The 57,671-nt window shown below is 47.3% G+C and carries 52 protein-coding genes and 1 riboswitch (2 of these 53 only partly in view); of the genes, 50 read left to right on the top strand and 2 right to left on the bottom strand.

Annotated features, from left to right (window positions below; all coding sequences use genetic code 11):
- The 14 genes from ACL9RM_RS12705 to ACL9RM_RS12640 all read left to right on the top strand — a co-directional run.
- A protein-coding gene (locus ACL9RM_RS12705; RefSeq protein WP_250267646.1) for a hypothetical protein crosses the window boundary here: on the top strand, positions 1 to 457 show its 3' portion. 155 nt of this gene lie to the left of the window's left edge; the window shows 457 of its 612 coding nt (coding positions 156–612); its start codon lies beyond the left edge, outside the window; the stop codon is at positions 455 to 457.
- Between the two features lie 61 nt (positions 458 to 518).
- Positions 519 to 833: a hypothetical protein gene (locus tag ACL9RM_RS12700; protein WP_250267648.1), complete on the top strand. Its 315-nt coding sequence runs from the start codon at positions 519 to 521 to the stop codon at positions 831 to 833.
- The gene (locus ACL9RM_RS12695; protein ID WP_268819832.1) at positions 826 to 957 is read left to right on the top strand and encodes a hypothetical protein; all 132 of its coding nucleotides are present in this window, start codon (positions 826 to 828) and stop codon (positions 955 to 957) included. Before ACL9RM_RS12700 ends, ACL9RM_RS12695 begins: the two co-directional genes overlap by 8 nt.
- Positions 958 to 1,009: 52 nt before the next feature.
- Positions 1,010 to 1,777, top strand: coding sequence for a putative phage tail protein (locus ACL9RM_RS12690; RefSeq protein ID WP_414126380.1), 768 nt, complete (start codon positions 1,010 to 1,012; stop codon positions 1,775 to 1,777).
- A gap of 42 nt (positions 1,778 to 1,819) precedes the next feature.
- Positions 1,820 to 2,209: a phage tail protein gene (locus ACL9RM_RS12685; RefSeq protein ID WP_061830296.1), complete on the top strand. Its 390-nt coding sequence runs from the start codon at positions 1,820 to 1,822 to the stop codon at positions 2,207 to 2,209.
- A gap of 14 nt (positions 2,210 to 2,223) precedes the next feature.
- Entirely contained in the window at positions 2,224 to 3,177 is a 954-nt protein-coding gene (locus tag ACL9RM_RS12680) for a tail fiber protein (RefSeq protein ID WP_250267650.1), read from the top strand.
- Between the two features lie 230 nt (positions 3,178 to 3,407).
- Positions 3,408 to 3,854: a phage holin family protein gene (locus ACL9RM_RS12675; RefSeq protein ID WP_414126347.1), complete on the top strand. Its 447-nt coding sequence runs from the start codon at positions 3,408 to 3,410 to the stop codon at positions 3,852 to 3,854.
- A gap of 157 nt (positions 3,855 to 4,011) precedes the next feature.
- Positions 4,012 to 4,977 (top strand): glycoside hydrolase family 25 protein, encoded by a 966-nt coding sequence (locus ACL9RM_RS12670; protein WP_414126346.1) that lies wholly within the window; start codon positions 4,012 to 4,014, stop codon positions 4,975 to 4,977.
- Positions 4,978 to 5,819: 842 nt separating this feature from the next.
- A complete protein-coding gene (locus tag ACL9RM_RS12665) occupies positions 5,820 to 7,475 on the top strand; it encodes an ABC transporter substrate-binding protein (protein WP_414126345.1) in 1,656 nt (551 codons plus the stop codon).
- A gap of 29 nt (positions 7,476 to 7,504) precedes the next feature.
- Positions 7,505 to 8,509 (top strand): ABC transporter permease, encoded by a 1,005-nt coding sequence (locus ACL9RM_RS12660; protein WP_069291317.1) that lies wholly within the window; start codon positions 7,505 to 7,507, stop codon positions 8,507 to 8,509.
- Positions 8,510 to 8,544: 35 nt separating this feature from the next.
- Positions 8,545 to 9,456 carry a nickel transporter permease gene (gene nikC, locus ACL9RM_RS12655; RefSeq protein WP_103048940.1) on the top strand — a complete coding sequence of 304 codons (912 nt, stop codon included), beginning with the start codon at positions 8,545 to 8,547 and terminating at the stop codon, positions 9,454 to 9,456.
- 230 nt (positions 9,457 to 9,686) lie between these two features.
- On the top strand, positions 9,687 to 11,102 hold the full coding sequence (locus tag ACL9RM_RS12650) for a deoxyguanosinetriphosphate triphosphohydrolase family protein (protein WP_414126344.1): 1,416 nt from the start codon (positions 9,687 to 9,689) through the stop codon (positions 11,100 to 11,102).
- Between the two features lie 69 nt (positions 11,103 to 11,171).
- Positions 11,172 to 12,116, top strand: a complete 945-nt coding sequence (locus ACL9RM_RS12645) for an MsnO8 family LLM class oxidoreductase (RefSeq protein ID WP_414126379.1) — start codon at positions 11,172 to 11,174, stop codon at positions 12,114 to 12,116.
- A 13-nt stretch (positions 12,117 to 12,129) separates the two neighbouring features.
- Entirely contained in the window at positions 12,130 to 13,116 is a 987-nt protein-coding gene (locus tag ACL9RM_RS12640; protein WP_250267653.1) for a methyltransferase domain-containing protein, read from the top strand.
- A 4-nt stretch (positions 13,117 to 13,120) separates the two neighbouring features.
- On the opposite strand, the gene ACL9RM_RS12635 is transcribed toward ACL9RM_RS12640, so the two are convergent.
- Complete coding sequence (locus ACL9RM_RS12635) at positions 13,121 to 14,077, bottom strand: D-2-hydroxyacid dehydrogenase (protein WP_250267655.1); 957 nt, start codon at positions 14,075 to 14,077, stop codon at positions 13,121 to 13,123.
- Between the two features lie 227 nt (positions 14,078 to 14,304).
- Here ACL9RM_RS12635 and thpR point away from each other — a divergent pair, with 227 nt between their 5' ends.
- From thpR to ACL9RM_RS12510, 25 genes are all read left to right on the top strand, one after another.
- Entirely contained in the window at positions 14,305 to 14,871 is a 567-nt protein-coding gene (gene thpR, locus ACL9RM_RS12630) for an RNA 2',3'-cyclic phosphodiesterase (protein ID WP_250267657.1), read from the top strand.
- 111 nt (positions 14,872 to 14,982) lie between these two features.
- Positions 14,983 to 15,795 carry a cell wall hydrolase gene (locus ACL9RM_RS12625; RefSeq protein ID WP_025720522.1) on the top strand — a complete coding sequence of 271 codons (813 nt, stop codon included), beginning with the start codon at positions 14,983 to 14,985 and terminating at the stop codon, positions 15,793 to 15,795.
- Between the two features lie 135 nt (positions 15,796 to 15,930).
- Positions 15,931 to 16,614: a metal-dependent hydrolase gene (locus ACL9RM_RS12620; protein ID WP_069291322.1), complete on the top strand. Its 684-nt coding sequence runs from the start codon at positions 15,931 to 15,933 to the stop codon at positions 16,612 to 16,614.
- A gap of 463 nt (positions 16,615 to 17,077) precedes the next feature.
- The gene (gltB, locus tag ACL9RM_RS12615) at positions 17,078 to 21,676 is read left to right on the top strand and encodes a glutamate synthase large subunit (protein ID WP_414126343.1); all 4,599 of its coding nucleotides are present in this window, start codon (positions 17,078 to 17,080) and stop codon (positions 21,674 to 21,676) included.
- 326 nt (positions 21,677 to 22,002) lie between these two features.
- Positions 22,003 to 23,640, top strand: coding sequence for a sensor histidine kinase (locus ACL9RM_RS12610; RefSeq protein WP_061830283.1), 1,638 nt, complete (start codon positions 22,003 to 22,005; stop codon positions 23,638 to 23,640).
- A 116-nt stretch (positions 23,641 to 23,756) separates the two neighbouring features.
- A complete protein-coding gene (locus tag ACL9RM_RS12605) occupies positions 23,757 to 24,395 on the top strand; it encodes a response regulator (protein WP_069291324.1) in 639 nt (212 codons plus the stop codon).
- A gap of 274 nt (positions 24,396 to 24,669) precedes the next feature.
- Complete coding sequence (locus ACL9RM_RS12600; protein ID WP_023987416.1) at positions 24,670 to 25,413, top strand: YveK family protein; 744 nt, start codon at positions 24,670 to 24,672, stop codon at positions 25,411 to 25,413.
- Complete coding sequence (locus ACL9RM_RS12595) at positions 25,397 to 26,035, top strand: CpsD/CapB family tyrosine-protein kinase (RefSeq protein ID WP_013309150.1); 639 nt, start codon at positions 25,397 to 25,399, stop codon at positions 26,033 to 26,035. The genes ACL9RM_RS12600 and ACL9RM_RS12595 overlap by 17 nt, the downstream gene beginning before the upstream one ends.
- Before the next feature lie 39 nt (positions 26,036 to 26,074).
- On the top strand, positions 26,075 to 26,968 hold the full coding sequence (gene galU / locus ACL9RM_RS12590) for a UTP--glucose-1-phosphate uridylyltransferase GalU (RefSeq protein WP_013309151.1): 894 nt from the start codon (positions 26,075 to 26,077) through the stop codon (positions 26,966 to 26,968).
- Positions 26,969 to 26,984: 16 nt separating this feature from the next.
- Entirely contained in the window at positions 26,985 to 27,683 is a 699-nt protein-coding gene (locus tag ACL9RM_RS12585) for a sugar transferase (RefSeq protein ID WP_323873141.1), read from the top strand.
- Positions 27,683 to 28,618: a glycosyltransferase gene (locus ACL9RM_RS12580; protein ID WP_061830280.1), complete on the top strand. Its 936-nt coding sequence runs from the start codon at positions 27,683 to 27,685 to the stop codon at positions 28,616 to 28,618. Before ACL9RM_RS12585 ends, ACL9RM_RS12580 begins: the two co-directional genes overlap by 1 nt.
- A gap of 10 nt (positions 28,619 to 28,628) precedes the next feature.
- Complete coding sequence (locus ACL9RM_RS12575) at positions 28,629 to 29,966, top strand: O-antigen ligase family protein (protein ID WP_250267660.1); 1,338 nt, start codon at positions 28,629 to 28,631, stop codon at positions 29,964 to 29,966.
- A 4-nt stretch (positions 29,967 to 29,970) separates the two neighbouring features.
- Positions 29,971 to 30,741, top strand: a complete 771-nt coding sequence (locus tag ACL9RM_RS12570) for a WecB/TagA/CpsF family glycosyltransferase (RefSeq protein ID WP_028543109.1) — start codon at positions 29,971 to 29,973, stop codon at positions 30,739 to 30,741.
- A gap of 5 nt (positions 30,742 to 30,746) precedes the next feature.
- On the top strand, positions 30,747 to 32,189 hold the full coding sequence (locus tag ACL9RM_RS12565; RefSeq protein ID WP_250267662.1) for an O-antigen ligase family protein: 1,443 nt from the start codon (positions 30,747 to 30,749) through the stop codon (positions 32,187 to 32,189).
- A gap of 5 nt (positions 32,190 to 32,194) precedes the next feature.
- Positions 32,195 to 33,574, top strand: coding sequence for a lipopolysaccharide biosynthesis protein (locus ACL9RM_RS12560; RefSeq protein ID WP_069291326.1), 1,380 nt, complete (start codon positions 32,195 to 32,197; stop codon positions 33,572 to 33,574).
- A gap of 22 nt (positions 33,575 to 33,596) precedes the next feature.
- Positions 33,597 to 34,436, top strand: coding sequence for a glycosyltransferase family 2 protein (locus ACL9RM_RS12555; protein ID WP_023987421.1), 840 nt, complete (start codon positions 33,597 to 33,599; stop codon positions 34,434 to 34,436).
- Positions 34,423 to 35,610 (top strand): glycosyltransferase family 4 protein, encoded by a 1,188-nt coding sequence (locus ACL9RM_RS12550; protein ID WP_061830277.1) that lies wholly within the window; start codon positions 34,423 to 34,425, stop codon positions 35,608 to 35,610. The genes ACL9RM_RS12555 and ACL9RM_RS12550 overlap by 14 nt, the downstream gene beginning before the upstream one ends.
- Complete coding sequence (locus ACL9RM_RS12545; RefSeq protein WP_165176467.1) at positions 35,607 to 36,755, top strand: glycosyltransferase family 4 protein; 1,149 nt, start codon at positions 35,607 to 35,609, stop codon at positions 36,753 to 36,755. Before ACL9RM_RS12550 ends, ACL9RM_RS12545 begins: the two co-directional genes overlap by 4 nt.
- A gap of 28 nt (positions 36,756 to 36,783) precedes the next feature.
- Positions 36,784 to 37,884, top strand: coding sequence for a glycosyltransferase (locus tag ACL9RM_RS12540; RefSeq protein ID WP_023987424.1), 1,101 nt, complete (start codon positions 36,784 to 36,786; stop codon positions 37,882 to 37,884).
- A gap of 5 nt (positions 37,885 to 37,889) precedes the next feature.
- Positions 37,890 to 39,218, top strand: coding sequence for a UDP-glucose dehydrogenase family protein (locus tag ACL9RM_RS12535; protein ID WP_061830275.1), 1,329 nt, complete (start codon positions 37,890 to 37,892; stop codon positions 39,216 to 39,218).
- A 264-nt stretch (positions 39,219 to 39,482) separates the two neighbouring features.
- Positions 39,483 to 39,620: a hypothetical protein gene (locus ACL9RM_RS12530; protein ID WP_250267664.1), complete on the top strand. Its 138-nt coding sequence runs from the start codon at positions 39,483 to 39,485 to the stop codon at positions 39,618 to 39,620.
- A gap of 261 nt (positions 39,621 to 39,881) precedes the next feature.
- The gene (locus tag ACL9RM_RS12525; protein ID WP_013309163.1) at positions 39,882 to 41,258 is read left to right on the top strand and encodes a sugar phosphate nucleotidyltransferase; all 1,377 of its coding nucleotides are present in this window, start codon (positions 39,882 to 39,884) and stop codon (positions 41,256 to 41,258) included.
- 155 nt (positions 41,259 to 41,413) lie between these two features.
- Positions 41,414 to 41,494: riboswitch (cyclic di-GMP riboswitch) on the top strand.
- Positions 41,495 to 41,507: 13 nt separating this feature from the next.
- Positions 41,508 to 43,082 carry a glycosyl hydrolase gene (locus ACL9RM_RS12520; RefSeq protein ID WP_414126342.1) on the top strand — a complete coding sequence of 525 codons (1,575 nt, stop codon included), beginning with the start codon at positions 41,508 to 41,510 and terminating at the stop codon, positions 43,080 to 43,082.
- Positions 43,083 to 43,130: 48 nt separating this feature from the next.
- Positions 43,131 to 45,428, top strand: coding sequence for a hypothetical protein (locus ACL9RM_RS12515; RefSeq protein WP_061830272.1), 2,298 nt, complete (start codon positions 43,131 to 43,133; stop codon positions 45,426 to 45,428).
- A 312-nt stretch (positions 45,429 to 45,740) separates the two neighbouring features.
- Positions 45,741 to 45,923: a hypothetical protein gene (locus tag ACL9RM_RS12510; protein ID WP_414126341.1), complete on the top strand. Its 183-nt coding sequence runs from the start codon at positions 45,741 to 45,743 to the stop codon at positions 45,921 to 45,923.
- Between the two features lie 53 nt (positions 45,924 to 45,976).
- Here the strand turns inward: ACL9RM_RS12510 and ACL9RM_RS12505 are convergent, their stop codons facing one another.
- A complete protein-coding gene (locus ACL9RM_RS12505; protein ID WP_025720479.1) occupies positions 45,977 to 46,345 on the bottom strand; it encodes a helix-turn-helix domain-containing protein in 369 nt (122 codons plus the stop codon).
- Positions 46,346 to 46,672: 327 nt separating this feature from the next.
- On the opposite strand from ACL9RM_RS12505, the gene ACL9RM_RS12500 reads away from it, so the two are divergent.
- The 11 genes from ACL9RM_RS12500 to ACL9RM_RS12450 form a co-directional block, all read left to right on the top strand.
- On the top strand, positions 46,673 to 47,422 hold the full coding sequence (locus ACL9RM_RS12500) for a YveK family protein (RefSeq protein ID WP_069291330.1): 750 nt from the start codon (positions 46,673 to 46,675) through the stop codon (positions 47,420 to 47,422).
- A complete protein-coding gene (locus ACL9RM_RS12495; protein WP_061830270.1) occupies positions 47,403 to 48,089 on the top strand; it encodes a CpsD/CapB family tyrosine-protein kinase in 687 nt (228 codons plus the stop codon). Before ACL9RM_RS12500 ends, ACL9RM_RS12495 begins: the two co-directional genes overlap by 20 nt.
- Positions 48,090 to 48,174: 85 nt before the next feature.
- Complete coding sequence (locus ACL9RM_RS12490; protein ID WP_039269544.1) at positions 48,175 to 48,873, top strand: sugar transferase; 699 nt, start codon at positions 48,175 to 48,177, stop codon at positions 48,871 to 48,873.
- 36 nt (positions 48,874 to 48,909) lie between these two features.
- The gene (locus ACL9RM_RS12485; RefSeq protein ID WP_069291331.1) at positions 48,910 to 49,848 is read left to right on the top strand and encodes a GDP-L-fucose synthase family protein; all 939 of its coding nucleotides are present in this window, start codon (positions 48,910 to 48,912) and stop codon (positions 49,846 to 49,848) included.
- Between the two features lie 21 nt (positions 49,849 to 49,869).
- The gene (gene gmd / locus ACL9RM_RS12480; RefSeq protein WP_013309172.1) at positions 49,870 to 50,859 is read left to right on the top strand and encodes a GDP-mannose 4,6-dehydratase; all 990 of its coding nucleotides are present in this window, start codon (positions 49,870 to 49,872) and stop codon (positions 50,857 to 50,859) included.
- 122 nt (positions 50,860 to 50,981) lie between these two features.
- Entirely contained in the window at positions 50,982 to 52,325 is a 1,344-nt protein-coding gene (locus ACL9RM_RS12475) for a flippase (RefSeq protein WP_414126339.1), read from the top strand.
- Positions 52,312 to 53,574 carry a hypothetical protein gene (locus ACL9RM_RS12470; RefSeq protein ID WP_414126338.1) on the top strand — a complete coding sequence of 421 codons (1,263 nt, stop codon included), beginning with the start codon at positions 52,312 to 52,314 and terminating at the stop codon, positions 53,572 to 53,574. The genes ACL9RM_RS12475 and ACL9RM_RS12470 overlap by 14 nt, the downstream gene beginning before the upstream one ends.
- Before the next feature lie 746 nt (positions 53,575 to 54,320).
- Positions 54,321 to 55,553 carry a glycosyltransferase family 4 protein gene (locus tag ACL9RM_RS12465; protein WP_322173290.1) on the top strand — a complete coding sequence of 411 codons (1,233 nt, stop codon included), beginning with the start codon at positions 54,321 to 54,323 and terminating at the stop codon, positions 55,551 to 55,553.
- The gene (locus tag ACL9RM_RS12460; protein ID WP_414126337.1) at positions 55,550 to 56,791 is read left to right on the top strand and encodes a glycosyltransferase family 4 protein; all 1,242 of its coding nucleotides are present in this window, start codon (positions 55,550 to 55,552) and stop codon (positions 56,789 to 56,791) included. The genes ACL9RM_RS12465 and ACL9RM_RS12460 overlap by 4 nt, the downstream gene beginning before the upstream one ends.
- The gene (locus tag ACL9RM_RS12455) at positions 56,769 to 57,578 is read left to right on the top strand and encodes a WecB/TagA/CpsF family glycosyltransferase (protein ID WP_414126336.1); all 810 of its coding nucleotides are present in this window, start codon (positions 56,769 to 56,771) and stop codon (positions 57,576 to 57,578) included. Before ACL9RM_RS12460 ends, ACL9RM_RS12455 begins: the two co-directional genes overlap by 23 nt.
- A gap of 50 nt (positions 57,579 to 57,628) precedes the next feature.
- Positions 57,629 to 57,671 carry the start of a UDP-glucose dehydrogenase family protein gene (locus ACL9RM_RS12450; RefSeq protein ID WP_414126335.1) on the top strand. Its footprint extends 1,298 nt past the window's final position, so only the first 43 of its 1,341 coding nucleotides appear in the window; the start codon lies at positions 57,629 to 57,631; its stop codon lies beyond the right edge, outside the window.

Below are 57,671 nucleotides of genomic sequence, written 5' to 3'. Positions count from 1 at the left end.
TAAATCGAGTGCCATTGATGAAGAGAATACAGAAACCAGCCCTGCTGGCTATACGGTTGGTATTCCAGTTCCACCGGGCTTATATCATCCTCTGTTTGATATTCAAGGCTGGTTGACCTATGAAGCAGAATATAACGAAACTCTGATTGAGGCACAAAAGAAGTACGAGAAAATTAGTAAGGAATCGCAAGCTTCATTTCAGAAGTTGCATGTTGAATGGCAAAACAAGCTGGAAAACGAACGTGGAGACGAACCTATATATTCTGCTCCGGCTTTTTCGACTCCAGAACGAAGAGACCCGACGACATTTTGGAGTGAAGGATTGAGTGAGGAAGCGATTAAGGAACTGACACAAAAAGCAGAGCAACAACCAAGTGAGACAGATCAATTGAAGCAGCGTATTGCAGATCTCGAAGTAACGCTGACCCAGCTCATGCTTGGTAACACAGGAAAATAACCATGTACTGACTCCTGTTTAGACGCAAAATTCTTATTTAAAAAGAGGTGAAGTCATAACTATGACTGCTTTAACAGAGACTCAATTACGTATTTGTGCTTATGCTTGTGTTACCCGCTATGATAGGGGAGAAGGTAATATAGCAGCTATCATTGGAAGCTACGCTTTAGATGAAAAACAACGTAAACAAGTGAAGGGAATGATTTTATCTCAGCGTTCTGATCTGGTTTTGGATAACGTAGAGGAAACGTCATCTATGGAGGTTTCCAGTGCACAGCGAGAACCGGTTAAATGGTATAGCTCTATTTTTCGTAAAAAACGGTATAGAGCAGAGAGCAAAAATGCCTGTACTCAAAGGAGGAGCGAGCATGTATGAAAGAATGGATCTGATTATAATGGGTTTCTCCAAGCTGAAAATGAACAGACAAAGCAATCTTTTTATAACGATTCAATTCGGTCAGGGGGTAGAGCTGGGGATGGTGAGTATGGATGGATATTGACGAAAAAAAAGAATCTGTTATCCAAGATGTAACGGATGATTTTAGTAAACGAATGTTCAGTTCGCGGGGACCGGAGCTATTTTCCTATCTTCCTGCCTATTACGAAGCATCCCGTGTTATGCACGTCGATATGGATGCAAAGGGTAGCGAACTAGATGCTCTATACCTTGCGCTAGATGACACGTTAGCCCAGTTTTTTGTTCGCTCCGCCACTTGGGGGCTTGAACGCTGGGAAATGGAGTTGAGTATCCCGATTCATTTGGAAAAGCCGCTGGAACAGAGGCGATCCGTTGTGGAGTCAAAACTTCGTGGGAGTGGCAAATTTTCAGGGGATTTAGTACGGAAAATCATGAGCTCATTTGGTGTCGATGGGGAAGTAGATTTTTATCCGGCTGAGTACAAGTTTGGTATAAGCTTTGAAAATAGAATCCCTGAAAATATGATTGATTTCAAAAAGATCATCGAGGATATTAAGCCTGCTCATCTTGCTTTTTATATGAATAACAAAACTAGGCTTGCATTTCTTCATGAGAATGAAATGGTTTCTCGTATTCGATTACGTTCAAGAGTTCGCTTTTTTGGTGGGAAGCCATGGTATTTAGATGGTGTCGAGTTACTGAACGGAATAGCTTCTTTGTCCGGGTGGACAGAGGAACCTATGCGCTATTTAAACCATACAAAACTAGTCATCAAGCATCGAATGGATCATCATCAGGAAGGCAAAATGATAATTCGAGACCATTATTGGAAGTTAGATGGAAGTATGAAGCTTGACGGTAGTCAGATGTTAAGCTCAACCGAGAAAGTCATTTCAATCTAAACCAATATAACTTTTATTTTTAAGATAGAAAGGATGGTAAGTATGGCAGAACAAGTTTTGACAGTCACGACTGCATATGCAAGGGAACAAATGGCTCGTGCCCGCGCTGAGGGAGGAACGCTGACAAAAGTAGTGAAAATGTCGTTTGGTAGCGGAGGTGTGGATCAAGCAGGGAAGCCACTGCCTTTGGATGGGACAGAACAGGTGTTGAAAAAGGAACTGGTTCAAAAGGATATTACGAGCTTTGAATTTATTGCTCCTGCAACAATTCGATATACTTGCTCACTGGCAGAAAATGAATTGGCGGGTGAGACGATTAATGAGCTGGCTTTGGTAGATTCAGCGGGGAAGCTGACGGCTATCCGTACAATGAGCAATAAGATCAAGGATAGTGATATGGAATTTGTTTTTGAAATTGATGACATCTATTAAGGAGGATAAAAAGTATGAGCATACAACAACCACGCAGATTTGTTACTACCGACCAAGGACATGCGGACGTCCTGAATGGACCGATTGATACCCTTTATGCTAACGATCAGGAATTGGCCGCACAGGTTGAAAATATCAAAAAGGACCCGGCTGGAAACGGTGTTGCTTCTAAGGAAGCGTTAGACAACCATGCCAGCAACACAGAGATCCATGTTACGGCAGCCAAGCAAGCGGTATGGAGTGCAACAGAGGGGAATGCCAAGAAGTATACAGATCAGTACGCTGCTCCCAAGCAGCATAGTCACCCAGCATCGGATTTGCCTTCTGCATCCACACAGGCTAGGGGGATTGTGCAACTTAATACATCTACCGGGAGCACAGCTACAGATCAGGCAGCTACTCCCAGTGCGGTAAAGGCAGCTAATGATCGAGCGAATGAAGCTTACAGCCGGGCAGACCAGGCTTTTACGCAAGCCAGTGATCTTAAATCAAAGGTCGCTAACGCTATCACTGGCAAAGGCGGCAGTGCCAACTCTGGTATGACCGGAGATCAGTTAGCGGCATCTATTTTGAATATGCCTACTAAGAGATTCGCTTCAGGGACTATCAGTGCAAGTAGCTCTAAGATAATTCCAGATGCTGGTTCAGTTGTGGAATTACCTGCAACTGCAACCGTAAGGTATGATATTCCATCTGGGTTCAACATAACCAGACTATTTTTAGATATTAGCGGAATAGTAGGTGGTTACTTATATGGCTGGTTTTCCTATGCAATGCCAAGTGGAACTCTCACGGTATCCCTTGGGTCATCTCGTAGCGTTACAAATGAATATGGGACTTATACTGCTAGCCTCTCAGGAAATAATACACTTACCATTGTGATGACAATGAAGTCTACTGTAGCTGGTACTGGATCGACGCAAAGATATTACGAGCACAATAGTATTCAATGGTGGGCTTATGAATAATTAGTGAATAAGTAATGACCCTACTGAGGATGCGCTGTAGGAGAGAACTGCAATGTGAAAAATAGTGGAGATCTTCTTCAAAAATATTGAGAGAAGATAACATTACAGAAAATAAAGTATAGATAAGGGGAGAAAAAAACCACACGCCCATTCAAAGCGTGTGGTTTTTGAATGCCCTTGGACAACCAAGGGCATTCACTTTAAAGCTAGGTTCAAAAGGGGGAACAAACATGCATCAAAAGATCGATCAGATTTGGCTGGGGCTTTCCACGGGGACCTTGATCGGTTATTTTTTTGGGGGGTGGACCACAATGTTGACGTTGCTGTGGTGGATGGTCGTGATCGACTTTTTCACCGGATGGGCAGCGGCCTGGATTAATGGGGAGCTAAAAAGTCGCCAGGGGTATTACGGTATTTTTCGCAAGGTTACCGTGTTTTTGCTCATTACGGTAGCTCATCTAATCGACGGTATTCTCGGGGATGCACATTACTTCCGGGATGCCGTCGTTTTCTTTTATTTAGCGAACGAGCTGTTGTCCATTATTGAAAATGTGGGCAGAATGGGAGTGCCGATGCCGGATATTTTGCGGAATGCAGTAGCTATTTTTGAGTCCAAGTCGAGTGGAGAAAAAATAAAGCCAACCGACCCTTCCGAAAAAGAAAATAAAGCTTCATAAAGTGCGACCAGTGGCCACTACAAAATAGGCAGACTACCTTTTTGCCCTTTTTTCGGTGTAAAAGTGGAAAAGCCCAGACCGTATGGATGGTCCAAGCATATGGATAACAGAGACAGAGTGATCTACAACATTATGATTGATAAGGAGGGAACGCCTTATGCAGAATCGCAGCCCTAACGCTGCCGAAGGCATTGACGTGTCCCGATATCAGGGAACGATTGATTGGAAACGTGTACGAGCCGATGGTAAATCGTTTGCATTTATTAAAGCGAGTCAAGGACAGCGTTACGTCGATCCGACATTTATCACGAATGCAAAGGGGATCAAGGCAGCCGGGATTCTGCTGGGAGCTTACCATTTTGTAGATGCAACCACTGTAAATGCAGCAAAAGAGGAAGCCAGGCATTTCGCCGAGGTGCTGGATCAGGTGGGTGGTGCGAAAGCGCTGGACTTGCCAGCGGTAATGGATTACGAAAATAATCCGGGAGGGCTTAGCTCGGCCGCGATTCATGAGGTTGCGTTGGCATTTGTAACAGAATTTGAACGGATAAGCGGCCGTAAGCCGATGGTATATACAGGGAATGCTTTTGCCGCCCATTTCAAAGCGCCATTGGGTAGTTATAAGCTGTGGATTGCACGTTATAGTACACGGGTGCCCGGCGACACCACAGCATGGAAGAACTGGGACTTTTGGCAATACAGCGATAGTGGACGGGTTGATGGAATTCAAGGGCCGGTTGACCTGAATGTATACGCCGGAACAGAGGCCGAGCTACGCCAAGCATTTGCAGGAGAAGAGGGGGATGAGCCAATGACAGCAGAGGAAAAAGCGGCATTTCAGGCCCTGCAGCAGCAGGTCGCCGCTCTTGAAAACAGCAAAGATGTGCTCAAGCAGACGTTGAATGAACAAAGCGCTTATATTAAAAAGGTGGATCAGCGGGTAGCTGAATTGGAGGGGCGTCAGGCTATTCCTGTACCGACCTGGGCGAAGGAAGCGATGGCTGCCGCTGTTGCATTTAATCCGGCAAGCCCGATTGTGGATGCGAAACTGCCAAGCAGTTACGATTTTTATCGCTTACTGGTCGTACTGAACCGTCTGGGTGTGTTTAAAAAAAATAAATGATCTTTTGCAAATCTTATGCCCGGAAGGGATTATTTTCATGTGAACCAAGCCATACACCTGAAACGTAAATTGACAGGCGGTTCAAAGGCAACCGCCTGCACTTATTGTAAAGTAATGTTCTTCATGATTTTTACATAAGCTGAACTCGAACGCTTTAAAAGTGTGAATCATTGGGTGAAAATGCAGCATGTCTACCAGACCGATCGAGCTGTAAAGGCCCCTGTCTGTTTGTTTATTTCAGAACATACCTGGGAATTAGGATATAAAGGATGGGGATTGTATTGTAAGGGGGAAATGTTCACGCATAAAGTGCCTGGCGACCATTTCTCTATTGTAAAAGGAGCCCAAGCCGTATCTGTAGGTTTGGTGCTGAATACATTTTTGAGGTAAGATCATGCTCCTGCTTGGAGGTTGAAGACCCCAAGCAGGAGCATTTATTTGATATGATTGTGTAAATTAGTTTGTAATATTAATTGACATGATGTATAAAAACATATGGTAATGTATGAAAAACCCCCTTGTCTGCTTCCAGATTTTATAGTAAAGTATCCAATAATCAACTTTGTTTGAGCATAATATTCACTGTTTGTGAGTATATATCACACTTTCACCACGACCTGACATACTCCTCTTTCTATTTATTACATCACATCTATTCATTACCCTACAGCATCTCTTACACCACTAGATTATGAACACTTCTGTCCTACTACACCTATTTGATGAACTCGGAATTTGGGACCACAGCTTGAGGACAAGCTTGTCATGTCAATCTAAAGGAATTGGCATTCATCCGGTATCAACGAATTAACAATATATAAGGTGTGAAAGGGGTTTGCTGCATGAGCAAAAAGTATGCAAAACACAAAATCTGGACCGTTCTGCTGGTGCTTGCGCTAGGAGCTGTTTTGGCGCTTTCCGGTTGTGGGGGATCAGGTGAAGGAGCAAAGCCAGAGGCAGGGAAAACACCAAGCGGAGCAGGAGAGGGCGTGCAGGACACGCTCATTTATGGACGCGGCGGAGATTCCGTGGCGCTAGATCCTGCCATTGTGACTGAAAGCGAGTCGCTAAAAATCGGATTGCAAGTGTTCGACACACTGCTGGAATATAAGGAAAATACAACGGAGATCCAACCAGGGCTTGCAGAGAGCTGGGAAGTATCACCGGATGGACTGGTCTATACGTTCAAGCTGCGTCAGGGTGTGAAATTCCATGACGGAAGTGACTTTAACGCAGAAGCGGTTGTGTTTAACTTTGACCGCTGGGCTGATCCGAAAAGTCCATACAAATTTGAAGGTGACTCGTTTGACTATTATGATTCTATGTTCGGTCCTGAAGGAAGTAGGGTGATTAAGGAGGTTAAAGCGGTAGATGCGAACAGCGTCCAGTTTACACTAAACAAGCCGCAGGCGCCGTTTTTACAAAATATCGCTATGCCATCCTTTAGTATTTCAAGTCCCAAGGCTATTCAGGAGAAAAAGGCTGATTTCAAGAGTAATCCGGTCGGCACGGGGCCTTTTGTATTTAAGGAATGGAAACGGAACGATACCATCACGCTGGAGAAGAATCCAAACTATTGGAAAGAGGGGCAGCCGAAGCTGGCTAAGATCATTGTTCGCTCCATACCCGACAATACCGCACGATTTAATGCTCTGCAAAACGGGGAAATTGACCTGATGGAGGATTTGAACCCGGATGATGCAAAGCAGTTAGACGGCAATAGCGAATTGGTGAAAATTGAACGTCCCTCCTTTAATGTGGCATACATTGGCTTTAATTTAAAGAAAAAAACATTCAATAATCCCAAGGTGCGGCAGGCACTGAATCACGCAGTGAACAAGCAGGCTATTATTGATGCATTGTTTGCAGGGCAGGCTAAGCCTGCGGTCAATCCGATGCCACCTACGTTATGGGGGTACAACGATAGTATTCAGGACTACACCTATGATCTGGATAAGGCTAAATCTTTGCTGGCGGAAGCGGGCTTTCCTAACGGGCTTCCCGAGCCTTTAACCTTCTATGCAATGCCGGTATCTCGTCCTTATATGCCTGATGGCAAAAAGGTGGCAGAGGCTATTCAAGCTGACTTTGAAAAAGTAGGCGTCAAAGTAAACATTCAATCCCCGGAATGGGCTACGTATCTGGATGATGTTAAGGCGGGGAAAAAGGATGATCTGTACATGCTGGGTTGGAACGGGGACAATGGCGACCCGGATAATTTCCTTTATACATTGCTGGACAAGGATACGATCCCAGGCAATAACCGTAGTTTTTATGTGAATGAGGAACTCCACAAAATATTGGTGAAGGCGCAGGTTGAGGTCGATCAGGACAAGCGTGCGGAAATGTATAAACAAGCACAAGTGATTATTAAACAGGATGCCCCGTGGATTCCATTGGTTCATAGCACCCCGCTGATGGCAGGTAAAGCGAACCTCAAGGGTTTTGTACCTTCTCCGGCAGGTATGGAAGCGTACGGAAATATTTATTTTGAATAGCCCAAACGCAAGTAGGCGGTGAATCTGATATGAACTCATATATTGTGAAAAGACTGGCTATATTGATTCCTGTATTACTGGGCATGACGCTCATCGTTTTTTCCATTATTCATGCCATTCCGGGAGATCCGGCGGAAACCATACTGGGAGATAAGGCTACGGAACAGTCCAAGCAGGCGCTACGTGAGCAATTGGGGTTGAATAAGCCGTGGTTACAGCAATATGGGACCTATTTAGGTGAGTTGGCACAAGGGGACTTGGGCGATTCCATTCGCACCAAGCAGCCGATTGCCCGGGAAATGGTCCCTTATCTGGCGGCTACACTGGAGTTGACAGTAGCAAGCATGTTTTTTGCCGTTGTAGTCGGAATGAATGCCGGCATCGTGAGTGCCTGGAAGCGAAATTCCTGGTTTGACTATGTGAGCATGGTCATTGCACTGGTCGGAGTATCGATGCCGATTTTTTGGCTGGGCTTGATGGAGCAGTGGATCTTTGCAAATAAACTGCATTGGCTTCCTTCCATCGGACGCATGAATTCCCGTGATCCGGTGGAAGCTGTGACACATTTAGCCGTGATTGATGCGTTCATAGGTGGGCGTATGGATCAGGTGTGGACCGTCATCAAGCATTTGATCCTGCCCAGTATCGCACTTGGAACGATTCCAATGGCGGTCATTGCGCGCATTACTCGTTCCAGCATGCTGGAGGTTATGGATGCCGACTATATCCGTACGGCTCGGGCGAAGGGGCTGGCATCTTTTCAAGTCGTGTACAAACATGCGCTTAAAAATGCTGCGATCCCCGTACTTACTGTCATCGGTCTTCAGACTGGATCACTACTGGGAGGCGCGGTACTGACAGAAACCATTTTTGCCTGGCCCGGCATCGGACGGTACATTTTTGAAGCGATCAGCTCGCGTGACTATCCGGTTATTCAAAGCGGAATTCTGATCATAGCGTTCCTGTTCGTCATCATTAATCTGATTGTCGATTTGCTGTACGCGGTGCTCGACCGGCGTATCCGTTATCAGTAATCAAGTCGTCAATTGTTCAAGGGGGAGCTTGTTCGATGTCACAATTTTCAATGGAACCCAACAACATACCGACGACACGCAGCACATTGGCGCATTTGCCTGTCGTGACTGGCCCTTGGAGAGACGCATGGAGGGCTTTCCGTCACAATAAAATGGCGTTCGTCGGCCTGAGCATTATTATCTTCTTTGTCATCATTGCTTTGATCGCGCCGTGGATTGCTCCTTTTGACTATAAAGAGCAAAATTTGGTGAGCCGTTTGCAGCCTCCTTCTGCGGAGCATTGGTTCGGTACGGATGATCTCGGTCGAGATTTACTGACTCGCACGCTGTATGGAGCCAGAATCTCGTTGTGGGTCGGTTTCTTGTCTGTTATTGGTTCAATGATTGTAGGAACAGCCTTAGGTTTAATCGCAGGATTTTACGGAAAATGGGCAGATATGGCCATTTCGCGGCTATTCGACATTTTACTGGCATTTCCGGGGATTTTGCTGGCCATTGCTATTGTGGCCATTTTAGGGCCTTCATTGGAAAATGCGTTGTACGCCATTGCCATTGTCAATGTGCCAACGTATGGACGGTTAGTTCGCTCTAAGGTGCTGAGTGTCAAAACGGAGGAGTATATCACTTCTGCTAGAGCGCTTGGAGCCAATAATACACGAATCATCCTCCGCTATATTTTGCCTAACAGCCTGACACCAATCATCGTACAGGGAACGTTGGGGATCGGAACGGCCATCATTGAAGCGGCAGCGCTTGGATTTCTGGGCTTGGGTGCACAACCTCCTGAGCCAGAGTGGGGTAAAATGTTGTCCGATTCGCGGCAATATATCCAGAATGCGCCGTGGACAGTTATCTTTCCGGGGATATCTATCATGCTGACCGTATTGGGATTTAACCTGATGGGGGACGGGTTGCGGGATGTATTGGACCCGAGGGCAAAGCGTTAGAGCAAAAGTGGTGAGGTATATAACGTTGAGTAAAGAGGTGTTCTCTGGCCTGAAGCAAATGGCTGGAGAACACCTTTTTTATATGACATTTTTTGTATTGGAGTAGAAAGCACCATCCGACTGCGTAGTGGCGCTAAAAGTAACTTTTACAGCTGAAAGTCATGTGAGCTTTCCTGAGGCGCGAAAAAAATGTATAATCACTCCAATTGAGTACGTAGGGAGTGGGCTTTATGACATGGCAGGACAAGAGAGAGCATCGGCAATTTGCGGAACAGACACGAAGCGACGCTTCACGGGCCGCATATGAACGGGACTACTCCCGTTTGATCCATTCACCGACTTTCCGGCGGTTGCAGGGTAAATCACAGGTATTTGGCGCAGGCACGGGCGATTATTACCGCACACGACTGACGCATTCTTTGGAGGTAGCGCAAATTGCGCGTGAAGCATCACGAAGCTTGCTGCGCCGCCATCCCGAAGTAGAGCTGGAACAGGCAGATAACGCAGGACTGATCATTGACCCTGAGGTGGTAGAATGTGCTTCCATTGCACATGACTTTGGGCATCCACCGTTCGGACACAAGGGAGAAGAGGTGCTGGACGGGATTTTGGATCAACTGATTGAAACAAAGGTAGAAAAGATATCCTCCGCCGGAGGCTTCACACCGGAGTCCAAGCGTGGACAGGAGGTCTATGCGCGTGAGCGACAAATTTATGAGCATTTTGAAGGGAACGCGCACAATTTCCGACTGATTATGTTTTTGGAGAAGCGTGAGAACGTGGATGGTTTGAATTTGTCGGACGCTGTGTTACTGGGGATCAACAAATACCCATACCCGGGGATTCTGAACAAAAAAGGGTTGTACCTGCATGAGTGGGAATACATACGTTCTATCCGCGAGGATTGGGGTATCCCTGATGGTAAAAAGACGCTAGAAGCCCAGCTTATGGACCTGTGCGACGATATCGCTTATTCTGCGCATGATCTGGAGGATGGGATTAAAGCTGGGAAAATCGAGGTGCACGAGCATTTCTTATATGATCCGTATTTAATTCGTCTGATTACGGAGAAAATCACCACGTTGGAGGATAGCTTCTGGCAAGGCTGGCAACTGGCTCAGATTGAGCAGAAGGTAGCGGCTGTGCTGAGCGAATTTTTGAAGGTGTGGAATGGCAAGATGCCGATGTGTGAACACGATTATTCCCGTACTCGCCGTGAAGTGAAGGCATACTGGGTCAGCCTGTTTGTCAGTAGCTTGGGTGTAATTGATGATGGAAATTGGAAAAAGGTAACCTTCGTGCGGGATGGAAGCGAAGATTTGGATATGCTGCGCACTGTGAGTGTGTTGAAAAGCTTTGCTTGGGTTACGATGATCCGCGATCTGCGCGTACAGCGACTGCAAAAACGGAGTGAGTGGATGCTTAGACGGCTGTGGCTGGCGTTTCTGGACCCAGAAACGTCCAAATCTATTATTCCAAGCGACTGGCTCCAGCGCTATGAGCGCGACCAAGCCAAGGCGAAACCGATCTGGACATGGGAGCATATGGTCATAGACTATATTGCAGGCATGACCGATGCTTTTGCTGAAAAAATCTATAATGAGTTATACGGTCTGAAGGTGGGTTCCATTTATGATCTGGATTGACCTTTAAATTTCCCCTATATAGTAGAAGGAACTGGTTTGTAAAGGATAGCAGGAGGGAGGAATGTGTCTATGCAATCTCGGCCTTTATCTATAAAAAGGTTGAATCTCGGTGTGCTCGATATGGTGCCGTTGCTACCCGGTAACCGCCCGGAGCAGGCGGTTCGACGAGCTGGTGAACTAGCGAGACAGGCAGAAGCATGGGGATATACACGCTACTGGACCTCGGAGCACCATGATATGGAGGGGCTGGCTTCCTCCAGCCCGGAAGTGCTGCTGTCGCATATCGGGGCGGTGACGAAGACCATTAAACTGGGTGCGGGTGCTATTTTGCTCCCGCATTATAGTCCAGTCAAGGTCGCGGAATGGTTTCATCTACTGGCCGCTCTATATCCTGGCAGAGTCGAATTGGGCTTGGGGAGAGCACCTGGTGGGGGACCTCATGCTTCGATGGCACTGAGCGGTAATTTTCTTCAACATGTGACGGAGTTGCCACAGACGATGGAAGCTCTATTGGCTTTGCTGGAAGGTACTTACGAATATGAACAGGTGCCTGTGTTTGCCCGGCCGATGCCTGAACAGCCGCCAGCAGTGTGGATGCTAGGTACAAACCGAAAAAGTGCCGAATATGCCGCCCAGTATTCAACAGGCTATGTATTCGGTCAGTTTATGAGTGAACAGCAAACGGAAGAAATGCTAAGCATTTACCGCTCCAGCTTTCAGCCATCCAACCGGATGGACAAGCCACGTACCATGGTGGCTGTAGGAGCAGTATGTGCCTTGACGAATGAACTGGCGCAGCAATGGGCTGCTCAGATTTCATTGGGCGACCCGGCAATGCGAGCCAGCTGGCTAGTGGGAACGCCGTCGGATATTGCCGAACGGTTACGCGGCTTGCAGATTAAATATGATAATGATGAGTTTCTGTTGGTCACACCGATTCCCGATTATGAGCAGCGGCTTCACTCCTACCGTCTAATAGCGGAGGCTGTAAATTCTAGCCTTGATTCCAAATGAAAAGAGATATGACATGAATAAACAGAAAACGAATATCGAAGAAATGAAACCAAGCTACATATATACCTATGCGTGTCATGAAACAGAGCGTGAGTTGTGTTTTTTGGAATTGAAATGCTTGTTCGGTCAGCCGCCCGTACAGGATTCCATCCTGTTGTCCCATCGGAGGCTGGAACCGGGGACCAGCCCGTTTATTCATCTTCGGCTGGATGTAATGACAGATGCGGGAACACTGGAAGAGCTATGCGAAGCAGCCTCTATATTACAACTTGAGGAAGGAAAGACTTTCAAGGTGTTGTGTCTTAAAGAAGGTGACCATGAGGCCGACTATGACGAGCGGCGCGGGATCGAACGCCGAATTGGTGCACGCATTCATGGCCAGGCGCAAATGAAGACACCGGATATCACCCTTGGTGTTATTCGGATAGGAGAACGGTGGCTACTGGGCATGTGTCAGTATAGCGACAGATCGTGGCAGGAGCGTCGTCAGAAGCCGCAAAATTATTCTACTGGACTACCCGTTCTGGTAGCTAGGGCACTTGTGAATTTGGCAGCAACTGATCTAACAGCCGCAAAGGGAGAGTCAGGCTCATTGAAACTGCTAGACCCGTGTTGTGGTATGGGCAATGTAATGATTGAGGCATTGAGTATGGGGAAGGATATTCGCGGTTGTGATATCAACCCGTTGGCGGTGCGTGGGGCACGAGTGAATTTGCGTCATTTTGGATATGAAAAAGATCTAGTGAAGCTCGGGGATATGAATATGCTCGAAGGCACATACGATGCGGCCATATTGGATATGCCCTATAACCTGTGCTCCGTGCTCCCGGTTGATGAACAAAAGAAGATGCTGCGCAGTCTGAGACGCTTGGCCGCGCGGGCAGTGGTCGTGAGCACGGAGCCGATGGAAACATTGTTATCCGAGTCAGGCTGGACCCTTACGGAGCAATGCCGCATACATAAGACAGGTATGAGTCGGGAAATCTGGATCTGTAAGTAGTGTATTAATACTGAGTTTTGTAGTTAACCAAATTCAGCGGTAACTCCTGATCAGCGGCATAGGCATTCAAATTAGTAAGAAAAATATCCACCGCCCGTTCGGCATATTTGTCCGTATCGCCTGCAATATGCGGTGTGATCAAGACATGGTCCAGACTCCATAGCGGATGTGATGCAGGTAGCGGTTCTTCCTCGAATACATCCAGTCCGGCAAAGGCAATATGTTTTTGTTCCAAAGAGCGTACAAGCGCATCCGTATGAACGGTGCCACCGCGACCTACATTAATGAAGAAGGCACCCTTACGCATAGCTGCAAATGCTTTTTCGTCAAAGAAGTGATGGGTTTCCTCGGTGAATGGCAATATATTTACCACGATATCCGCTACTCCCAATGCTTCGTGTAATTGTTCGTTAGTATACATGTGCTCTACATGGGGAGCTTCCTTGCCAGAACGGCGGACTCCGATCACCCGCATGCCAAAGGCTTCTGCAATCCGTGCTGTTTCCCGGCCAATTTCGCCAACGCCTGTAATCAACAGCGTTTTACCACGTAATTCCGTCAGTTGGCCTTTCGGTGGCTGCCATGTTTTCTGACGTTGCAAGACAGCTGCTTGCTGTAAATAACGTGTATGCGATAGCAGCATTCCAAAGATCTGCTCTGTAATTGGAATTGCATGCACACCACTTGTATTCGTTAGTAAAATGTTACGCTTCTCCAATTCGGTAAGCGGTAGCTTATCAATCCCGGCCGACCAGGTTTGTATCCACTTCAGCTTGCTGTCTGGATGTAATGCCTCTTCGGCAATATGCTTAGACCAGCCTAGAATAACCTCGGCCTCCCGGATTTGTTTAGACTCCAATTCCTGAGCTTTGCCAATAATCAACTCGTAGCCCGGAGCCGTTGCACGAACTTGTTTTTTTTGATCTTCCGTAAGTTGATGTAAGCTTAAAATGTTTCCCATAGTTCATAGCCTCCTCGATTTTTGATTCCTTGGAGTTTCCAATATATTCTGGCGAACCATCCTTTCAAGAATAACAGATTGCCGAAAAAATTGCATAAGGAGGGTAAAAACGAGCTCGCAGTGTCATTATATATAACAACAAATGGCTTTACCCTGATCAGGGACAATCCAAACAGCTACTTTTTGAGATATCCACAAATATCAATTAGGAAAGGAGGTATAGGTTGATGAAAAATGAATCGCAAAGACTTTTTACAGCTATTGCTCTCCCGAATGAGCATAAGAAGAAGCTACATTATTGGGTGGAGCAGGATTTAAAAGACCTGACTTTTCGCAAATGGAGTGATTTCAGAGATTACCACGTGACACTTCAGTTTTTGGGTGATGTGGAGACCTCGGTTATACCGAAACTTGAGCAGGTTTTAGTTCAAGCTGCAGCTGAGCATGACCCGTTCACACTCAGCATCGGAGAAGCAGGTTTTTTTGGCCGTGAAGAATTTCCGCGTGTACTGTGGAGGGGAGTGACCGGGCAGCGTGATTCACTGGATCAACTGTACCAGTCCATACTCCAGGCTACCGAACCGCTGGGTTTTAAACCCGAGGAGCGACCTTATCGACCTCATATCACCCTAGCACGTTCGTACACAGGAAAGCAGGCTATTCCACCGTCTATTTGGCAGCCAAATGACCGATGCAGCGAGCCATGGAAAGTGGGAGAATTTGTTTTATATGCAACCCGAATGGGTCAAAAACCAATGTACCATATAATTCAAACATTCCCATTAATGAGGTGAATGCCTTGATCTATCAGCGAATTTAGTGATATAGTGTTTCAGCGTTATTCAAAAAGCGCATTTTAGGTTACATATCTGAGGAATGTGCTTATAGTTAACGGGAGGAACATTATGGAAATCGTTAAAGAACATCGTTGGTTTGCACCTCTATTGAGTGTGCTGCTTGTTTGTATATTGGGGATAGGCCTCTACGCTGAGGTTCAGCAAACACAGAAAAATCATAAAAATACACCTATGCAATCTCTGAGCTGGTCAGGGAACTCTTCGTCTCCTACATATGGCGACAGGATGGGGACCCATAACGGGTCAAACAGGACAAGCCCCATCTTTGTCGCTGCTCATGGGCAGTCAAGCTGGAAAGAAATCATGCCGACTCCGTTACCCGCTTCCCAGATGAAGCAGGCGGAACAAGCTCGGAATAACGTTGCTACAGGCAAGAAAAAGCCTGAGGTCCAGCATAGCAAGTCCGCAATCCTAACCCCTCCTACAACCATCTACTTTACGAAGACAAAAATGCTCACGCAGGATGACAAGGCGTTGTCTACCTGGAGCTATCCTGTCTCCGCTAAAGAACTGCTCCTGCTGCAAAAAATAGTGATGGCAGAAGCAGAAGGCGAACCGTACGAAGGCAAAGTGGCAGTTGCCAACGTTGTCTTAAACCGGCTGCGGTCAGCCCCATTTCCCGATACGATTCAGGCAGTGATTTATCAAAAAGCGCAATTTAGTCCGGTCGCGAACGGGCGTCTTCGTCGTGTTCAGCCCAACCAGGACAGCATCCGTGCGGTTACTGCTGCTTTGAACGGCCATAAAGCCGTGCCTGATAACACCTGTTTTTTCCTGTCGCTTACGTTGGCCCAGGACCTTACGGTTCATCATTCGCGTACGAAGGTGAAAACTATCGGTCATCATACTTTCTACAAATAACAGCCCTTTCTAAACAATAGGGTTCAGCTTTGTGAACGAATTTTAGGGTATAGGTGAAGCCAGTATGCAAAAGAGGTATAATAGGTAAAGGAAAGTAACCAAAATAATGAAAGTGACAAAGGAGGCGTAGATGATATGAAAATCACATATTATGGACATTCAGTTGTACTGGTAGAGGCAGAGGGGAAACGGATTATTATTGATCCTTTTTTGACGGGAAATCCTAAAGCAACCGTACAGGCCGAGGATATTCAGGTGGATGCCGTGCTGTTGACACACGGTCATGCCGATCATTTTGGAGATGCTGTTGAAATTGCCAAGCGCAATGATTGTCCAGTAATCGCGGTCGCGGAACTGGCCGAATATTGTTCATCCTTGGGGGCCAAAGCTCACGGTATGAATCTGGGTGGAGGTCACCACTTTGACGGTTTCCATGTGAAATTCACGCTTGCATTCCACAGCTCATCTTTGACGGTGGACGGGCAAATCATTTACATGGGAGAGCCGGCGGGGATCTTATTGACCATGGGAGGCCAAACCTTTTTCCATGCAGGGGATACTGGCCTGTTTGGCGATATGCGTCTCATTGGCGAAACTAACTCCATCGATGCTGCGGTATTGCCCATCGGAGATGGTTATACGATGGGACCGGAGGATGCACTGCTGGCAGCAAAATGGCTGCGTGCAAGCCGCGTAATACCGGTGCATTACAATACGTTCCCGGGTATTGAGCAGGACGGAGACGGCTTCTGTGATCGTCTGCACAAAGAAGGTATTGAAGGGAAAGCATTGAAGCCCGGCGAAAGTCTCGAATTTTAATACGGATATCTGATTTACGGGAATATACTTGATGGTCTATAAACTCATCAAATCTCCTTTGTCAGCCTTTTCTGTTCCTTAGAGGAATAGGAAAGGCTATTTTTTAAAAGTGAATATTTATACATAAAAATGAGATATTTTTGCATTGATACGTTGAAGCTGTAATGTAAAAGATTTATTATCACAATCATAAAAACTTTGAATTGCTAACATGATAGGTCAATGATAAAATGATAGAACTAATTAGATTCATCAGTGGAATCGACGTATTTTTCAAGTCAAGCCATTGCATAATTATTGAAAAACATACGCATTCGGCGGACCGTACCGCCTTGAATACGTCACATGTTTTGTCCCCCATTCCTCGTAGTTGTTCTTTGAGTTACCTCTTGTCGCCACTGTCTTCTATTCGGCCGCCTGTATTTCAGGCCAGCATGACTTTATAACAGAAAGGTTGCGTTCCATGAGACAGACAGGTTTACCACCCAAACAGGGACTATATGATCCCCAATTCGAAAAAGACGCCTGCGGCATGGGCTTTGTTGCCCACATCAAGGGAAAACCATCGCACAATATTGTAAGTCAGGCTTTGACCATGCTCGTGAATATGGAGCATCGGGGCGGTCAGGGAAGTGAACCAAACTCCGGTGACGGAGCAGGGATCATGATTCAAGTTCCTCATCTGTTTTTTCAAGAGGAAGCGGAGCGATTGGGCTTTAAATTGCCAAAGGCCGGACATTATGGCGTGGGTATGCTTTTTGTATCCAATGATCCAAAAGTTTGTGAAGTGCATGAGCAGAAGCTAAGAGATATCATCGTGGACGAAGGTCAAAATTGTTTGGGTTTTCGCGATGTTCCAACTTATGACGAAATGCTGGGTAAATCGGCAAAAGCAGCTAAACCAGGCGTGCGTCAGGTATTCATCGGTCGCAGTAGCGATTTGAAGGAAGAGCTGGACTTCGAACGGAAACTGTATGTCATTCGCAAACGTGCAGAGCTTGCTATTCGCTATAACCAAGAGGATGAGAACGGCGAGTCGTTCTATATTCCAAGTTTGTCATGTCGCAAGGTTGTATACAAAGGAATGCTCACAACCGAGCAGGTAGGCAAATTTTATTTAGATTTGCAGGATGAGCGGGTGACATCGGCGATCGCGCTGGTCCATTCCCGTTTTAGCACGAATACGTTCCCGAGCTGGGACCGTGCGCATCCTTATCGTTTTATGATTCACAACGGCGAAATTAATACTATGCGCGGCAACGTGAACTGGATGCATGCTCGCCAGGCGCAGTTTGAAAGCGAAGCGTTTGGCGGAGATATCAAGAAGGTAAAACCAGTCATTAACCCAGATGGCTCAGATACAGCCATGTTTGATAATACACTGGAGTTTCTGTATCTGAGCGGACGTTCCCTTCCTCATGTAGCCATGATGATGGTGCCGGAACCTTGGAACAAGCATGAAACCATGGACCCGAAGAAACGGGCATTTTATGAATATCACAGCACTATGATGGAGCCGTGGGACGGACCGGCTGCGATGGCGTTTACAGACGGTATCCAAATCGGAGCCATTCTCGACCGCAACGGTCTGCGTCCTGCACGTTACTATGTGACCAAGGACGATCTGATCGCACTGTCTTCAGAGGCGGGCGTATTGGATATTGCTCCTGAAAATGTGCTCTATAAGGATCGTCTCCGTCCGGGTCGTATGCTGCTGGTTGATACTCAAGAAGGCCGTATCGTTTCTGACGAAGAGTTAAAGGAACGTATTGCTTCCGAGGAACCTTATCAGCAATGGCTGGATGAGCACTTGGTTGATTTGGATGAGCTGCCGGAAGCACTGGAACAGCCGGAGCCTAAACATGAAAATGTAAATCAGCTTCAGCTCGCTTTTGGATATACGTTTGAAGAACTGCGCAAAATTCTGGAGCCGATGGCACTTACAGGTGCAGAACCGATTGGTTCAATGGGGTACGATGCACCATTGGCGGTGCTGTCTGATCGTCCGCAACGTTTGTACAATTACTTTAAACAAATGTTTGCTCAAGTCACGAACCCGCCGATTGACGCCATTCGTGAGGAGATTGTAACGTCAACCGCAACTACGATTGGACCAGAGCGCAATTTACTGCATCCAGAACCGGAAAGCTGTCGTCAGATTCGTTTGGATTCGCCGGTGTTGTCGAATGAGGAGTTTGCTAAAATTCGCCACGTACACCGTCCTGGCTTCAAATCGATGACAATTCCGATCTTCTTTGAAGCGAAGGAAGGCGCTGAGGGCTTACGCAAGGCGCTGGAAGGATTGTTTGAGGCGGCTGACCGTGTCATTGACAAAGGTCATAACATCCTGATTTTGTCCGACCGTGGAGTGGATGCGGAAAATGCGGCCATTCCGGCGTTGCTAGCTGTTTCCAGCCTGCATCACCATCTGATTAAGCAGGGTACACGCACACGTGTGAGCATTTTGCTGGAGTCCGGGGAGCCAAGGGATATTCACCATTATGCGGTGCTGCTTGGCTACGGTGTGAGCGCGGTTAATCCGTATCTGGCTTTTGAAACGCTGGATGTCATGATTCAGCAGGGCTTGTTGCGCGGCATCTCGCACGAAAAGGCAGTTAAAAATTATATTAAAGCGGCAACGAAGGGTGTCGTTAAAATATTGTCCAAAATGGGTATTTCCACGATTCAATCGTACCGTGGAGCACAAATTTTTGAGGCTGTAGGTCTGAAGCAGGATTTTGTTGACCGTTATTTCACCTGGACACCTTCCCGCATTGGCGGTATTGGTCTGGAGGAAGTGACTACGGAAGCGCTGGTTCATCATAACCGTGCTTTCACTGACAAGGACGGCAACGACAAAGTACTGGATTCGGGCGGCGACTATCAATGGCGTAACGATGGGGAAGAGCATTTGTTTAACCCGCAAACGGTGCATTTGCTCCAGCAGTCGGTACGCTCGGGAGACTACGAGCTTTACAAGAAGTACGCCAAGCTGATACAGGGTGAATCTGAACAGTATTTGACGATTCGCTCCATGCTTCAATTGAAGCCTGCTGGTGAGCCTGTGCCGCTGGATGAAGTGGAATCCGCTGCATCCATTATGCGTCGCTTCAAGACAGGAGCCATGTCCTTTGGCTCGATCAGTCAGGAAGCGCATGAAGATATGGCGATTGCGATGAATCGGATCGGTGGCAAGAGCAATACGGGTGAAGGTGGGGAGAACCCTGCACGTTTCATACCGGATGCCAATGGCGATTCTCGCCGCAGTTCGATTAAGCAGGTAGCGTCGGGCCGATTCGGTGTAACATCGAATTACTTGGTGAATGCTGACGAAATTCAGATCAAAATGGCGCAAGGCGCTAAGCCGGGCGAAGGTGGACAACTGCCAGGACGGAAGGTATACCCTTGGGTCGCTGAGGTACGTGGTTCTACGCCAGGAGTAGGTTTGATTTCACCACCGCCGCATCACGATATTTATTCTATCGAGGATTTGGCAGAGCTCATCTATGATCTCAAAAACGCCAATCCGCGTGCTGACATTAACGTGAAACTGGTGTCAGAAGTAGGCGTAGGCACGATTGCTACAGGGGTAGCAAAAGGCCGTGCTGACATTATTCTGGTCAGCGGTTATGACGGTGGTACAGGCGCTTCCCCGCAAGGCTCCATCCGCCATGCGGGTATGCCTTGGGAGCTGGGCCTGGCGGAGACGCATCAGACGCTGATGCTAAACAACCTGCGCGATCGCGTGGTATTGGAGACAGACGGCAAGATGCTGTCTGGCCGCGATTTGGTAGTAGCTGCCCTGTTGGGCGCGGAAGAATACGGCTTCTCTACAGCGCCGCTCGTGGCGTTGGGTTGTATTATGATGCGGGTATGCCAAATGGATACATGTCCGGTTGGTGTGGCTACGCAGAATCCGGAGCTACGCAAAAATTATATGGGCGATCCTGCCCATGTGGTGAATTTTATGCGTTTCATCGCAGAAGATGTCCGTGAAATTATGGCGGAATTGGGCTTCCGTACGATTCAGGAAATGATTGGACGTACGGATTGTCTGGATACCGTGAACGCCGATTCGCACTGGAAGAAGAAGGGCGTAGACCTGAGCTTGCTGTTGCATGTTCCTGAGTTGGAAGAAGGTAGTGTACGTTACCGTGTACAACGCCAAAATCACGGTCTGGAAGAAACACTCGACATGCAACAGCTCGTACCGATGGCTGCGGAAGCGCTGGAGAACGGAACGCCTGTTGAGGGTACCTTACCTATTACAAACGTGAATCGGGCGGTAGGAACGATTCTGGGCAGCGAGGTCACCCGTAAGTATGGAGCGGCGGGTCTGCCTGAGGATACGATTCGCTTTAACTTTATTGGATCGGCAGGTCAGAGCTTCGGGGCATTTATTCCGAAAGGCATCACGCTGAGCGTGGAAGGCGATAGCAATGACTATGTCGGTAAAGGGCTATCTGGCGGTAAGATTATTGTGAAAAAGTCTCACAAAGCGACCTTTAAGGCAGAAGAAAACATTATTATCGGAAATACAGCCTTGTATGGAGCGACCAGCGGTGAAGCTTACATTAGCGGAATCGCAGGCGAGCGCTTTGCCGTTCGGAACTCCGGCGCACGTATTGTAGTTGAGGGCGTTGGTGATCATGGTTGCGAATATATGACGGGCGGACGTGTAGCTGTATTGGGTGGAACCGGACGGAATTTTGGAGCCGGAATGTCCGGTGGTATTGCCTATGTCTATGACCCTGAGGGGACGTTCCTGAGCCGTTGTAATCTGGAAATGGTGTTGCTGGAAGGTGTGGAAGATCCTGCAGAAGCAGCGGATTTGCGCGGCTTGATTCAACGCCATGTCACTTACACGGGTAGTGAAGCGGGACAACGTATTTTGGATGATTGGCAGACTGCGATTCAGCAGTTTGTACGAGTGATTCCAAAGGATTACAAGCGTATGATTGAACAGATCCAAAAAGAAGAGGCAACTGGTTTGAGCGGAGATGAAGCTCTGTTGGCAGCATTTGAAGCCAATATGCGTGAATTGGCGCGTGCCGGGGGTTAAAATGTAGACTACCAAATTTACTAAAAAAGGACTCGCTGAATACCGCTGTTATAATCACGGTGGTACCAGCAAGTCTTTTTTAGGTTACAAAAATGTGATTTATTTCCTTGACAAACGTCATAAATTCTGACATTACCCCCAAAATGTTTTCCTGAAACGGTAAATATGTTATAAAAAGTACCAAATTTTTTGGAATGTAACCGTTTACGTAAGAGTTTATGTCTTGTTATTTATTTTTGGATTGGTTATGATTTTTTTAGAGTACACAAACACAAACAAACCTAATATGCCCATCGTCCCTTCAAAACACAGAATAGGGTGACAGGATGAAGTTGAGGAAGTCAGCAGAAGACCAAATGATTTTTTTATACCGTTATGTATCACTATCTTTAACGTCACTTGTTTTTCTGTTCGAATCATCTAGATTAATCGTGTGGCAGAAGCTATTACTGATTGGTTTTCTATTTTTATCCGTTACAGCATTTACTTGGATTTACCGTAAATACAGACTTCATGATATGGTATTGAAATGTAGCATTGCACTAGAAACAGCAGGGATCATTTTGTTGTTGTTCCCAACCGGAGGGATGGATAGCCCGTTCAAATGGTATGTGATTACCCCCATGCTGGTGGCTTGTGCTCATCTGTCTATGAGATACAGTTGGACACTCCTCCTTTCTTATATCGGCTTGGTGCTTACATTTTGTTATATCTTTTTTACACCAGGTCAATATTTTTTGTGGGATCTTATATTGCAGAACATCAATTTGTTTCTGGTACTGATCGCAACTACGATGGCAATGCAGGTTATCGGCGTCATGAAGGACGAACTGAAGGTGGCTAAAGAACAAGCCAATGAGACGATGGATCATATCAAGTCGATTTACCACATCATGGAGACGACCAGCCACAATGAGGCTTTAAATCTCGGTCAAGTCATCTCGGACTATACGGTCAAGCTAACCAAGCAGAGCCGTGCATTTTTCTGGCTGGATAGTCAGGAGGAGGATGCACCGGAAAGCAGCCAGACAGGCTGGACGGTAGAGGAGGAGGAGCAGCTATTCGAGGAGCTGGGGAATTATCGGGAGGAATTCAGGGAAGAGCGTGAACCATTTTTCAGACATCTGCCAGAATGGGGCGATTTCCTCATGATCACCGTACCGATGACGACCCGTTTTGTAGCGACGATTGGCCTCAAGCTGGGCCCGGATCAAAGTCTGACAGGAAGACGCTGGCTCGTGCAACAACTGATATTCTTGGCTGAGCTGAGCGCTGTGTTCTTGGAGCGCTATGAGCTGGAGCGTATTGAAAATCAGCTGATTGTGACGAATGAGCAGAACCGGATTGCAAATGAAATGCATGACAATGTTTCTCAAAGTCTTTTTGGTATTGTGTACGCAACGCATTCTCTCCGGCAAACCTGGTGTCATCAGCCAAAGGAGCAGGTGGAGGAGCAAATTGATCTAATTCAGCAATCAGCCAACCAAGCGGTTAGAGAGCTGAAAGGGGCGATTCATAGTTTAAGTTCGAAAAAAAGCGGAGGCTCAACTTGGTTAGGGACGGTGAAAAGTCATCTGCATACACTCTCCAAGCTGAACCATGTACAAATTGATTTTGACATTCATGGTGATCATTATTCACTTCCGTATTTGTACCAAAAGGCTTTATTCCGCATCATTTCCGAAGCGGCGGGGAACGCAATCCGTCATGGATTGGCCAAGCGAATTGATGTGAAGTTAAAATTGACGCCCCAAGTGATTAGACTGTCTATTCATGACGACGGAGTAGGGTTTGAGACGGCGAGAATGGTAGCAGGAGGTGAGGCGGTCAGTGCAGGCGGGGGCCTGGGCATGATGAATATGGAATATTTAGCTCAATCGATGGGAGGCGAATTTGATATTTCAAGTCGAATCGGAGAGGGAACACAGATCCGATTGTCCATTCCGGTAAATGCTTATGAATGAGGATTTTGCAAAATCCTCGAATAAAATGTGTGAACATTCTGCAATACAAAATCTGCGGTAACAATCGGATACATAGGGATTATGCAAATCCTGAACTGTAGACAGGAGGCCGAATCATGAAAATTGTCATTGTCGATGATCATCCTTTAGTACGGAAAGGACTCGCTGCGGTTATATCCATGCAGCCCAATGTTCAGTTTGCGGGAGAGGCCCAGAATCAACAGGAAGCACTTGTGGTGATCGAGGAAACGGATCCGGATCTGGTGCTGCTGGATTTGAAACTAGCTGATGAATCGGGGCTGGATATTATCAAGATAGCGCGCGGACGCGGTTTCAGAAGCAAATTTATTTTGCTGACTTCTTCCGCAACACGTGAAGATTTTCTAAAAGCAGAGGAAGCTTCCGTGGACGGTTATGTGCTTAAGGAAGCATTGCCTGAGGAACTAATTTACGCGATTCATCTTGTCAACAAAGGACGCAAATATTATGATCCGGCTATTCTCGAAAACAAGCTGCGTGAAGATGCGGGCAATCTGACCGACGACCTGACGCCAAAGGAAAAGGAAGTGCTGGTCGAGCTGGGACAAGGAGCTTGCAATCGTGAAATTGCATCCCGGTTATTTATCAGTGAGTTCACAGTCAAAAAGCATGTCAGTCAGATCTTGGCCAAGCTGCGGCTGGCGGATCGTACGCAGGCAGCATTGTATGCCAATGCCATCGGTCTGGCGAAGTACGAGCCAACAATGATGCGCTGACTCTATAAGCTACGCTGCACTTTCATGTGCGAGTGGAAAGAAAAGCCTCAAAATCACCAAGCTTTGTGATTTTGAGGCTTTTTTCGATTTCTTTTTCCATAATCGACAAAGCATGGTACAAAAGTATACCATGCCGTATCCGAAAGTATACATTCCCCTCCCCCCGTAGTGAGGGAGAAAGTGCCATTCGGTTCCATGTCGTTCACACAACGGATTGTTACAATTAGATCATACTTAAAATAAGAAGAGAAATTGTGTAGGAGGGAGGATTTTTGTGGAGAAAACCATTTTGGATTATCTAGTCCTGATTAAAAGAAGATTGTGGCTGATCGCGATTTTTGTCATTCTCTCATGTGTAACAACATACTTTGTGAGCGACAATGTCGTGAAGCCAGTCTATTCCGCTTCAAGCCAACTGCTGGTTAATCATATTTCCGCCAAGCAGGGGAGCAACAATCTGAACGACGTCAACACAAGTCTTAATTTGGTGGAAAGCTACAAGCAAATTCTCACTTCACCTAAAATTATGGACGCTGTTGTAGCGGCTCATCCCGAGTTCGGTTTGACGCAGCAGAAGTTGGCAGAGAAACTGCAGATTAAATCCTCGGATAAAAGTCAGGTTATCGGTTTGACGTTTGAGGCAGGGAGCTATCCACAGGCCGCAGCGGTTGTAAACGCGGTAACCCAGAAATTCGTACAGACAGTTCCGGGATTGATGGAATTGAATAATGTGAAAATTTTAAATGAAGCGGACCCTCAGGCCAATCCTGACCCGATTAATGGGAACCCGCTCATGAATATTGCGATTAGTTTTCTCGTATCGCTGATGATTGCATTGGGCACGATTGTGTTCCTAGAAAGCATTAACGGTACGCTGCGCTCGGAGAAAGAAGCGGACGCGGACATCGGTATTCCGGTAATTGCATCGATTCCAGTTATTCGCAAGAAGGACGTCGATGGAGCAGCCGGAAATTCCAAAGAACGGGTAGGGGAGCGTAAATATGCTGCGATTGAATGACATGTTGATTACAGAAAGTAATCCATCATCGTATATCTCGGAATCATTTCGATCCCTCCGTACATACATCCGGCAGCAGGTGATTGGGCAAAAGGACCGTGGCACGGTTCTATTGTTGACCTCGCCGGAAAGCGGAGCGGGTAAAACTACACTACTCGCCAACATCGGAGTTTCCTTTGCGCAAGAAGGCAAGAAGGTGGCTCTGGTGGATTGCAATCTGCATAAACCAGCGCTGCACGAGATATTCGGAATGGAGAATACCGGAGGTCTATCGGCTTATTTGCGCGGTGGGGCTTCTTCCAAGTCTATCGTTAGGCATGGTGGCCTGGAGCTATCGGTTGTTCCTGGTGGAGACACCCTGTACAACGCAGCAGATCTGCTCGGTAGCGAACGTATGGCTGAGCTACTGGAAGAACTCAAACGTGAATATGACATCATTTTACTCGATTCGGCTCCGGCGCTGAATTATACGGATGCTCGCCTGATTGCAGGCTTAACGGATGGTGTGATTCTCGTTGCTAGACATGGTCGTACCAAACGGGAAGATCTACGTAAAACAAAGCAACTCATGGAGCAGGCCAGTGCGACGCTGGTTGGAATTGTGATGAATCAGGTGAAGTAAGCAACACCAAAATTCGATGAAGCAAGGAGAATGAGTGCGATGACGAAAAGAGTGAAAAAGGCCATTATTCCAGCAGCAGGGTTAGGTACGCGCTTCCTCCCTGCCACAAAAGCGATGCCTAAGGAAATGCTTCCAATTATCAACAAGCCTACGATTCAATATATCGTGGAAGAAGCGATTGCTTCTGGTATTGAGGACATTATTATTGTTACGGGTAAAGGCAAACGTGCCATTGAGGACCACTTTGACAACGCATTTGAGCTGGAATCCAAACTGCTCGAGGACGGTAAGCTGAAGCTTCTGGAGGAAGTACAGCGTTCTTCGGGAGTGGAAATTCACTACATTCGCCAAAAAGAACCCAAAGGTCTCGGACATGCGGTATGGTGCGCAAGACGCTTTATCGGGGACGAGCCGTTTGGTGTGCTGCTGGGCGATGATATCGTAACAGGTCAGAAGCCTTGCCTTCGTCAGCTGATGGATCAGTATGAGGAAACTCAAAATTCGGTTATCGGTGTGCAGCGGGTACCGCAAGAATTTACGAACCGGTACGGCATCATTGAACCGGATCAGCAGGACGGACGCTTGTACCGAGTGAATAATTTTATTGAAAAACCGGCTCCAGGCACAGCGCCATCCGATTTGGCCATTATGGGTCGCTACGTGTTCTCGCCGAAAATTTTCAAATATCTTGATCTTCAAGAAAAAGGAGCTGGCGGCGAAATTCAGTTGACGGATGCGATCCAAAAGCTGAATCAGAGTGAGCGTGTGTACGCCTATGATTTTGAAGGCACACGTTATGACGTAGGTGAACGTCTTGGATATATTCTAACCACACTTGAATTTGCACTTGCCAGCGATGATTTGAAGTATCCGGTTATGGAGGCCATGAATGAATGGTTGAAAAAGACCGAGAAAGCAACCACGGCAGGTTGAGAGGGGGTACGTCAGCATGAGCATGGAAAATTTACCGGAGGACGGCGAGGCTGTCATGTCAGGTAAAGCGTTTTACATGCCATACGGAAATACACAAATTCAGGATAAAACGTCCTACCTGGTCACAAAACGCCTCCTTGATATGCTGCTGTCGTTCGTGGGCTTGATCGTCTTGCTTCCGCTTTTTGTAGTGGTAGGCGTTTTGATTAAGCTCGAAGACCCAAAGGGAAGCGTGTTTTTCAAGCAAACTCGGGTGGGCAAGAATGAGAAGTTATTCGATATGTATAAATTCCGTTCAATGGTGTCCAATGCTGAGGAACTGAAAAAGGACTTGATGGAGCTGAATGAAGTGAGCGGCGCCATGTTCAAAATTAAAAACGATCCTCGGATCACGAAAATTGGCAGTTTTCTGCGCAAGACGAGTATTGATGAGATTCCGCAGCTGTGGAACGTGTTGGTCGGCGACATGACCTTAGTCGGTCCGCGTCCGCCGTTGCCCAGCGAGGTCGAGCTATATTCCGATTATGATAAGCAACGCCTGATTGTAACACCGGGATGTACGGGTTACTGGCAGGTGAGCGCACGTAACAGTGTAGGCTTCGAAGAAATGGTGCAAATGGATTTGAAGTATATTCATGTTCGCAATACGTGGCTCGATTTGAAAATCATCATGAAAACAGGCGTTAAAATGCTGTTCTCCAAGGATGCTTACTGATGGATGCATTCAAGCGATGTCCCGCAGTGTCCGTCGTTATTTGCACCTATAACCGGGCGGACCTGCTGGAGAAAACGTTAATGTCCCTGCTGGAGCTGGAAGACCTTGCACTGGCTGAGATCATTGTGGTCGATAACCGATCCACCGATCATACAGCAGCGACGATCAAAAGGTTCACCGTCGCCCATGGTCAGAATATCCATCTCCGATATCATTATGAGCGCGAACAAGGACTGTCTGCTGCTCGTAATGCAGGCATTACGTTATCAAGAGCGGAAGTCATTGCTTTTCTCGATGATGATGCAATTCCGTGTGTTACATGGTTGCAAACGATTATGTCAGCATTCGGGAACAATCCTGAGCTGACGGCTATGGGTGGGAAAATTGACCCTATGTTTGAGACGGAACGACCGGGTTGGCTGACAGGCCCGCTTGAACTGCCTTACACGATTATTGATCTGGGCAAAGCCGTTCGTGAATATCCGTCGGGACTGAATCCATTTGGAGCGAATATGGCGATGCGCAAAACGGCTTTTGCCGCCGTTATGTTCCCGCTTCATCTAGGCAGAAAGGGAGATATCCTTCTATCTGGTGAAGAATCGTGGGTATTCGAGCAAATCCGTAAAAATGGTGGGACGATTATGTATCATCCACACATGTCTGTGGAACATTTTGTGCCGGCTTCACGGTTAACGAAAGAATGGATCATGAACCGCTACTATTGTCAGGGCATGTCTAACGCTGCTCAGGCCGTAGGTCTGCGCGGCAACGCGATGCTGATGGCGAAGACGGCAGCCAAAGTGTTATACATCACTGTGGATTCCCTGCTGGCGCGTAGTGAGGGCAGGAAGCTGTTGAACCGGTGCAGGCTTGAAAGTATCCGTGGGACGCTGGATACACTGCGCAACCGGAAAAGCGAGTCAGCTGCGGGGTGAAAGATGGAACATGAGTAACTATCCTTGGACTACTAGAATAAACACCATACAGCATGTTTTTATTTTTCTACTGGGCGCTCTTGCTGTAGGAATTGCGGCTACCTATCAGCCGGTGGTCAGTATTGCGGCGGTATGTTTGCTGCTCTTGCTGGCTGTTTCCATTCATCATCCAGAGCGCATCAGCTACGCTGTTTTGCTAAGTACAGCAGTCTCAGTCGATTCTCTGTATCAGGGTGGCGTGTTCGGTATTGAGATTTTGTCATTGTACAAATTGGGCATTTTGGCTCTGCTGGTGCCGTGTATGCTCGTGTATGGCATACGTCTCAAGTTCAGCTATCCGGTCTGGGCATTGGTGATCATGCTGGGGATTACATTTGGATTTTCAGCATGGCTGCCTTTGTTAACGACCTCGATTGCCGTCAAGGCGTTCGTCGGTTTATCACTCCCTTTCTTTTTTTTACTGATCCAGTGGAAAAAGGATGTGGCAGAAAAGCATATCCGACTGATCAGTTTGTTGCCCATTATTAGTGTGGTCATTGGACTGGGTTTGCAGCTTCTAGGGCTGCATTCGTTTACGGATGTAGAATTTACGGGCGCAGTCAGAGTACAAGGAGCGAATATACCGCCGCATCTGGCAATGCTCTCCTTTCTCGGAATTGCTGTCTCTCTAATTGAAGTTAAGCGTAAACCCAAGCAAGCCGCTTTTTATTACACTGTGTTGGCACTGAACTTTCTGATTCTGATCGCCACCGGTACACGTGGACCGATTCTGGCATTGTTATTAATGTTTGCTGTGTATCTGTTTGATATTGCCCGTCAGTACCTCAAGGGGAAAGTCAATTATTTGCTACCGCTGGCCGGATCGTTTTTGGTTGCTCTGGGGGCGGTGGCCCTGCAATGGAACAATTTAAAAAAACGCTCCTTCGAACGGGAGACCGATACAGGCATTGACCTGTCGGGACGCTCGGAGGCATGGGAATATTTTTTGAACAGAGTACATGATTACCCTTGGTCAGGGAGAGGTCTTGGCGCGGTAACGGTTGCGAACGACGGGACATTATTCAATGGCTTTGTTGTACCGCATAACGAGTATATACGCTTTTATTTTGACACGGGATATATCGGTTGCGGGCTATTAATGCTTTCATTGCTGATCGTGTTCGCTCTCATTTACCGGTCGCTTGCCAAGTCTATCAAACCTTATTTTGCAAGCTTAATTGCAGGCTTTCTGATCTACTCGTTTTCAGATAATACGTTGTCGACGGTTCAGATGATTATTCCATTTTGCTGGTATTTGAACGCGTTATACCAGACATCTACTCAAACCGATTTTCGCAAAGAGAAGTGATACGATGAGCAGAGTGAACATGTTCGATGTCAACTTTGATAATTATGATTTTAATGATCTACTCGAATTTATAGATACTTCTATTGAACATCAGCGTCATTCCTACATTTTGACCTGTAATGTCGATCATGTGATCAAGCTTCGCAAGGATGATGAATTCCGCAAGGTGTATTCGGATGCCGGAGCTGTAGTGGCCGATGGGATGCCTATCATATGGGCGTCTAAGTTACTGAAAAAGCCCCTCAAACAAAAGGTGTCCGGGTCAGATTTGTTCACTCGGCTGGGAGAGGCTTTTGAGGATCGAGGCTATCGTTTATTTTTTCTGGGTGCAGCTGACGGTATTCCTGAGAAGGCTATGCTCAATCTCCAGGAATCTTATCCGAACATGAATGTGGTGGGCTGTTACTCTCCTTCTTATGGCTTTGAGAAAAACGAGGAGGAGAATAGGCACATTATCCAACTGCTTCAAGAGGCTCGCCCGGACATCGTTTTTGTAGGTGTAGGCGCACCTAAACAGGAAAAATGGATCTACAGATATTATGAAACTTACCGTGCTCCGATTTCGATTGGGGTGGGAGCGACCTTTGATTTCCTGTCGGGAAATGTGAAAAGAGCACCGGAGCTGATGCAGAAGACGGGATTTGAATGGTTCTGGAGGTTGTCTCAGGAGCCTAAACGATTGTGGAAAAGATATTTGATTGAGGATTCCCAATTTCTCGTTCTGCTGTTTAAGGAGATGTTCAAGCGGAAGCGGATGAAGGGAGGTCAGGGGTGAGAAACATGAGTCGGTTGGCAGATCAGCCGATTTCCGTTTGGCTAGGAAATCGGCGTGGAATCAGCATGATCGGCATGGGATTGCTGGCTTGTATGCTGCCACTCGCCATCGGATTTGTCAGCGCCAAGATGAATCCCACCATGAGCCAGCAGGGAGCCATATTGCTGGCACTCGTTTTTCCGGCCTTCCTGCTGGCGATCCTGCAATCGCGGCTACTGATTCCTTACACACTGGCAGTGTGGGCAGTAGGCCCGGAAATCCGCCGCATTGCGGATTGGATGGAGGGAACATATCACTCGGTTTCCTTGTTGAGCGTGGCACCGCTGCTGGTAAGCAGTATGTTGATTATTCCTGTGTTGCGAGGCATTCATCAGGCGGAAAAACCCTTGACCCGAATTGCTGTATTTTTCGGCATAGAATTGGCCTACGGAAGTGTGGTCGGGTTATTCAAAAATGGTATTGTTTTTGCTTATGATTTAGCCAATTATGTGGTTCCTTTGATCCTGTTGCCTTATCTTGCGATTAAGCCCATGAAGGCGAAGGAGCTGGACCGACTGCTGTATTCATATGCCAACATTGCTGTTCTTGTGGCAATTTACGGCATTATCCAGTACTTGACGGTGCCTCCGTGGGATGCATTTTGGATGAATCATGTAGAAATGAATTCCATTGGTGTTCCAGAACCACTTCAAATCAGAGTATTTTCTTCCATGAACTCGCCCGGTCCCTGCGCTATTTTCCTGGCGATGGCACTTGTACCCATGCTAATGGAAAAACGTTGGCGCGGCACTTTGGGATGGATCGGAATCCTGCTGACGGTCGTTTGTCTCTTAATCACGCTGGTACGTTCAGCCTGGCTAATTGCCTTCGTCATGTTGCTGGCTTACATTCTCAGTTCATCTTCCAAGGGAAAGTGGAAAACCTTGTTTCAACTAGCTATAGTTGGCCTTCTTCTCTACATCATTGTTCCAAAACTTCCAGGGGCAGAAGGTTTGGTGGCTCGTATGCAGACGCTGACGGATATTCAGCAGGATCATTCGTACAATGAACGTTTGGATTTACTGCATACGATGCTTCCGGCGATTGCTGGCAATCCGGTCGGGCAGGGAATCGGGAGTGTAGGAATCGGAACGAAGCTTGATAACGGCGGCGATCTCGGCGAACTTGGGATTATGGATAATGGATATATCGCCATTTTCCTCACCTTCGGTATTTTCGGGGCATTCTTTTTCTTCGGTGGTCTGTTCGTTATCATCAAGCGCCTTCTCGCCCGTATTGCCGAACGAGATGCCAGTCAGCCTTATATCAGACTGGCGTTGGCTACGTGGGCCGGAGCTGTAGCCAGTCTCATATCAGATAATGGTTTCCCCGGTATGCGCGGCTATCTGATCTGGATGATGATCGGAATAGGACTATGGGCAAAAGATGTCATCGCGGAAAGAAGGTAAAGGCTGTGCAAAACTTACAAGCATTATCCGCACCTGTCCGGACACTATGGTCCACAGTGATTCGGTTTGCCAAAAGCAAGGATAACAGCTCTGCAGCAGTAAAAACGATGATATTCAGTATGCTGATTCTCGTCGTGAATATGCTGACTGGTGTGCTAACGGCACGATTCCTGGGTCCTACTGGACGCGGGGAACAGACAGCGATGGTGAACTGGTCCCAATTTCTCGCCTTCTGCATGAGCTTCGGTGTCCCGTCTGCATTGATTTACAATGCGAAAAGGAAACCGGAGGAAACGGGCAAGCTGTATGGTCTGGCCTTGCTGCTGGCTACCATGTTCGGGGGCTTGGCGACACTCGTCGGAGTTTTTCTAATTCCTTATTGGCTGCGCTCTTTTTCTTCATCGGTCATACTTTTCGCGCAGTGCTCCATGATGATGTGTCCGCTCATAGCGATTTCACAGATCAATAATGCATTGCTTCAAGTTCGCTCGGAATATAAGCAGTACAATTTATTCCGGTATCTGGTACCGCTGAGTACACTGCTGGGTCTGGCGATTCTGATCTTAACCGGAAATATGAATCCGTACACCTCGGCATTGGCCTATTTACTGCCAGGCTTGCCGATTTATATCGGTGTCACGATACGAATGATTCGGCTGTACAAACCAAAGGTAAAGAACAGCTGGACGCAATTTAAAAATCTCTTTACCTACGGTATGGGTTCATACGGAAATGATCTCATGGGGCAGGTTTCCACTTATATTGATCAGATTTTGATTGCGGGTCTGCTCAGACCCGCTGATCTCGGTTTATATGCAGTAGCGGTCAGCTTGGCCAGGATGGTGAATGTATTTTCTACCTCAATCATTGTCGTGCTGTTTCCCAAAGCCTCTGGTCTGAATAAGGAAGAGGCGGTGGCCATAACATTTCGGGCATTTCGAGTGACATCAACGGCAACCTTTCTGGCTGCGGTGATGCTGATGCTGATTGCTCCGTTCGTATTTACATTGTTATATGGTCAAGAGTTTAAACAAGCGCTCACGGTATTCCGGTTCTTGGTGCTTGAGGTTGCTATCAGTGGAGGGACCATGGTGCTGGCACAACAATTTATGGCGTTGGGTAAGCCCAAACTGGTTACCATTCTACAGGGTGTCGGATTGGCGCTCGTCATTCCATTGCTGTCCATACTCGTGCCGAGATATGGATTGACGGGTGCAGGGATAGCAATGCTGTCTTCGGGGATTCTACGGTTCATTTTCATTTTATGTAATGTTAAATTCGTTCTAAAAATGAAGATTCCAAGACTGCTTATTTCCAAACAAGATTTTCAATGGCTCCGATCAACGATGTCGCACTACATCCGGAAAAAGCCAGTTAACGGTTAGATAAAGAAGGAGGCACCCGCTAATGAACCACATGTCTAGCGTTCCCGCGGACAACCGGATATCCGTAGTTATTATCGCTCAGGATGATGGCACTCGAATCACAGCCGCCATTAAATCCTGCAAGCCCTTTGCGGACGATATCGTCGTCATTGACGGAGGGAGCAAGGACAATACGATTCAGGTAGCTGAATCCTTGGGCTGTCGGGTGTTTTCTAACCCGTGGCCCGGTTATGCCAAGCAGCGCATGTTTGGTGTTGAAAAAGCGGAATTTGATTGGATATTCCTGATTGATACGGACGAAGTAGTGGATGCAGAGTTGCTTGGAGACTTGTTGAAAGTAAAGGAAACGCTCCACGATCCGGCCAAAGCATATTCCGTATTCCGGATTGGAGATTTTCTCGGCAAATGGATGAACAAAGGTGAATACCTGGTTCGTTTGTACAATCGGCGTATTTATGGCATTACGAATAGTCTTGTTCATGAAATGCCGGATGTAGCCTCTTCCCAGATTGTCAATCTGGAGGGCGTGTTATGGCACTACGGCTTCCGCAGCATCAGTGATCATATGACTCGTTTTAACAAATATACAGATCTGGAAGCAGAGACGGCATTTAACAAAGGAAGATCCTTTCGGATTACCAGACTGTTGTGGCGGCCTCCTGCCCGCTTTGTGCAGAAGTATTTTGTCCAAGGCTTATACCGCAAGGGATTGGCGGGTTTTGCCGTAGCAGTATTCTGGGTGATGTATGAGTTTCTCGTCTGCTTCAAGCATTATGAGCTAACCAAGCGGCGAAAAAAGATAGAAATCGTGGATGACGGACATACCGAGCAGAAAGGAGAAACCAGCTATGTCGTACAATAACGGATTTCGTATTGCGGCAACGGGGCTGAGCTGGCCGTCCTTGCAGCCAGGAGGCCTCAACACATATTTCAAATCCATCTGTGAGCAGCTTACATTAGAGCGCAATACGCTGGATGCTCTAATCTGTAGTGACGAGCAGCCGCAGGCGCCCGACCGTATTCGGATTCATTCGATTGGCAGCAAGCAGCAATCCATGTGGAAGCGTCGAGAGCTAATGCAAAAATATGCAGCAGAGCTGTTCGACAAGCAACCGACGGATGTACTGTATTCCCATTTTGCTCCCTATGGTGTCGGACCGGCGCTGGAGGCGAAAAAAAGAGGAATCCCGGTAGTTACCACCTTTCACGGACCGTGGACGGAGGAAATGAAGATTGAAGGACAGGGCCTCAAGCATTTGTTAAAAACGACGTTGGCCAAATCCATTGAAATGAAGGCCTACGGATTGGCGGATAAATTTATAGTGCTCAGCGAAACTTTTCGGGATATTTTGCATGAGCACTATAAGGTTCCACTCAGCAAAATTCATATTATTCCTGGTGCGGCGAATGTAGAAAGGTTCCACCCGGCAGAGGATCAAGAAGCGGTGCGGAAGCGCCTGAATTTGCCGCAAAATGCGACGATTGTGCTAACCGTTCGTCGTCTTGTTAATCGAATGGGACTACTACAGCTACTGGAAGCATGGCGACGAGTAACCGAGCGTCATCCTGATCATGTGTTGCTGATTGGAGGGAAGGGCCCCTTGATGGAGGAATTGGCTTCCAAGGTGGCGGAATACAATCTTCATAACCATGTAAGGCTGCTCGGTTATGTGTCGGATGAGGAGCTTCCACTGTACCACCAAGCATCGAATTTGTTCGTTGTACCCACACAGGCACTGGAAGGTTTCGGTCTGATCACAGTAGAGGCGATGGCCTCGGGACTGCCGGTGCTGGCGACTCCTGTGGGTGGCAATAAGGAGATTTTAAGAGGATTCCGTCCCGAGCTTTTGTTCAAGGGAACGGATAGTGAAGCCATTGCTGAAGGGTTGCTGCGTGTGCTGGATCATCGTGAACTTCTACCGAATGCAAGGGAATGCCGGGACCATGTCCTGAGCAGATATACATGGGGACATGTAGCGGAGCAGGTGGAAGAGGTGTTCCGACAGGTCCTTGATAGAAAGGCGGCGGCGAAATGATGAGAGTAGCTTATATTGACCATACGGCAAGATGGAGCGGCGGCGAAGTCGCTTTGTACAACATACTGACGAATATCGGGGAACATATCGACCCGCTCGTTATTTTGGCAGAGGAGGGCGATTTAGCAGATCGGCTTCGGCAGCGTGATATTGATGTGCGCATCGTTCCATTGGACGATTCGATTCGCAATCGGGGACGGAATGCCGTGAATCTAGGTGCACCGGCAGCAGCTTTTCGTTTGCTGGCTTACGGTAGAAAACTTGCGCCCTTGCTGCGTGAGGAAAAGGTCGTGTGCGTTCACACGAACTCGCTCAAGTCTGCACTGTATGGTACAGTAGCCGCCAAATCGGCGAAGCTGCCCTTGATCTGGCATATCCGTGACCACATCGGTCCGCCGTATCTGAAGCCGATTGTGGCCAAAGGGATTCGGCTGATGTCCCGCTTTTTGCCCAACGGAGTGATTGCTAATTCCAAGTCCACGCTGAGTGCGTTGGAGTTACCCCCGGACAAAAAGACGCTTGTCGTTTATTCCGCTTTTGCCAAAGCAATTACAGCACGTGACACGGCTGCCCATGTACGTGGTGATGACTCGTTTAACGTCGTATTGGTCGGCAGATTGGCGGAATGGAAGGGACAGCATATTTTACTGGAAGCAGCACGCTCCTTTTTACCGGATCAGCGCGTGAAATTCTGGCTGGCTGGAGATGCGTTGTTCGGAGAAGAGGAATACAAGCAACGATTAGAGTCCACGATGCGCGAATACGGGTTGGCTAACGTCAATCTGCTGGGACACGTCGATGACATTCAAGGCCTGATGCAGCGTTGTGATTTGCTGATTCATACCTCTATTACACCAGAACCATTCGGTCAGGTCATTATTGAAGGCATGGCTGCGGGTCTCCCCGTGATTGCCTCCAATGAGGGTGGACCCAAGGAAACGGTGGTACCCCATGAAACCGGGCTGCTTATTGAACCGGGGGATCCGGCTAAGCTGGAAGCAGCCATCCGCTGGATGTTGGAGCATCCACAAGAACGTCAGCAGATGGGTGAGAGAGGGATGGAACGGGTCAAGAAGCATTTTGTCATCGAGAACACAGTTAAGGATATAGTTCATTACTATAAGGGTTTGTTGGCAGGAGTCTGACCGACATTCGCGTTAAAGGATGATTCAGATGAAAATAGCGATAGCGCACGATTACTTAATCCAAATGGGCGGAGCGGAAAGGGTAGTAGAGGTATTCCACGATATGTATCCGGAGGCTCCTATCTTCACAACGGTGTTCAGCGACGACCGCCTGTCGCGTAACTTGAAGGATGCGGATATTAGAGCCACTTGGCTACAAAAAGTCCCAGGAGTGAAGGACAACTTCAAAGGAGTGCTGCCGCTGTATCCCATTGCTATCCGTGATTTTGATTTTAGGGATTTCGACATTGTTTTAAGCTCCAGCAGTGCATTTATGAAAAGCATCCAGGTACCCAAACATACGTTTCACATTTGTTATTGTCACACACCGATGCGGTTTGCCTGGGATTACGATACATATATGGCCCGGCAGTCCAAATCCAACCTGCTCAAAAACATGCTCAAGCTGTACATGAACCGGTTGAAAACATGGGATGCCAAAACTTCTCGCAACGTAGACCAGTTTGTCGCCAACTCTTCGGTTGTTAAACGAAGAATTTTGCACTATTACCAAAGGGATTCGGATGTGATTTTCCCACCTATTAATACATCCCGTTTTAAACGCGCTACAAACATCGGTGACTATTACCTGATCGTATCCCGATTGGTGTCCTACAAGCGCATTGATCTCGCGATCGAAGCATTCAAACGTAACGGTCTCAAGCTGCGCATTGTGGGTGAAGGACCCGACCGTAAACGACTCGAAGGTATGGCTGCCCCGAACATTGAGTTCCTCGGCAGGCTTGAGGATGAAGAGGTTAACAAGCTGATGGCAGAATGCCGAGCGCTCGTTTTTCCGGGTGAAGAGGACTTCGGTATTACGCCTTTGGAGGCGAATGCGGCCGGACGGCCTGTCATCGCTTTTCAGGGTGGGGGAGCGCTGGATACGATTGTTCCTCATGTGAACGGCGTATTTTTCCGCAAGCATCAAGTAGAGGATGTGCTGGAGGCCGTCGAAAAGGTTGAGCAACATGCGTGGAATGTGGACGATATCATTACCCATGCGCGCAAATTTGATGAAGAAAATTTCAAGGATCAATTAAAAAAGTATGTAGAACAAGCCTATGTGAACTTTCTAAAAGGAGGATGAACGGAATGAAGCTGGCTGTAATCGGTACTGGATACGTTGGGCTCGTCTCGGGTGTATGTTTTGCGCAAAAAGGTAATGAGGTGATTTGTGTCGATCTGGAGCAGCACAAAATCGACATGTTGAACCGGGCAGAATCTCCGATTTATGAACCGGGTATTGAGGAATTGATCGCGTTGAATCTGGAAGCGGGCCGGTTGGAGTTCACCTCGGATTTGGCCGATGCGGTACGCCGCTCGGATATCGTAATTTTGGCGGTAGGTACACCTTCTCTGGCTAACGGCGAGGCGAATTTGTCGTACATTGAACAGGCGGCCGCTGATGTTGGGAAAGCCATGAACGGGTATAAGATTATTATGACCAAGAGTACTGTACCTGTCGGAACGAACGAAAAGATTAAGGACGTGTTGGCTCGTCACACGAGTTTGTCTTTCGATATCGTCTCCGCGCCGGAGTTCCTGAGAGAAGGCTCAGCCATCAATGATACGCTTTATCCGGATCGCATCATTATTGGTTTGGACAATACAGGATTGCGTGAAACCATGGTCACTCTGCATCAGGTGTTCACGGATAAAATCTATGTGACGGATATCCGTAGTGCTGAAATGATCAAATACGCGTCCAATGCGTTTCTGGCAACTAAAATTTCGTTCATTAACGAAATCGCTAATATTTGCGAAAAGGTTGGCGCCGATGTCACCTGTGTGGCTGACGGTATGGGTATGGACAAACGGATTGGCTCCTCTTTCCTACAAGCAGGGATCGGGTATGGTGGCTCTTGCTTTCCAAAAGACACAAATGCGCTTATCCAAATTGCAGGTAATGTAGACTATGAATTTAAGTTATTGAAATCGGTGGTCGAGGTGAATACCGACCAGCGCTTTATGATTGTATCCAAGCTGCGCGAATCGCTGGGTCAACTGAACGGTGTGTCCATTGGCATTTGGGGCCTCGCCTTCAAGCCAAATACAGATGACATCCGCGAAGCTCCAGCACTGGAAATCGTAGAAACGCTCATTCAGGCAGGCGCTATTGTCAAACTGTATGATCCCATTGCGATGGATAAATTCAAGGAGCGCGTGGATCACCCGAATATTATGTGGTGCTCATCCCCACAGCAAGCCGCTGAAGGTAGCGACGCTGTGTGCCTGTTGACCGATTGGGAAGAGTTCAAAAAAGTCGATCTCGTACAACTGGCCTCCATTTTGCGCAAGCCGGTTCTCATTGACGGTCGTAACGTATTCGCTGAGGAACAGATCCAAGGCTCCGGGCTCGAATACTACTCCGTGGGTCGTCCGCGGATGAGTGGGTGGAATCGGGATAAAGTGGAAGTTTAAAAGTGACAGATTAAAAAGTGACTGTGGCGGTGTTGGAGGCGCTGAAGGCGCTGCGCGTGCAGATTGTTCTTCCGATTGCTGTTACCCCCGGATTTTCTGGATTATATAAAACATTCAAAGGTTAAAATCCGGGGATAAAGGCAAACGCTGACGCTTCTTCAGAACAATTCTGCCCGCTCCGCTGCTTTTCGCCGTGGAGTCACAGTTTTTAAACTCCCACCTTATGGGGGGAGTAGGAAGGGCGTATCGGAGGGAGCGGCGCGGTTGAAGCCGCTCCTTCCGATCAAGTACGCCATTGCGGTTGCCGAAGGCAATCTGGGCAAGGCGTTACGAAACCTCGATTACTTGAAGCTTGCAAGCACAGCGTGCAAGCACCGAAAGCGTGAGATTTTTACAGGCTGACCGGACTTAATAATGTCCGGTCGTGCCTTTTGCAATAAACGGTATGATCGGCATGATGCATTTTGAGTAGCGCAGGAATGGATTTGAATCTGGAGAAGCGGAGCGGTCGCCTTTGACTTGGGATTCTTACATATAAATGTCTTACACAATCCAAAGAATCCCACGGCAACAGCGATCGTAAGATCAAATCCAGCCCGTAGCGGGCTACTCAACTTTGCCCCATCCGATCATCCAACCAATATAGAGAGGAAGTGGAGAGTTATGAAGCTCGTACTTTTGTCTGGTGGTTCCGGTAAAAGATTATGGCCTTTGTCCAACGATTCCCGTTCCAAACAATTTTTGAAGGTACTGGAGAGCCCGGAGGGGATTTCGGAATCCATGGTACAGCGGGTATGGAGACAATTGGGAGACAACGGATTATCAGAATCCTCGTTTATTGCGACAGGGAGAGCACAGGTCGAAATGATCCAGAGTCAGGTCGGGCCGAATACGCGCATCATTGTTGAGCCGGAACGCAGAGACACCTTTCCTGCGATTGCGCTGACAGCGACTTATCTATATTCCATTGCTGGTGTTTCCCCTGATGAAATTATAGCTATTTTGCCTGTAGATCCTTATGTTGAGGATGCTTTCTTCGCTTCCGTAGCCCAGCTGGAACATACACTCCAGGAGAGTGAAGGCAAGCTTGCTTTAATCGGGGTTGTCCCTTCCTATCCTTCAGAGAAATATGGTTACATTATTCCGAAAAACGATGCCACCCAAGGTAGCACAGGCTACCGCGAAGTGAGCCATTTTCAAGAGAAACCCGACCGGGAGCAGGCGGAGCGTCTAATTGAACGCAATGCTCTATGGAACTGCGGGGTTTTTGCATTCAAATTAAGTTATTTGCTGGATATCTTGGCATCCAAGGGTTTGCCGCTGAATTATGAAGAAATGCAAAAGCAATACGCATCTCTGGAAAAAATCAGCTTTGACTATGAAGTAGTCGAGAAGGAAAAGGATATCGTAGTTCTTCCGTATGATGGTTTTTGGAAGGATTTGGGTACCTGGAATACACTCACAGAAGAAATGTCTAATCAACAAGTGGGCAGAGGTGTAGTAACGGAGGATTGCGTCAATACGAGTCTTATTAACGAGTTAGACATTCCTGTGGCGATCATTGGAACGAATGATCTGATTGTAGCCGCTAGCCCGGATGGTATTCTTGTGACCAATAAGGCCGAAAGTCCTCGCATTAAGGAAGTGCTCAAGGCTCATGATCAGCGTCCAATGTATGAAGAACGTCGTTGGGGGCAGTATCGGGTTGTGGATTATGTCAAGTATGACGAGGGTAACGAGGTATTGACCAAACGAATCCGCGTACGGAAAGGCAAAAATATCAGCTATCAGCTTCATTTCAAACGGAGTGAAATTTGGACCATTATTAGCGGTGAAGCGGAAATTATTTTGAATGAGAAGCTGCACAAAGTAAAAGCTGGTGATGTAGTTCGCATTCCTGAAGGAACGAAGCATAGCATTTTGGCTGTGACCGATGTGGATTTTATTGAGGTGCAGACTGGTTCTGAATTGGTTGAAGAGGATATTGTCCGCTTTTGTATGGATTGGAATGAAATTTCCCGTCACCAATTTATCTCATAATTGTTTTCGTAAAAACGAAAAAAAGACGAATTCATGAAAATTCATAGCTCAAACTGTCGAAATTGGGCGAAAACCTGTAAATTCATGAACATGACCTATTAAATTTTGGTAAAAGAAAGTCGATACTTAGGGTAAGAAGGAATCCAAACTCCTTCCAACGATAAACGCAGCCCTGTCGAAAGGCAGGTACGCAAAGCTAAAGGGCCTTCTACAAGGATGGCAGCCTGGCTACCGAAAGGAAGAGCGAAAGTGAGATTCAATTTTATTCCTCTGTATCGACTGATACGTCATGTACTCCCCGTTGTTATGCTTTTTTCATTGTTGCCCGTCGGTTTTGGTGATTCTCTGTCTGTGGCGAATGCCGCTTCATTACAACCTGTTAATTCGGACGCTTCTATTCAGGCCCGTGAACTATACAATTATTTACTCAACATCTCAGGGGAAAAAATAGTCACCGGTCAGCATGATTATTTGGAAAGTCCGGATGAATTAAGTAACAAGGTCCAAAAAATCAGTCAGGCATATGTTGGTGTACACGGCTATGAGATGGGAGCTATCTCTGGTCAATCTGACGCTACGGAAGCAGCACAACGTAAAAATGTCGTTGATAGTGCTATCCGTTGGAGCAGATCCGGTGGTATTGTGACGATGACTTTTCATGAAGCGCTACCGGGTAGGCCACTGACTTGGGCCAATGTACAGGCGAAAGTAAGTCAGACAGAGTTCAACAAATACGTGACCCCAGGTACTACGCAGTATAACCTCCTCATTGCCGATCTGGATAAGGTCGCTGTTTCGTTAAAGCAGCTTCGTGATGCAGGGGTTCCGGTTTTGTGGAGACCTTACCACGAAATGAATGGTGACTGGTTCTGGTGGGGAAACAAAACTAATTTCAATCAGCTATGGAATATCATGTACGACCGTTTTACAAACACACATCAATTGAACAATCTGCTGTGGGTATGGAGTCCGAATGCGCCCAATTCGTATACTGTTCCGTATACCCCGAAATACCCGGGGGATGACAAAGTGGACATTTTGGCAGTAGACATTTACAACAATGATTTTAAGCAAAGTCATTACGAAGGCTTGCTTGGATTGGCACGGAATAAGCCGATTGCCATTGGGGAGCATGGTGAGATGCCTAGTTCTGAGGTGTTGCAGGCTCAGCCTAAATGGGTATATTCCATGACTTGGGGCAAGATGCTGACCGAGAATAACACAACAAACCAAATACAGGATTATATGAATGATTCGAAGAGTTTGACACGGGATGATGTGAAGAATGGGCTGGCAGCAATCGAACAACCTGGGACAGATGTACCGACCTTACCGGACGAGGGACAAAGTGAGCCTATCCCGGCTCCGACCCCTCCTTCCGTTCCTGATGTGGTATATGTGAACGGGTTGCAGGGCGAATATTTTAACAATATGAATTTGAATGGAAGTCCTGCTTTGATCCGTACAGATAGCAAGCTGGACTACAACTGGCGCGCCAATGCAGCTGATCCAAAGGTGAATGCCGATCAGTTCTCGGTTCGCTGGACGGGTAAAATCAAACCACAATATAGCGAGACCTATACGTTCACAACGATATCCGATGATGGTATTTGCGTATGGGTAGACGGCAAGTTGGTGATTGACAGCTGGTTCAAACAAAGCTGGACGGAGCGTAAAGGCAGTATTACTTTGGAAGCAGGCAAAATGGTAGATGTAAAAGTGGAATACTATGATGAAAAAGGCGACGCAATGGCACGTCTTATGTGGGAAAGTCAGCATGAAGCGAAAGCGGTGATTCCCGGAAACGCTTTGTTTCTTCCTTGATTGATACTCTTTCCCGGTCCAAAAATTTGAGGAGAGAGGGTGGATCATATGATAAAAAAATGGTTATCCCATAGGTATACAGTCGTTTTATCTGGACTATTAGCGGTCGTAGCTATAGCGATGATTGCTTGGTTTATATACACGCCTTCAAGAAGCGCAGAATTGCAGACGGATAAAGTAGCGGCTGCCAGTCCAGTATGGAAGCTGGGTCAGAGGGATGACTCTTCAGCGGAATTCAAAGGTGTGGTCGGTAGGGATAATATCGACATTTCTACAGCAGCTGCCACTACCGAATCGTCTGCTAAAGGAGCACTGTCAGCGTTGTCGGTAGCAGAAGAGAGTACAACAGTTCCGGTATTGCTCAGCAGTGGAGATATTCCTCCCGGTTTGAATGCGTCCACGAACCCTGAACTGACACTTCAGTATAAGCTGAATCAGATACCTCCCAATGGTATGATATTCCGTGTTCGGATTTTGGATGCGGGCAAAGCAGTCCCGCAAATGGCTGTATTTTCAAATCATCAGCTGTCCGGTATTATTCAGATTGCCGGGGTATCCGGTACTGGGAGTGCTTATAATTTCAAAAACAACTACGAGTTGTATATACCCAAAGAGCAATTGCAAAGCGGTGTTAACGTACTCAAGCTAAAGACAGCGCGCTGCCTATACTGCTCCTCTGCAGAAGATAAAAATGTGTGGTGGACTTGGGATGACTTGAGCTTGGAGACGTTAGCTTCACCTGCGGTCGAACCGGTACACGGTAAATATATACTGACCGGAACAAATGTGAACAATAAAGAATTTTATTATGATCAGGGTGCAGTTAAGCATTTACCATACGTTCTCAAGTGGCTGGGCATTGCTTATAGTGGCAATGTCATGAGGGTCACCTGTGCCAGTAATGTGGGCAAGGCATGTACAGACGTGGATGATTACTATCAAACGTTAAAGCAGTATAATATGCAATCGTCTGCTTTGTATTTATATACAGGTGATATTAAGCTGCAAAAAGATGGTTCTCTGCCAGAGACAGCCAAGCAAAAGTTGCGCGATTATGTAAAAAAATACGGTTCTTATCTTCAATATTATGAAGTAGATAACGAACCTGGATTATTTAATCGCTCCAAGGCGGTAAACCTGGCTGTGGCCAAGTGGTTGAATACAGAAGGCAAGCAATTGGCACCGCATCTCAAAACCGTAGCACCGGGCTGGGCCTACTGGCCAACGTACTCTACCAAGGCGTGCAAAAATCAAACCAGTGGTACGCAAAAATGCGGTGACCCAGATGGATGGGAACGAGACCCGGCGCAACGTAAACAGCTGGAGGAAGTCACCGACCTGACCAATGGACACGCCTATGGTGAATCGTATAATGAAGAGGGCGGAGGCAGCTTCGTCCAAAATTTGAAAACCTTCGGCGGTTCGAGCAATGGACTGGCGAAAAAGATGCTGAACACAGAGTTCGGTACCAATGATACGCATCGAGACAATCCAGATTACGGGGCTAGTCAGCCACAAGCAGCTGCATTCGACCGGATTATGCGTTCGCAAATTGGGTTTGCCGATATGTTTATCCAGCACGCTGCTTTTTATAAAGATTATACGCTGTTTAAAACAGGCTTCGATCTGCAAAGTCATAACCCGGCCAACACAGAAATTTATCCGTTCGGGCAAGGACAGGACACTCGCGTTAAGATCATGAGACGCTTGAGCTTAGCCTATGCCACCCATGGACAACCTCTGACTTATACAGTGCTGAATCCAGAGGATACCAAGGACAAGATGGTCTATGTTCGTGCGGTGGATACGTCCAAGCTTAAACCGCTGGCAGGTAGCGGCGCTACTTCAGACAAATTGCTGGTGAATCTAGTGAATTTCGAAGCTACCCCGCAGACCGTTCGTGTACGGGTAACGATGCCGAAAGCTGGTTTGTACACCGGTGAACGTTTTGGAGCAGGTTCTACTTACAGTCAGGCACAGCGTTCCATATCAGGGCTCAAGGCTTCTCCTGCCCTTGATTTTGAAGAAAAGCTGGGTCCTGGCGAAGCGGTACAATATATTTTGGAATTAAAAAGTACAGATCAGACCGCAGCTTCAGCCCCAACAGGGGTGAAGGCTGCCTCTGTTCAGGATGGGGCGGTAAAGATTAATTGGCTTCAGGCAGAAGGCGTATCTTCCTATGATGTGCTGCGTGCTGACGGGACCGACGGGGCCTATCAGGTGATTGCCTCGCAAGTAGCGGGAAACACGTATACAGACCGCACAGTAAAAGCTGGAGGCCACTATGTCTACAAAGTCCGGGCGACCGGAGGCACTCAGGTTTCCCAGGCAGCCGAGGTGGCTTAATAACAGATCGGAATGTATATAGGACCTGAGTTAACGAATACCTAACATCATTTCGAAAGAAAACAAAAAAGAACCTATCAGGAGAAAATAGGACCTGACAGGTTCTTTTTTGTTGGAAAATCGTTCTGATTTGCCAATACTTTACGTATAATGAAGAAAAAAATAAGAAAATCCTTTTATATTCTCGTCATAAGACGACAACATTGCAGGTATGTATTCATATATAATAGTTTTGTTCATGACTATACATACATGGTTTTGTGGGAAATCTCTTTCCGGTGACCAAGAATAATAAAGCGAGGTTAGTGCTGAATGAACAAGGAGACAGAATTAGGGGTGAACAACCCTCTTTTTCAAAACAACGTACGGAAAGTAGACAAAGCCGCTATCGACTTGGACATCCGGGACATTTTGCTTCAATGTGGGCTCACGATGCCAGAATGGCTAGAAAACGACGCTGATGGAACCACATACCGGAAGGACAAGCGCGTGTAAATTCCACCGGCTGGTCCTACTTGAGCGAGACGTGAAGCAGTCGGCCGCTTTCTTTATTCCATCATTCGTTCCATTCGGACAAATGCAATAAAACGTTTGGCTTCTTCCTCAGACAAGGTGCGTCCGTCAATGGTCAGGTTGAAACGTTGCAGAATATCCTCGTCGGACAGTTCAAGCTGGTCCACAAATTCCCTCACATCTGAATCCAATATCGCTGCCGGATGGCTCGTACGTCCCACCAAGTAGTCAATCGTTACCCCGAAAATATCAGCGAGCTTGGTCAGGATCTCAAAATCTGGCTTGCGCCTATTTTTTTCATAGTGAGAAAGAGCTGCCCGCGTAATTCCGAGGGATTGCGCTAGTTCCTCTTGTTTTAATCCCTTATGTTCTCGTAATTCAGCGATACGGGTGCCATAATTCATCTGTTTTTCCTCCTGAAGGCAAGGTTAAGAAAGGTAAAAAAGCAATTTTACGCTTGACAAGATACGTTTTGTATCATAAATTAGTTATGTAAGTTACATAACGTATCTTTATTTCATAGTTTTCACTTATGTCTTCGTTTATATACCCTAAGAGGCCACCGATTATTGAGCATTTTGTGCTTATTCGCTGGCTAGACCTTCTATGCGCTATTATACAACATTTTACTATAGATTAGAGGGTCATGCATCGTTCTTTTCCCCGTTATGCAGAGGATCAGTACAAGCGTTATTGCATCGAAAACAAGTCAATCAGGGAGGACTGGTCTTGTGCAGTTGAAAGAGTACATCCGTTTGATCCGTAAAAGAATGTGGTTGATTGGTAGCATCGTACTGCTGGTATGTACTGTAGTGGGCATAAAAAATGTATATTTTACCCCGCAGATTTATGAAGCTACCGCAAAGCTCATTATCAACCAGACGCCACGACCGGATCGTGCAGGTGTCGTTGATTACAGTGTAGTTCAAACGAATATAGCCTTAACGAACTCCTATAAGCAAATTATGATCTCCTCGGCGATTATGGATCAGGTGGTCGCCAGCTTCCCCGACCTTAAGGTCACTCCGTCAGCTTTGGCGCAAAAATTAAGAGTGAACACCGCAGGTGATTCACAGGTCATGGATGTAACAATCCGCGATTTATCGTATACGAAGGCTGTGAAAACCGTCAATGCGGTAGCCAAAGTATTCAAACGGCAAATTCCCTCTATCATGAAAATGGACAATGTCACCATCCTAAGCGAAGCCAGTCTGAATGATCCAGCAGTTCCCGTGAACAGTAATCCCGCTATACAGATATTTATTGCTTTTGCCACCTCTTTATTGTTGGGAATAGGTTTGGCATTTTTGCTGGAGGTACTGGATGATACATTTAAGAATGAAGAGGATATTGAAAAAGAACTCGGTCTGCCTACCCTATCCCTGATTACGAAAATGAAAAAAGAAGATAAACGCTCTGACAGCTCGACTACAACTCCTAAACAGGTAGGTGAAGGGCAATATGCCGCGATTAATCAATAATCAGCTCGTTACATCCCTACATGCTCAGTCTTCCGTTTCGGAGGAGTACCGCATGCTTCGTACTAACATCCAGTTTTCTTCTATAGACGAGCCGATTGAGGTTATGATGGTGGCGTCCGCCCAGGCGGGTGAAGGCAGAACGGTCACGATTAGCAATTTGGCTGTAACCTATGCGCAAGAGGGGAAAAAGGTGCTGATTATGGACATGGATCTGCGTCGTTCCTCTTTGCACCATATGTTTGGTTTGCGTAATCATACAGGGCTGACACGGGTGCTTGCCAATCAACAGGCATGGCAGGATGTGGTTCAGGAAACCGGGATTGACCATCTGCATGCAATTACAGCCGGGCCGAACCCGCCCAATCCGTCCGAGATGCTCAGTTCCCGCAGAATGAATGCTCTGCTGGTTGAGCTAAAAGAACATTATGACGTGATCTTAATGGATACGCCGCCGTTGCTGTCCTTTCCGGATGGCTTAATTATAAGCGCTATGTGTGACGGAGTCATTCTGGTGGTGCAGGCAGGGAAGGTCAAAAAGGATGTCGTCAAGAAAGCAAAAGCGAATTTGGAAAGAGTAAAGGCGCGCATTCTGGGTGTCGTACTTAATAATGTGAAGCGTTCGAATACCCGCGCCGAGAGGGGTATGGAGGAACGCAATCTGACATGAATAAAAAGGAGGAAAATGAGAGTATATAAAATTCTTTTAACAATGTATAAATAATAATTATCAATAAGGAGCGAGGTGATGAGACGTGTCTTCTTCCCGCTCGAACGAGGCCGAAGTGCTGGGCGCGTCAGTGGATGTATATTCGGTCGCTCATGGGCTTGAACGGCGGCAAGGATGGAACGTATACCCGTTCGTGAAGCGAAGCATGGATATTATATTGTCTTTCATTGGAATCATCGTGCTATGCCCGGTATTTCTGCTTGTCATTTTGCTGATTAAGCTGGAGGACCCAAAAGGCAGTGCGTTATTTTATCAAGTACGTATTGGGAAAAATGAGCGTCCGTTTCGCATGATCAAATTTCGTTCCATGGTGTCTGATGCCGAGGCGAGATTGTCTGCACTGCTGGTGGAAAATGAAATTGAGGGTGCGATGTTCAAAATGCGGGACGATCCCCGAATTACCCGTGTGGGTCGCTTTCTTCGCAGAACGAGCATCGACGAGCTGCCACAACTGTTCAATGTACTGCGTGGGCAGATGAGTCTGGTAGGACCCAGACCCCCGTTGCCAAGAGAAGTCCATAATTACACAGTGAGGGATAAGCTGCGTCTGACGGTTACACCAGGCTGCACCGGTCTATGGCAGATCAGCGGTCGTAATCATCTAAGCTTTAACCAGATGGTAGAACTGGATTTGGAGTACATATCCAGACGCAGTTTCCGCACAGATATGATCATTATGCTGAAAACATTTCGTGTGCTGCTAGGCTCCAAGGATGCGTATTAAAGTCTTTCATTTTCACGAAGAAGGTAGGGGATAAGTATGGATCTTCATTCCAACATATATGTAGCAGGGCATAACGGACTGGTGGGTTCCGCTATTGTCCGAGCGCTTCAGAATGCGGGTTACCGTCATATTATTACTCGCACAAGCCGTGAGCTGGATCTACGCAATAAAGAGGCGGTAGATCATTTTTTTGAAACAGAGCCTGTGGATTATGTATTTCTGGCAGCGGCCAAAGTTGGTGGGATTTTGGCGAATAGCGAATATCCGGCTGATTTTATCCGTGACAATCTGCTTATACAAACGAATGTGATTGATGCGGCGTACCGGGCGAATGTAGGCAAGCTGTTATTCCTCGGCTCTACCTGTATCTATCCTAAATTTGCTCCGCAGCCGTTGCGAGAAGAATATCTGCTTACGGGTGAACTGGAGCCTACTAATGAGGCCTATGCGATTGCTAAAATTGCCGGGATTAAAATGTGTCAGTCTTACAACCGTCAGTATGGAACCCGGTTTATTTCTGTGATGCCGACGAATTTATACGGTCCGGGCGACAATTTTGATCTCCAGACCTCTCATGTGCTACCTGCGCTCATCCGCAAGTTTCATGAAAGCAAGCTGAATCAATCTCCGACTGTAGAAGTATGGGGCTCTGGTACGCCGCGCCGAGAATTTCTTCATTCTGATGATTTGGCTGAAGCCTGTCTGTTCCTGATGAACAATTATGAAGGAAATGAAATTGTAAATATCGGCGTAGGTGAGGATATCTCCATTCGTGAGCTGGCTGAACGAGTGAAGAATGTAGTCGGCTATGAGGGAGAAATTACCTTTAACACCTCCGCTCCTGATGGAACGCCGCGTAAGTTGGTAGATGTATCCCGAATTTCCGGGCTGGGCTGGTCGGCGCGTATTTCACTAGAAGAGGGATTAAGGTCTGTGTATCAGGCATTTCAAGGCCTGGATCTGGTTGAACAATAAAAAAACGGTGGGGGAATTGGAATGAAAAAAGCGCTGATCACAGGGATTACCGGACAAGACGGGTCCTATCTGGCTGAGTTGCTGCTGTCCAAGGATTATGAGGTGTACGGGGTGCGCAGACGAACCAGCACACCGAACTTTGAAAATGTAGCGCATATCCAGAATGACATCCATTGGCTTTCCGGTGATATGACCGATCTGGCTTCATTGATCGAAGCCGTCCGTCAGTCCGACCCAGATGAGGTCTACAACTTGGCTGCTCAATCCTTTGTAGCGGCCTCGTGGCCGCAGCCGTTGGCTACAGGGCAGATTACAGCGCTATCTGTCACCAATATGCTGGAGGCGGTTCGAATTGCCAAACCGGAAGCGCGCTTTTATCAGGCGTCAAGCAGCGAGATGTTCGGTAAGGTGCTGGAGACACCCCAGACAGAAACGACTCCGTTTTACCCACGTAGTCCCTACGGTGTCGCCAAAGTGTACGGCCATTGGATTACAGTGAACTATCGCGAAAGCTTTGATATGTTTGCGTGCTCTGGCATTCTGTTCAATCACGAATCGCCACGCCGAGGACTGGAATTTGTAACACGTAAGGTGTCGGATGCGGTAGCTCGTATCAAGCTAGGGTTGCAGCAGGAGCTGCGCATGGGAAATTTGGATTCACTGCGAGACTGGGGTTTTGCAGGCGATTATGTAAAGGCGATGTGGCTGATGCTTCAGCAGGATCAACCGGATGATTACGTCATTTCCACAGGAGAAATGCATTCTGTACGTGAACTGCTGCAAATTGCCTTTTCCCATGTAGGTTTAAATTATGAGGATTACGTCGTAATTGATCCTCAATTTGTCCGTCCGGCAGAGGTAGATTTATTGCTCGGCGATTGTGCCAAGGCGAAAGAAAAGCTGGGCTGGCGATTGGAAGTAGGCTTCGAGCAGCTCATTCATATGATGGTGGATACAGACTTGGAGCGGGTAAAAAGGCAGGCTGCAGTTGAAGCTTCTGTCGTCGTGTAAGAGATGGAGAGGCCACCCGCCTGAGCGGGGGTCTCTTCGCTGTACATGATTGCAGCTGTATTGACAGAACAGCAGGTTATAAGGCTGTGCGAAAGGTCATTTTTTAAGATGGAGTAAAACCTATGACATTAGTCAAAAAACGCGCCAAACCGCGCAGAAGTTTGCTGGTGAATACATCCTGGCTGTTCGGTGACAAAATGATTCGCATGGTGTTTGGCCTGGCAGTCAGCATCATCATGGCGAGAGTGTTGGGACCAGAGGAACTGGGAAAGTGGAATTATGCGGAATCCTTTTTCGGGATGTTTCTGATTTTCACGACCCTTGGTTTTGATTCTATATTAGTACGCGATCTTGTCAAAGACCCCAAGGATGAGCATGAGCTATTGGGGACGGCAGTTCTGCTGAAATTGGTAGGTACTCTGATAGCCATTGTACTGTCCTATTCCTTCATTTCACTGCTCAGACCGGAAGATAGTTCAGTGCGGTTGATCAATCTGATCCTGGCTACGGCCTCGATATTTCAATTGTTTGATATCATCGATTACTGGTTTCGTGCGCAGATGCTGTCCAAATACACGGTCGTTGCCAAGAATACCGCTTTTGTTCTCGGCTCCACCCTCAAAATCATTCTTTTGTTGTCCGGTGTTCCGATATGGTTGGTGGCGTTGTGTGCTCATGGAGAGTTTCTGTTGGGAAGCCTGCTGCTGCTGTATTTCTTCCATAAGGAAGGACGACGTGTGAACCGATGGACGTTCCGCTTAACCACAGCTCGGCGAATCATGAATCACAGCTGGCCGCTTATATTGTCATCCTCCGCTGTATATGTACAGGCACGGATCGATCAAGTCATTATCGGTGAACTGCTGGGGAATGCTGCGGTCGGGCAATACTCCGTTGCACTCCGACTCATCGAAGTGCTGGGCTTCATTCCGGTCGTTCTGACGACGGCTTATGCTCCGGTGGTGACGCGTTCCAAGCAGAAAGGAAGTGACGAATACAGACAGACATTGTCCAAGGTGTATCGGCTGATGTTTATATGCTTTCTTGTGACCTCGGTACCTTTATTTTTTCTATCCCAATGGGTAGTGGTTGTGCTGTATGGGAGAGAATTTACCGAAGCAGGTTCGCTGTTGTCTCTGTTTGCGATTCGTCTGTTTTTCACCAACTTCAGTGTTGCTAAAAGCTTGTTTATTACCAATGAAAATTTGTTTAGATACACGCTGCTGACCTCGGTGGTAGGGGCGGTTACGAATATCGCTTTCAATTACGCGCTAATCCCTTTGCTCGGTGTCCGAGGGTCGTTAGTGGCGACGATCTTGTCCTTTACGATATCTGTATTTCTATTAGATTTGCTGTTTAAGGAAGTTAAATCTAATTTGGGTTGGATGATGAAGTCCATCCTGACCTTTTGGCGTGTTCAAATTACAGTACCGAAAGTTGGAGAGAACAATCATGATACCCATTAAACCGTTTGTTCGGCATGAGGAACAGTGCCCGCATTGTGGAGGTAAGGTACGTGGTGGAGAGGTGCTGTGGCAGGGAATCCATGTATGTGTCAGCACTGCGTGTGAGGGGTGCGGACGCGAATATCTCGAGGACATGAGGGTCGGTCATGCCACGTATTCACCTTATCGTGTAGAAATGCCTGACTATATTCTGACCGGTGATGCGAAGTCGAGAAAATGGCTCGGAGAGCCTTTGCGGCAATCGTTGATGAATCCTTCCTATGATTTAGCAGTCGGCATGACCGTGCATAAAATGAAAGCTTCTACACGTGTAATCATCGTCAACACTATGGATTATTTGTATGGTCATGCGTTGCTCAAGCTGCTCAATGTGCAACGCGAATACGAGCAATCCCCGGACCTGGGAATTATCGTCATTGTGCAAAAGTCGCTGGAGTGGATGGTGCCAGCATATGTGTCTGAAATTTGGACGGTTGATGTGCCATTCAGCAGGGCACGTAACTTTTATCCTGTACTACATCATCGGATGATTGAGGAACTGATGCGTTTTGATGAGGTGTATGTCAGCCCGGCATATTCACATCCCAATCAGTTTGATATTGAGCAGTTTACAGGTGTCTCCCGCTATGACGAGGGGCGTGAGTCGGAGCCGCGCATTACCTTCGTATGGAGGGAAGATCGCTTGTGGAGCGGAAGCCATCATATCGCAAGAGCGGTACAGAAATTTCCGCAGCTCAAACGTGGGCTAAAACCGCTCATTTATCATCAGCGCAGTAAAATCATACGGCTGTTCCGCAGGCTAAAAGAAAGCTTCCCAGATCATCGTTTTACAGTCGCTGGACTTGGGCGTACCGGGAGCTTCCCGGCATGGATTTCTGATGAGCGTGTCACACGCTTCGATCGAGAAAGTGAGCTGCGGGTCTGCGAGGTATACGCAGCCAGCCAATTAGTAATCGGTATCCACGGCTCTAATATGCTACTGCCCTCTGCGCATGCCAGCATGACCATTGATTTGATGCCCAAGGATCGATGGGGGAATTACGCTCAGGATATTTTATTTCACGAAACGGATCATCGGCTTACAGCCTACAAATACCGCTTTGTGCCGATGGAATCGAGTGTGACTCTAGTGGCAGATATGGCAGCTGCCCAGCTCAAAGGGGCAGATCATTTTAATATGCAGATGACGGAGGAAAGGCAGCGTGAGCATTCAGGTTGGAGGGGAAAGGCCGCTTCGGGACGGGTTTGATCCTGGAGCAACTATTGTGGATGGAAGGCCGCTTCGGGACGGATTTGATCTTCCGATCGCTGTTGACGTGGGATTCCTTTGTTTGAATAAAGCCCTACAGAGGGCGGAATCCCACGTCAAAGGCGAACGCTGACGCTTCTCCAGATTCAAATCCTTACCCTCGCTACCCACCGCCGCCAAAAATAATTTCCCCCAGCCCCTAGAGTGGGGAAGGTTAGAGCCGCCTGGCGATAGCTTCGCCTTATCGCCGCGAACGCCGGGCATGCATGCCGGCGAAATTAATGCTCTGTACCGTTCTCTGTCAGGGTGACAGCGTTTGGTGGATAGCAATCTTTTAGCAGGCGACAATCTAGCCATCGTTAAGGTCTTGTGTGAGCCCAGTGGTAGTAGCTCTATGCTGTTCAATCATTTATCGCTAATGTGATCGGTATACAAGGTAGCGCGAAGTCAATGCCTGCGTGCATTCGTTCGCGTATATCAGCGCAGCGGGGGGCACTTCATGCCCAGCATTCCCTTTTTTAAAATGGGGTGACTTTATAGACCCGGCGGTCAGTAGCGGAGCGGTCCATTTGAATCTGAAGAAGCGCTAGCGTTCGCCTTTGCAGTGGGATTCTTACCTCGGAATGTTTTATATATCCAGGAATCCCACTGCAACAGCGATCGGAAGATCAAATGGAACGCGCAGCGTTCTCTGAACCCTCCGTGCTCCATAACTCACCCAATATGAAATGGCAGGAGCCCTGATGATGATTCAAAAAATATTGTATCTCCGCAATTTTGCCAGCAAAGTGAACGGGGACTCATACAATTTACAGGAAGTCGGTTTGGGCAAAGCACTCGTTCGAAAAGGCTATGATTGCGATATTGTTTACTACAACGATCGTAAAGAAACCCATCTGGAACAGGTCTACCGTCACGAAGGATGCACCTTGCGTATTATCTGGCTCCACGGGTTTAAGTTCTTAAGCAACAGCATCTACAGAGATGTTCTCAAAGATTCTTTTCTGGATGCCTATGGTCTGGTCATTACTACAGAATACAACCAGATCATGACCTATCTGCTTTCTCGCAAATGTCCTGATAAGCTGGCGTTGTATCACGGCCCATACCGAGATAACACGCACGCGCTGATCCGCAAACTGTACGATATTATGCTGCTGCCGAAGGTAGCAAAATCTCTACGCCGTACCTATGTCAAATCCGATCTTGCCAAGCGCTATTTGGAGAATAAAGGTTTTGACAACGTGGTTACGATTGGGGTCGGACTGGATCGCAGTAAAGTAGAGAGAGCATTCGATAGTGAAACCAGTAACAACAGTGAAGACATAAGCGGAGAACGTGAGGAAAACCGTGAGGTCGCGAATGAGCTGCGTAGAATCGGTGATCGTCCGGTGCTACTGTATGTTGGTGTATTGGAGGAACGGAGAAATATACGTTTTATGCTGACTACGTTCAAAAGGGTACTCCAAAAGCATCCTAGCTGCCTTTTGTTAATGGTCGGGGATGGACGGAAGACGGACACAGACCGCTATTGGACATATGCTCATGAACTGGGAATAACGGACAGTATTATACATTTTTCAAGAGTGGAGCAACGTCATCTGTGGCAGGTTTACGGAGCGGCGGATGTGATGCTGTTTCCGACCCAATACGATATTTTTGGTATGGTGCTGCTGGAAAGCATGCTGTTTCGCGTCCCGATTATCTCTTCGGTAAACGGGGGCTCGGTTACCTTGCTTGAGGACGGAGTGAGCGGAGTGATGCTGAGAAGCTTTTCAGAAGAGGAATGGTCTGGTCGAATAGGCGATTTGCTGGATAATGCTGAGCTGAGACGAAGTATGGCGGAGAAGGCCTTTCTTACGGTCGAGCGTATGTCGTGGGATCGCATTGCGGATGAAATAGTAAGTCATCAAGGGATCAAACCTACGAGCTCGAACCACGCTATGCAATCAACGCAGGAAAGAGGGGCAACCACGTGAGCCAACAGGTCAGCAGACAGATGAACCCTCCTGTGAGCAAGGTGCTGATCATCCATAACTTTTATCAGCAAAGCGGGGGAGAAGACAAGGTTGTCGAGCAAGAATCAGCTATGCTGCGTTCCAGAGGAATAGAGACAGAGCATTACTATGTGCACAACGACAGCATTCAAAGCAGAGGGCTAGCGAACATGGCAAAGCTGGCGGTAGAGGCGGCATGGTCCCTGCCGGAATTCAAAAGAATCAAGAAGCTGCTTTTACAGGTGAAGCCAGATGTGGTACATGTGCATAATTTTTTCCCGGTTATATCCCCTTCGGTCTATCATGCTTGTGAACGGCTGGGGATTCCGGTTGTCCAGACACTTCATAATTACAGGCTGATTTGTCCGGCGGCAACCTTTATGCGAGGGAATAAGGTTTGTGAAAAATGTCTGCACGGCACGCTACTGCATTCCATCCGTCATGGATGCTATCGAGGTTCACAGCTTCAGACGATTCCGGTAGCGGCGATGATTAAGTTCAACGATCTGATCGGCACATGGCAGCACAAGGTAAGTCGCTATATTGCGCTGACAGAATTTGCACGGGACAAATTTGCCGAAAGCGGTATTCCACTGGATCGTATCGCGGTAAAGCCAAATTTTGTCCATCATAAAACAGTGAAAACCCAATATGACCCGAATGATCGTTATTTATTGTTCGTGGGGCGGATTTCTGCTGAAAAAGGGGTTCGCAATCTGCTGCAAGCTTGGTCACAGTTGGAAGATCGGGGGGGATTGAGACTGGTCATCATTGGGGATGGTCCGGAAAAGGCTGAATTGACCGCTGCTTATCCGCAGGAAGATGTTCGGTTTCTCGGTAAGCAGGATGGAGACACGGTACTGGATTGCATGAGCCGGGCCATGTATGTCATGGTGCCTTCCATTTGGTATGAAGGATTTCCCATGACCATTGTAGAGTCTTTTTCTGTTGGAACTCCGGTATTATGCAGCCGGCTAGGTGCACTGGAGGAAGTCGTGGAGGACGGGGTGACGGGTTTCCATTTTCAACATGATGATTTGGAAAATATAAAGACTGTGATTCGCTGTGCAGTAGCCTATGAAAACTATGCAGCTATGAGACAGAAGGTGTCGGAAAACTACGCTGCATGCTATACGGAAGAAGTGAATGTGAAGCAGCTGATGGCGATATATAGCGAGGCGATGGAGGAGCGTGATTATGAAGCAGCTGCCCCAATATAGAGTCGGAAGGATTGCGGAAGCAGATATTGCAGCACTTACGTTTCAGGAGACGGTATACATGCTGGAACAATGGGCAGTCGAACGAAAGGACGGCTATGTTTGTATTTGCAACACGCATTCCATTGTCACAGCCGGGAATCATTCCGAGTTCCACGAAGCGCTCACTCAAGCCGATTTGTGTACTCCCGATGGTATGCCGTTGGTATGGGCGCTCAAGCTGTACGGATTTGAGCGTCAGGATCGGGTAGATGGTCCCAGTCTGATGCTCAAGTTGTGCGAACGTGCGCCACAGACGAAGGTAAGTATATATTTTTACGGCAGTACGCCGGATACGCTGGATAGCTTAAAAGAAAGAGTAGAACAGGATTACCCTGGAATCCGCATCGCGGGCAGCTTTTCACCACCATTTCGTGAGCTTCATCCAGATGAGGAGGAGCGGATCATTGATGAAATCAATGCGTCCGGCGCGCATATCATATTCGTCAGCTTAGGCTGCCCGAAGCAGGAAATATGGATGCATCGAAACAAAGACCGCATTCATGGCGTGATGATTGGAGTAGGGGCGGCCTTTGACTATATCACTGGAAAGGTTCGTAGACCGCCACTAGCGATACAAAAGCTGGGGCTGGAGTGGCTGTATCGTCTGATCTGCGAACCGAAGCGATTATGGAAGAGGTATGCCTATAACAATCCGATGTATGTATACCGTTTTCTAAAATCTTATCGGCAAAACAAACGGCTTACGCTTTATCATAATCGGCTTGCAGGAAGAGATATAGAGAAGTGAAGTCGGTAAAAGCGGATGCAATAAGACAGCATGTAAAAGGGGGAGTTGCTTTGAAGTTATGTGTAATTGGTGCAGGGTATGTCGGGCTAGTGT

It is taken from the genome of Paenibacillus sp. S29, assembly GCF_049319765.1.
Taxonomy (GTDB): Bacteria; Bacillota; Bacilli; order Paenibacillales; family Paenibacillaceae; genus Paenibacillus; species Paenibacillus polymyxa_B.
The sequence above is the reverse complement of the archived record's forward strand: the minus strand, read 5'-3'. Positions and strand labels throughout refer to the sequence as shown.

Coding starts and splice junctions, on each gene's coding strand:
- ACL9RM_RS12640 (WP_250267653.1), top strand. CDS start 12,130: ATGAATAAACAGAAAACGAATATCGAAGAAATGAAACCAAGCTACATA.
- ACL9RM_RS12695 (WP_268819832.1), top strand. CDS start 826: ATGTATGAAAGAATGGATCTGATTATAATGGGTTTCTCCAAGCTGAAA.
- ACL9RM_RS12495 (WP_061830270.1), top strand. CDS start 47,403: ATGCCGCGATTAATCAATAATCAGCTCGTTACATCCCTACATGCTCAG.
- thpR (WP_250267657.1), top strand. CDS start 14,305: ATGAAAAATGAATCGCAAAGACTTTTTACAGCTATTGCTCTCCCGAAT.
- ACL9RM_RS12510 (WP_414126341.1), top strand. CDS start 45,741: ATGAACAAGGAGACAGAATTAGGGGTGAACAACCCTCTTTTTCAAAAC.
- ACL9RM_RS12675 (WP_414126347.1), top strand. CDS start 3,408: ATGCATCAAAAGATCGATCAGATTTGGCTGGGGCTTTCCACGGGGACC.
- ACL9RM_RS12550 (WP_061830277.1), top strand. CDS start 34,423: ATGTCGTACAATAACGGATTTCGTATTGCGGCAACGGGGCTGAGCTGG.
- gmd (WP_013309172.1), top strand. CDS start 49,870: ATGAAAAAAGCGCTGATCACAGGGATTACCGGACAAGACGGGTCCTAT.
- ACL9RM_RS12555 (WP_023987421.1), top strand. CDS start 33,597: ATGAACCACATGTCTAGCGTTCCCGCGGACAACCGGATATCCGTAGTT.
- ACL9RM_RS12575 (WP_250267660.1), top strand. CDS start 28,629: ATGAGTAACTATCCTTGGACTACTAGAATAAACACCATACAGCATGTT.
- ACL9RM_RS12475 (WP_414126339.1), top strand. CDS start 50,982: ATGACATTAGTCAAAAAACGCGCCAAACCGCGCAGAAGTTTGCTGGTG.
- ACL9RM_RS12595 (WP_013309150.1), top strand. CDS start 25,397: ATGCTGCGATTGAATGACATGTTGATTACAGAAAGTAATCCATCATCG.
- nikC (WP_103048940.1), top strand. CDS start 8,545: ATGTCACAATTTTCAATGGAACCCAACAACATACCGACGACACGCAGC.
- ACL9RM_RS12665 (WP_414126345.1), top strand. CDS start 5,820: ATGAGCAAAAAGTATGCAAAACACAAAATCTGGACCGTTCTGCTGGTG.
- ACL9RM_RS12620 (WP_069291322.1), top strand. CDS start 15,931: ATGAAAATCACATATTATGGACATTCAGTTGTACTGGTAGAGGCAGAG.
- ACL9RM_RS12605 (WP_069291324.1), top strand. CDS start 23,757: ATGAAAATTGTCATTGTCGATGATCATCCTTTAGTACGGAAAGGACTC.
- ACL9RM_RS12685 (WP_061830296.1), top strand. CDS start 1,820: ATGGCAGAACAAGTTTTGACAGTCACGACTGCATATGCAAGGGAACAA.
- ACL9RM_RS12690 (WP_414126380.1), top strand. CDS start 1,010: ATGTTCAGTTCGCGGGGACCGGAGCTATTTTCCTATCTTCCTGCCTAT.
- ACL9RM_RS12585 (WP_323873141.1), top strand. CDS start 26,985: ATGAGCATGGAAAATTTACCGGAGGACGGCGAGGCTGTCATGTCAGGT.
- ACL9RM_RS12525 (WP_013309163.1), top strand. CDS start 39,882: ATGAAGCTCGTACTTTTGTCTGGTGGTTCCGGTAAAAGATTATGGCCT.
- ACL9RM_RS12650 (WP_414126344.1), top strand. CDS start 9,687: ATGACATGGCAGGACAAGAGAGAGCATCGGCAATTTGCGGAACAGACA.
- ACL9RM_RS12635 (WP_250267655.1), bottom strand. CDS start 14,077: ATGGGAAACATTTTAAGCTTACATCAACTTACGGAAGATCAAAAAAAA.
- ACL9RM_RS12625 (WP_025720522.1), top strand. CDS start 14,983: ATGGAAATCGTTAAAGAACATCGTTGGTTTGCACCTCTATTGAGTGTG.
- ACL9RM_RS12680 (WP_250267650.1), top strand. CDS start 2,224: ATGAGCATACAACAACCACGCAGATTTGTTACTACCGACCAAGGACAT.
- ACL9RM_RS12470 (WP_414126338.1), top strand. CDS start 52,312: ATGATACCCATTAAACCGTTTGTTCGGCATGAGGAACAGTGCCCGCAT.
- ACL9RM_RS12535 (WP_061830275.1), top strand. CDS start 37,890: ATGAAGCTGGCTGTAATCGGTACTGGATACGTTGGGCTCGTCTCGGGT.
- ACL9RM_RS12700 (WP_250267648.1), top strand. CDS start 519: ATGACTGCTTTAACAGAGACTCAATTACGTATTTGTGCTTATGCTTGT.
- ACL9RM_RS12580 (WP_061830280.1), top strand. CDS start 27,683: ATGGATGCATTCAAGCGATGTCCCGCAGTGTCCGTCGTTATTTGCACC.
- gltB (WP_414126343.1), top strand. CDS start 17,078: ATGAGACAGACAGGTTTACCACCCAAACAGGGACTATATGATCCCCAA.
- ACL9RM_RS12565 (WP_250267662.1), top strand. CDS start 30,747: ATGAGTCGGTTGGCAGATCAGCCGATTTCCGTTTGGCTAGGAAATCGG.
- ACL9RM_RS12505 (WP_025720479.1), bottom strand. CDS start 46,345: ATGAATTATGGCACCCGTATCGCTGAATTACGAGAACATAAGGGATTA.
- ACL9RM_RS12610 (WP_061830283.1), top strand. CDS start 22,003: ATGAAGTTGAGGAAGTCAGCAGAAGACCAAATGATTTTTTTATACCGT.
- ACL9RM_RS12465 (WP_322173290.1), top strand. CDS start 54,321: ATGATTCAAAAAATATTGTATCTCCGCAATTTTGCCAGCAAAGTGAAC.
- ACL9RM_RS12660 (WP_069291317.1), top strand. CDS start 7,505: ATGAACTCATATATTGTGAAAAGACTGGCTATATTGATTCCTGTATTA.
- ACL9RM_RS12455 (WP_414126336.1), top strand. CDS start 56,769: ATGAAGCAGCTGCCCCAATATAGAGTCGGAAGGATTGCGGAAGCAGAT.
- ACL9RM_RS12540 (WP_023987424.1), top strand. CDS start 36,784: ATGAAAATAGCGATAGCGCACGATTACTTAATCCAAATGGGCGGAGCG.
- ACL9RM_RS12645 (WP_414126379.1), top strand. CDS start 11,172: ATGCAATCTCGGCCTTTATCTATAAAAAGGTTGAATCTCGGTGTGCTC.
- ACL9RM_RS12670 (WP_414126346.1), top strand. CDS start 4,012: ATGCAGAATCGCAGCCCTAACGCTGCCGAAGGCATTGACGTGTCCCGA.
- galU (WP_013309151.1), top strand. CDS start 26,075: ATGACGAAAAGAGTGAAAAAGGCCATTATTCCAGCAGCAGGGTTAGGT.
- ACL9RM_RS12570 (WP_028543109.1), top strand. CDS start 29,971: ATGAGCAGAGTGAACATGTTCGATGTCAACTTTGATAATTATGATTTT.
- ACL9RM_RS12485 (WP_069291331.1), top strand. CDS start 48,910: ATGGATCTTCATTCCAACATATATGTAGCAGGGCATAACGGACTGGTG.
- ACL9RM_RS12545 (WP_165176467.1), top strand. CDS start 35,607: ATGATGAGAGTAGCTTATATTGACCATACGGCAAGATGGAGCGGCGGC.
- ACL9RM_RS12515 (WP_061830272.1), top strand. CDS start 43,131: ATGATAAAAAAATGGTTATCCCATAGGTATACAGTCGTTTTATCTGGA.